The following is a 56300-nucleotide window of genomic DNA, read 5'->3' as shown; positions in this document are numbered from 1 at the left end:
CCTACACCCAGCGCACTGTCTTTGCCGAACTGAAGTACGATCTGTGACAAGCGGGGGCGCCTGGCCGGCGCCACCCCAATAACCCTGGAGCCAGACATGCAATACCTGCGCAAGACCCTCATCACCGTCGCCAGCCTGGGCCTTTTGGCCGCCGCCACTGCCCATGAATTCAAGGCCGGCAATCTGGAGATCCATCACCCCTGGGCCCGTGCCACGCCCGCTGGTACCAAGACAGGCGCGGTCTACTTCAAGCTGATCAACAGCGGTACGGAAGCCGACGCCCTGATCGATGCCAGCGCCCCCGAGCTCGCTGCCAGCGCAGAAGTACACAACCACGTCAACGATAACGGCGTCATGCGCATGCGCAAGGTCGACAAGGTGGACATCCCCGCCAAGGGCAGCGCCTTGCTGGCGCCCGGTGGCTACCACTTGATGCTGATGGGCCTCAAGCAACCGCTGACCGAGGGCCAGAAGCTGCCGCTGACCCTGCGCTTCCAAAGGGCCGGCGAGGTCAAGGTCGAGGTCAAGGTGGAATCGCTGACCGCCGATCCGACCAGCATGCACGCGGGACATTGACCTGCGCCTGCCGTCTGGCGCCAATCTTTTTTGATGCGCCGCAGCATGGTCTACAGTCCTAGCAGGAACCCAGCGCCCGGCCTTGAGGGGACTTCCAGAAACCTCAATTTCTAAGCAAGACAAGGCGCGAGTGGCAAATTTCGACGCAGCATATGTTTGATATGTAAGGAGAAATTTCCGCGAGCAACGCCGTATTGCGACGAAAGTGAAGTTTCTGGAAGTTCCCTTGATGGTCGGGTGCATTCACACGGGCCTCTGCCCGGCTCTTGCGGAGTGTGCTGCCATGACCATCAAGCTGCGATTGATCGTGTTGATAGTGATAGGGCTGGTGGCGGTACTCGCCGTCGGTGCCAACGGCATGCTGGCCCAGCAGCGTCTTGCCAGGACCATCGACACCATGGCCCACAACGACGTACCCAGTGTGGAGCTGCTGGCCAAGGTACGTACCGATGTGCTGAGCATACGGGGCCTGGTGCTGGAGCATGTGATGTCTGCACCGGCCGATCAGGCCAAGCTGGAAGAAGACCTCAAGGCGCTGGACGAAGACCTGCAGAAGTCGCTGGATGAGTATGCCAAGCTGGTCAACGACGAGGAGGACAAGCGCCTGCTCGATGCAGACCGGGCGACCTTTGCCGCCTATGTCAGCGCCCGTGCGGTCACCTTGGGGGCATCCCGCAGCGGTGACCACGGGGCAGCCGATGCCGCCCGCAAGGCCGCCAAGCCCAAGCTGCAGGCGGTGGTCAAGGCGGTGACCGAGCACGTGGCCTACAACGACCGTTACATCGTCGCCGAGGGTAAGGCGGTGGATGAGACCATCGCCAGCAGCCGCACCCTGGGCTGGAGCCTGATGACCGTGACCTTGCTGGCCATGTGTGCGCTCGGCTACCACCTGTTCCGCTCCATTGTTGGCTCGTTGGCCGTCATGCAGCACGACATCACCCGCGTCACCCAGTCGCTGGACTTTACCGTGCGCTCCCGCGTGGTACAGCGCGATGAGGTAGGCCAGACGGTACAGGCTTTCAACCAGTTGCTGGATCGCCTGCAGACCAGCTTTCGCGACCTGACCGGCCAGGCCAGCCAGGTTTCACAGGCGGCCGCCCATCTGGCCAGCAGCGCCAAGCAGGTATCGCAGGCCGCCTCGGCACAGAGCGAGGCCTCCTCCAACGTGGCGGCCACTATCGAAGAACTGACGGTGAGCGTGAACCACGTGGGTGACAGGGCTGCCTCGACCAACGAGCAGACGGCCCAGGCCGGCGCCTTGGCCCGCTCTGGCCAGAGTGTGATCGACCAGACAGTGACCGATATCAAGAGCCTCGCGACGACGGTTTCTGAGGCTGCCGCCAGCCTCGACGAGCTGGAAAAACAGACCCAGCAGATCACCAACTCGGTATCGGTGATCAAGGACGTAGCCGACCAGACCAACCTCCTGGCGTTGAACGCTGCGATTGAAGCTGCGCGCGCCGGTGAACAGGGCCGGGGCTTTGCCGTGGTGGCAGACGAAGTACGCAAGCTGGCCGAACGCACTTCGGCCATGACCAGCGAGATCGATGGCGTGACCTCCACCATCGTGCAGAGTGCCGGCCGGACTGCGTCAGCCATGTCGGTGACGGTGAACCTGGCCGGCCAGAGCGTACAGCGCTCCGACAGCGCCGCTACGGTCATTGTGGAAATCCGTGCCGCCTCGGACAGTGCGGTCTCCATGGTGGCAGAGATCAGCGACGCGATCCGCGAGCAGGGTATCGCCGGCAATCAGATCGCCAGCCAGGTCGAGCGTATTGCGCAGATGGCCGAGCAAGCCAGCGCCGCCGCCAACGAGACTGCCGAGACCGCTACCCGGCTTGATGCCGCCGCTAATCAGATGCAAGCGGTGATCGCGGCCTATACCGTCTGAGGGGGTTCTAAGTTTGCGCTTATCTTGCTTTGCTAAGCTGTGGTCCTGCCGTATTTCCGACCAGACCGCTGAGCACCATGACCCTGATTCAGATCCTTATCCTCGCCATCATCCAGGGGGCGGCCGAGTTGCTGCCCGTTTCCAGTTCCGCACATGTGATCATGGCCGAGAAGCTGATGGGTCTGGACCCGACCTCGCCGCAGATGACCCTGCTACTGGTGATGCTGCACACCGGCACCATGTTCGCCGTCATCGCCTATTTCTGGCGGTCTTGGCGTGAGACCTACTTCAGCTCCCGGCACGCGTTCCGGACCAATGCCCTTCATGTGGTGATTGCCACCGCCCTGACCGGGGTGGTCGGGCTGCTGCTCTTGCAGCTGCTCAAGCATCTGTTTGCACCGGGTGGCCAGGCCTTCGAGGTGGAGCAGCTGTTTGGCAATGCCCGTCTGATGGCGGCTGCCTTGGCCTGTGCCGGCGTGCTGATCATGCTGTCCGCCCGCATCAAGGTTCAAACGGCGGAGCCCCTGAGCCACCGCAGTGCCGCCGTCATCGGCGCGGTACAGGGTCTGTGCCTGCCATTCCGTGGCTTTTCGCGTTCCGGCGCAACCATATCGGCCGGCCTGGTCATGGGTGTGGAGCGGCGCCGGGCGGAGGCCTTCAGCTTTGCGCTGGCCGTGGTACTGACCCCGGCGGTGATCGTGAAAGAGGTACTGCGCCTTGCCAAGACGCCGGCCACCGCGGTACCGGAAGGTTGGTTACATGCACTTGCACCGGGCTTGCTGGGCATGGTGCTGAGCTTCCTGGCAGGGCTTGCTGCGCTGCGTTGGCTATCCCGCTGGTTGGAGCAGGACCGCTGGCACCTCTTCGGTGCCTACTGCCTGCTGGCTTCGCTCGTGGTGCTGTGGGTGGGTTGAGCCCGCTTGCGGGGTCATGCAAGGCGAGCGCCTGCAGGTATCCGGCGGCGTGCCGCCAGATACCCCGGCAGACCGTCAGGGGTTAAATATGCCAGCCACCGCGGACCCAGAACCACTCGTGCCGACCTTCGGCGCGCCAGACCCAATGGCCCGGTACCCAGAAATGGCGAGGCGAGGGCGCCACGGTGATCTGCTCGACGATCACCGGCGGCATGACCGGGACCTCATGTTCTACCCAATGGCCGTGCACCCACGCCCAGTCGTTGCCTTCCCACTTCCAGTGCCCTTGCACCCAGTTCCAGCCATAGCCCGGCGCCGGGCCGCGGTCCTCGTGGATCACGGCGGGCATGCGCCGCACCACTGGCTGGCCGACCACGGTCTCCCGCACGATCACCCGTTCATGGCTGGCACAACCGACCAGGCCACCGCTTAAGCCTCCCGCCAGTAATAGGGTGCCGCCTAGGAGCAGCCGTTGCTTGATGTTTGCTCGCATATTGTTCCTCTGTATTGGCCAAGGTTGCAGATCACTACAGGGTGAACAACGCGGAGCGGCGGCAGCGCGCGGACCATCAACGCAGGAAGATACCGCGCTTACAACTTTTTACGGCCGGGCCAAACACACAAAGGAAAAGGAGCCACCCGTAAGGGCAACTCCTTCGTGCTACATCGCGCTGCTTGAAGCCAGCCAGATCAACTCAGCAATCTCTGAAAAATCCACATGCTCGCGCTAGCGAGGCTCCCCCTCGCAAGAAGGACGCCGTGGTTGTATGCACCTAAAGGGGCGACAACCACGCAGTCGCGGCGGCGAGGGCGGGGGGAGTGGAAAAAACAGCGATAACACGTCGATTTTCTGTTGGTCTCAAGCGCCCGGCTTTGCCGGGCGGAGAACGGCTGCTGCAGATCTATACCGTTCACCGAGCGGTCTTAAGACTTGATGAATTCCAGCAGGTCGGCGTTGACCTTGTCCTTGTGGGTATCGGTCAGGCCATGCGGTGCACCCGGGTAGACGACCAGCTTGGCGTGCTTCACCAGTTTGGCCGAGGCGCGGGCGGCGGCGTCGATCGGCACGATCTGGTCGTCGTCACCGTGGATGATCAGGGTCGGTACGGTGAACTTCTTCAGGTCTTCGGTAAAGTCGGTCTCGGAGAAGGCCTTGATGCTGTCATAGGTGTTCTTGTGACCACCCATCATGCCTTGCAGCCACCAGTTGTCGATCAGACCCTGCGAGACCTTGGCACCCGGGCGGTTGAAACCGAAGAAGGGGCCGGACGGGATGTCCTTGTACAGCTGCGAGCGGTTGGCCAGTTGGCCGGCGCGGATGCCGTCGAACACCTCCATAGGCAGGCCGCCGGGGTTGGCAGCGGTCTTGAGCATCAGCGGCGGCACGGCCGACACCAGGGCGGCCTTGGCCACGCGCTTGGTGCCATGGCGGCCGATATAGCGGGCGACCTCGCCACCGCCGGTGGAGAAGCCCACCAGTACGGCGTTCTTGACGTCGAGGTGGTCGAGCACGGTCTCCAGGTCGTCGGAATAGGTGTTCATCTCGTTGCCGTTCCAGGGTTGGCTGGAGCGGCCATGACCACGGCGATCATGGGCGATGCAGCGGTAGCCCTTGTCGGCCAGGAAGATCATCTGCGATTCCCAGCTGTCCGAATTCAGTGGCCAGCCGTGGCAGAAGACGATGGGTTGGCCGGTCTTGGGACCCCAGTCCTTGAAGTAGATCTGGGTGCCGTCCTTGGTGGTGACGTAGTTGCTCATGGCGCTGTTTCCTTGGTGAGGTTGCTTGGCGGGTTTGGCCTCGGCTGCCACCGCAGTGGCGGTTGGCAGGCTGGCGGCGGCTACCAGGCCGGCAGCGCCGGCCAGCAGGTTGCGACGGGTGATATCGGCTTCGTTCTTGTCGGACATGTGGTGGTTCTCCTTTTGCTTCTGAGTCAAGGTTGACGGTTTGTTTTGCTTGCTTGGGTACTTGTATGTGCATGCACTTACTGGAACTGGCCAGACAAGGCGAACGAGAGGAACTGCAAGGTCTTGCCGTGCGCCAGGGCCGATGCCTGCTGGTTGTACATGGGCCGCTCCCAGCAATTGAAGCCATGCTGTACGCCGGGGTAGTGCTCGATCTGGGTCTGTTTGCGGCCTTCAAAGGCCTTGCGGGTGGCGGCGATGGCGGCATCGCCGATGTACTCGTCAGCGCCGGCAAAGTGGATCAGGATGGGACCGCGGATCTTGCCGATCTGGTCGAGGTTCTGGTCGATGCTGCCGGGGTAGTAGCAAACGGTGGCGTCGACCTCGGCATTGGCGCCGGTGAAGTAGGACAGCAACCCACCCAGGCAATAGCCCAGCGAAGCCACCTTGCCGGTGCACTCGGGACGGCCGCGCAGCGTCTGGGTGGCAGTCACCAGGTCCTGCACGGCCAGGCCAAAGTCCATTTGCTTCATATAGCCAAAGGCGGTGGCCCACTCTTCCTCGCGGTAGCTCAGGCTGATGCCGGGCTTGATGCGCCAGAACAGGTCTGGTGCCAGTACGGTATAGCCATCCAGCGCATACTGGTCGGCCACCGCCTGAATATGGTGGTTCACGCCAAAGATCTCCTGGATCAGGATGACCCCGGGACCACTACCGGTGGGCGGGAGCGAGAGGTAACCCTTGAAATCCGGCCCCTCCTTGCTGCTGATCTGTATCCACTGCGCTGCCATGGCCTGGCTCCTTGCGTTCTGCGAAATCTGCGGTCGGCGGTAGGGCGGGACAGGCATTTGCCAGCGGCCCTGGAATGTCCGCTAGATTAGGCAGGATGGTGCGGCGCAACCACCCCTGATCGGGTCAGTTCCGCTCACTCGAAAGGGTTAGAGGGAACCCGTCTGGCGTACTGCCAGGGTGCTGGAAAAAATATGAAGAGAAGTATTGCAATTGGGGTATGAAGCAGCGTAGTATTCGTTTTGCTACTTTCAATCAGTGCGACCAAAGGCCCCGCGATGCGGGGCTTTTGCATTTCTGCCTTACTGCTTTCAATACTGAGATATGCCATGCCGGGCTTTCATCCCGGCCGTTGCGCCCCGCCGGCTATGTGCCGCCGGGGCGTTCGTCTTTCCAGGCCCCGCCCATGTCCCACATGGCGGGGCCTTTTTCCATTTCGGGAGTGCGATACATGGACCAACGTACGCAGGATGCAGTGACCGAGCTGGCCAAGGCCACACCTCCGGTCTCGGTCGGCGCCCTGACGCTGGCGGGCATACCGCTCAGCGACTGGGTACTGCTGCTGACCGGTTGTTATACCTTGATACAGCTTTATATCTTGTGGCGGGACAAACTGGGTGGCGCCGGATTCTGGCAACGCCTGCGCGACTGGCTAGGTTCCGGACAATGAGTACGCTGCCCTCCGTACTGCGCGCCCGCCTGCTGGCGGCAGGGGCGACGGGTACCGTGCTGGCGACCGCCTTGCTGATCGCCCCATCAGAAGGGGAGCGCCGACAGACCTACTCGGACCCGGTCGGTATTCCTACTGCGTGCTTCGGCCAGACCGGGCCAGCCATCCACATGGGGCAGCGCTATAGCGCCGAGCAATGTGCCGCCATGTTGGTCGGTGAGGTGGGCCGGAAGCTCGCCGAAGTGGACACCTGCACCCCCGGCTTGCCCGGCCCGCTGCGACAGGCTTTCACCAGCTTTGCCTACAACGTCGGTACTGCTGCCTACTGCCGTAGCAGCATGGCCGCCAAGGCACGCAAGGGTGACTACGCTGGGGCCTGTACCGAGCTGAGCCGCTGGGTCTACGCCGGCGGCAAGCCCTTGCCGGGTCTGGTCAGTCGTCGGGCTCGCGAGCGCACGGTCTGCGAGGAGGCGCTGCATGTTGGCTAGCCTGATCCCCTGGCCATGGCGCTGCCTGCTCTGCTTCGTGCTGGGGCTTGCCTGTTATGGCACGGGTTACCTGAGGGGCCGTCTTGCTGAGCAGGCCCTGACCCAAGCTGAGGGCCGCCTTGCCGTAGTCCGCGTGTTGCAGCGCGAACGGGCGCAGCAAGCCCTCAACCAGCAAGTGGCCGTACGGCACGAAGCGGGCCGCCAGGCCGATCGCATCATCTTCCAGACTATAGAAAAAGAGGTCGATCACTATGTGGCGAACCCTATGCACTTGGCTACCGAGCTCGATGCTGCTTGGTTGTGCCAGCACGACGCCGCTGCCCTGCGCACGCTTCCCAACACCGCCTGCCAGCCTGATGCAGCCACCGGTCAGCCTGCAGGCCTTACAAGCGACGATGCCCTCCGCGTTGCCGTCGGCAACTACGAAATCTGCCACCGCCACGCCCGGCAATTGAGTGACCTGCAGGACTGGATACGCGCGCAGACAGACCTGACCCTGCAACAAGAGGAGGAAACACCATGAGTGATCTGCATCTCACCCCCAAGCGTCGGCTGTTCGCCGACGAATACCTCAAGGACCTGAACGCCACGGCGGCCTTCCGGCGTGCCGGCTATAAGGCCACCACCGACAAGGCCGCTGCAGCCGAAGCCTCGCGCATCAAGGCCGATCCGGCCGTCGCGGCCTATATCGCCGAGCGCATGCAAGCCCGCGAGGACCGTACCGAAATTCATCAGGATCGGGTATTGAAGGAACTGGCCCGTATTGCCTTCTTCGATCCGCGCAAGCTATTCGACGAGGCGGGCAACCTGCTACCGGTCCGCGAGCTGGATGAGGACACCGCCGCCGTACTGGCCGCCATCGATGTAACCGAGCTGCCCAGCGGCGAAGATGCCATCCAGACCCTGACCAAGAAGCTCAAGCTGGTGGACAAGAAGGGGGCACTGGAGCTGACTATGCGCCATCTGGGCATGTTCAACGACAAGCAGACGGTACGCCATGAGTTTGCCGACCTGTCCGATACCGAGATTGAGGCCCGCATTGCAGCCCTCAGCCGCACTTGATCCCAAGGTCGAGCTGCTGGGCCTCTTGGAGGAGCGCGAGCGGCGTAAGCGCGAAAACAAGCTGGCGCGCTACCAGCCCTATGCCAAGCAACAGTCCTTCCATACTGCAGGTGGCCGTTTTCGCGAGCGCCTGCTGCGTGCCGGCAACCAGAATGGCAAGACCTTCTGCTGTGCCGCCGAGCTCGCCTACCACTTGACCGGCCAGTATCCGGATTGGTGGGAAGGCCGCCGTTGGGACAGGCCCATCGTGGCCTGGGCATCGTCGGAGACTGGCGAATCCACCCGCGACAACCCGCAGCGGGCCTTGCTGGGCCTGATCGGTGAGGTGGGTACCGGGGCGGTGCCCCGCGACCGGCTGGGCGAACATGGCATGGCGACCGGCGTTTCCAATCTCTACGACTTCATCAAGATCCGCCACGCCAGCGGCGGCTGGAGCACCCTGCGCTTCAAGTACTACGCCCAGGGGCGGCGCAAATGGCAGGGGCCACCGGTGGACTTTGTCTGGTTTGACGAGGAACCGCCGGCCGACATCTACGACGAGGGCTTGGCCCGCACCATCGCCACCGGCGGCTGTGCGGCGCTGACCTTCACCCCGCTGATGGGTATGTCGGAGGTCGTACGCCGCTTTCTGGTCGAACCCACGGCCGATCGACACGACACCAATATGACCATCGACGATGCCTTGCATATCGACCCTGAGGAACGGGCCCGGATCATCGCCAGCTTTCCCTCGCACGAGCGGGAGGCGCGGGCCCGTGGCATCCCTACGCTCGGCAGCGGCCGCATCTTCCCGGTGGCGGAATCGGCCCTGCTGGTACCGGCCTTCGCCATCCCGCCGCACTGGCCGCGCATCGCCGGCATCGACTTTGGCTGGGACCATCCCTTCGCCTGCGTCTGGCTGGCCTGGGATCGTGATAGTGACACGCTCTACGTGACCGACAGCTACAGGGAACGCGAGGCGACACCCATCGTGCACGCGGCGGCCATCAAACCGCGTGGCGACTGGGTGCCGGTGGCCTGGCCGCACGATGGCCTCAATAGCGAGAAGGGCAGTGGTGAGCAGCTTGCCGCATCCTACCGCCGGCAGGGCCTCAACATGCTGCACGAGCATGCCACCTTCGAGGATGGCAGCAACTCGGTCGAAGCAGGACTGATGCAGATGCTGGAACGTATGCAGACCGGTCGTTTCAAGGTCTTCAACCATCTTTCGGACTGGTTCGAGGAATTCCGCCTCTACCACCGCAAGAACGGCCAGGTGGTCAAGGAGGCGGACGACCTCCTCAGCGCCACTCGTTACGGCCTGATGTGCCTGCGCTTTGCCAGGACCAAACCCATGAAAGCTACGCCGGACCGCACCCGCGTCCATGTGGGTGACCGACGGACCGGATACTAGGAATGCCATGCAAGCACTCATGCAAGACTTGATGTCCCAGCGCATCCCCCTGGGCGAACCCGCCTGGGCTGGTGGGCCCATGCCGGACCATGCCGGTTTTGAGGTTATAGGGACCGAAGCAATGCTGGCCGAGGCCGAGGCCGAGGCGGCCCGCCTCACCCGCCTGGACGTACTGGGTCAGCAACTACAGGCCCGCGTGGACAAACGCGTGGCCAACAAGCGACCACTGGAGCAGCGCTGGCTGGACGATCTGCGCCAGTACAACAACCGTTACGACGAGCAGACCCTGCGCAATATCCGCGCTGCCGGCGGTAGCGAGGTGTTTGTCGGTATCACCCGTGGCAAGGTTGCAAGCTTCGAGGCACGTATGGATGACCTCCTGATGCCTACTGCAGACGAGGACAACTACGGCCTGCAGCCATCCCCCATCCCCACCTTGGCCGAGTTCGCCAACAAGAACGATGTACTGCAGGTGGGTGGCCAGCCGGTGACAGACCATGACGGCCAGCCGCTGAGCCAGGGCGACGCATTCCAACGCATCATGGCGGACGCCAAGCAGAAGTCCGAGGCGATGGAGCGCACCATCCGCGACCAACTGACCGAGACGCGCTACGCCGAGGAGTGCCGCCAGGCGCGCCGTTATATGGCGCGTTTGGGTACTGCCATCATCCGCGCGGTCGAGGTGGTCAACCTGACCGAAAAGGTCTGGAACGACCTGGGCGATGGCGTGCAGGACCTGGTGGTCAGCCGCAAGCAGGTGCCGGCAGCCTATGCAGTTGATCCTTTCGACTTCTTCCCGGATGAATCGGCCTTGCGTATCGAAGATGCCGAGGACGTGTTCGAGCGCGCCTACCTGACGCGCAAGCAGCTCAGGGAGATGGCGAAGGCCGTGCCGGATATCATGCGGCCGCAGATCCGTCGTGTGCTGACCGAGACCCCGTCGCCCAGCGTGCACGCGGACCATCTCTCCCAGTTGCGCCAGATCAACGGCGATACGGCGGCCACCGTGAGTAACGACAATCGCTATACCCTTTGGCGTTATAGCGGCCCCATACGTTGGGATGATCTGGCTGCCTGCGGGTGTGGTCTGGAAGGGGAGGAGACGGACCCGCTCGAAGAAACCAGCGCCACCGTCTGGTTTATCGACGGCGTGGTGATCAAGGCCGCGCTGAACCACGATGAGAAGGCCCGGTTGCCGTATTCGGTCGCGGTGTTCGAACCCGACCCCACTAGCTTGTTCGGTTTTGGCATCCCCTACCTCTGCCGCGATTCGCAGCGGCTGGTGAATGCCACCTGGCGCATGATGGTGGACAACGCCGGCCTGAGCGTGGCGGGACAGATCATCTACAACCCGCATATCGTCGAGCCGGTCTATGGCGGCCCCAATATCGAACCGCGCAAGCTGTGGCGCCTGCTGGACGATCGCGTCGATATCCAGCAGGCCTTCCGGGTGGTGGAGATCCCAATCCGCATCGACCAGCTGGAGCGCTTGCACGCCATGGCCATGCGCCAGGTGGACGAGGAGACGCAGATCCCCCTGATTGCCCAGGGTGAGCAGGCGCCGCATATCACCAAGACGGCGGCCGGCATGTCGCTCCTGATGGATAGTGCCAACAGCATTCTGCGCCGCGCGGTACGAGCCTGGGATGACCAGATCACCACCCCGACCATTGCTCGTTTTATCGACTGGAACATGGCCTACAACCCTGACCCGGCCATCAAGGGCGATCATCAGATCCGCGCCCGCGGCACCGCGGCCCTGCTGGAGAAAGAGCAGGCCATGCAGCGCATGATGCAGGCCATCCAGATCGGTGCCAGCAATCCCGAGTTCGCCGGCCGCACCCACTGGGGCGATCTCTATCGCGAACTCTACCGGGTGGCCCGTCTGCCGCTCACCCTGATCAAGGATGAGGCGAGCTACCAGCAGGAAATGCAGCAGCGTGCCCAGCAACAGGCGCAGGCCCAGCAGGGTCCGCAAGCGCAGCCGCAACCCTCACCGGACAAGCAGGCTGAGCTGCAGCTCAAGGGGCAGATCGCCCAGGGCGCGCAGCAACTGGCCCAGCAGAAACTGGCTTTGCAGGCCTCCGGCCAGCAGCTCGAAGCCGCGTTGGCCCGCGAGCGTCTACAGGCCGACCTGCAGCGCGCCGCCAGCCAGGAGCGCACCACGCTCAGCGGCCACCAGGCAGACCTGGCGCAAACCCGCCTGCAGGAGGATGCCGCTAACCAGCGCTTCAATGCCGAGGCCCAGCTGGCCATGTTGCGGGGGCACGGCATATGAAGCCCTTGAGCCCTGACAGTCCAAACCAGGCAGACCCGCAGCGTGCCCTGGCCCGCCTTGATCGGGGTAGCCGCGAGCTCCTGGTCACCGTGCTGGACAGCTGGATAGAAGACGAGCGCGATGCGCTTGAGGCCGCCACCGAGCTGGAAGCCTTGCACCGTTGTGCCGGCAGTATCGCCGCCTTGCGCAAGCTGCGTAAGCGGCTCCTGCCGACTGCCGCCACCGGGGGCGGACTGTCCCCACCGTATTGATCTTGTCGTACCCCGCCCGAAAACCCGCCCGCGCTTGCCGGCGGGTTTTCTTTTTTCACCGCCCGCCAGGGCCGTAACCCGGCTGCCATGGCCGCCAGGAGAGAAGCATGAATCACGAGAACGATCACGCAGCGCAGCAGTACGAAGCAGCACGCCAGGAATTTGCCCAGGAGTTTTTCGGGGAAGGGGCCGCCGATACGCCGCCTGCTTCCGCAGAGCCGGTCGCCCCGGCCGTCGGATCTCCCTCGCAGGTGTCGGCAGAGGTTGCCTCGAGTGCCGCTGTTGATCCGCTGGCCGACGCCCCTTCCTATGTAAGGGACATGGCCGCAAGGTTGGAAACGCAGGGGGCCACCATCGAACGCCTGACCGCGCAGATCCGCTCTGCCGGTGGGCGGCAAGGCGCGCTCGCCGCTCGCTTGAAGGAGTTGCAGGGCCTGTTCAGCCGGCCCGCCAGCTTGGCACCGCAGGACCAGGCAGATTTCGAACAACTCCGGGCCGACTACCCGGAGGTGGCCGATGCCATGGACCGCCGTACCCAGGCACTCCACAACGCCATGGCCGAGCGCACCGCACGACTGGTGCATGAGATCAGCGAGCCCGCCGCCGACGAGGCACGCGAGGCGGCGCTCCTGCAGGGCTATCACGCACTCGATACGGCCGAACAGTTCGCCGACGTGCGTGACTGGCAGCAGGTAGTCCGCCATAGCGACTTCGTACCTTGGCTGCGTAGCCAGCCGGAAGCGGTGCAAAGCCTCGCCAATTCGCACGATCCGGTCGACGCCGCCTACCTGTTCCGTAACTTCAAGTCCGCCATCGGCACCTCCGAGGCCAACCCCGCCCGCCAGTTGCAGCAACGTCGCCAGCAGGTGTTGGGCAATGCGGCTGCCCCCCTGGGCCGCGGTGCCGGCCGGCAAAGCCAACCCGACGAGTCTGACGACGCGCACTGGCGTGCCTACTACGCCAAGCAGTTTGGGCTCCGATAATTTTTGATACTGAAAGGACTGCCTAATGGCACAAACCACCTATAGCGCCATCGGTACCCGCGCCTCCGCCTATGCCGACATGAAGGCCCTGGCCCACCAGATGCCCATCGAGGTCATGGCCCAGTTCATGATGGCCAAGCAGGTACCACGCAATACCACCAATACCATCAAGATGCGCCGTGCCAACCCGCTGCTGCCGCTCTCCGCGCCGGCCGTGGAGGGCGTCTCGCCCATCCCCCAGGCCATCAGCTACACCGAGATCTCCGCCCAGCTGCAGCAGTGGGTATCGGTGGTGAAGATCACTGACCAGGTGGCTGACCTGGCCGAAGATCCGGTCCTGTCCGATGCCTCGCAGCTGATCGGCGAGCAGTTCGGCGAGACCTTCGAGAAGATCCGCTGGGGTGTGGCCCGTGGTGGCGCCAGCGTTTACTACGCCAATGGTACAGCCCGAAATGCGATCAATACCCGCATCACCCTGGGCAAGCAACGCGCCGTGGTTCGCTTCCTGCAGTCCATGCGCGCCGGCACCCTGCGTGAAATCCTGGCGCCTTCGGACAAGATCAGCACCCGTCCGATCGAGGCCTGCTTCGTGGCCCTGGCCCATACCGACGTGGCCGCCGATATCCGCGACCTGCCGGGCTTTATCCCGGTGGCGCAGTACGGCAGCCGCAAGCCCACCTGCCCAGAGGAGATCGGCTCGGTCGAGAACGTAGCCTACGTCTGCTCACCACTGTTCGACGCCTTCCTCTCCGCCGGTTCCAGCACCCTCAACGGCATGAAGGCGACCACCGGCGCGGTGGACGTCTACCCGGTGGTCTACCTAGGCAAGGAGGCACTCTTCACCACCGTGCTGCGCGGTGACTCGGGCTACAACATCCGCGTGCTCAATCCCGGCGATATCGACAAGAGCGACCCGGCCGGCCAGGTCGGCTTTGTCTCGGCCAAGGGCTACTTCGCTGCCGGCCGCGCCAACGAGTTGTGGATGTGCCGGCTGGAAGTCGGCGTGACCGATCTGTAAGGCATACACCCGCCTGATCCGCTGAACCGGGCTGGCCGGCTATGCCGGCTGGCCGCTATCCAAGGAAGACCTCATGAGCGTTCGTGATTCACACATGGCCTACGAGCAGCTGCTCGCTGGCAATATCAATACCACCAAGGCCGGCCTCGCCATCAACGCCGCCTCGGCCGCCACCCTCAAGACCGCCACCGCGCTGTCCTATACCGTCGGAGGCATCTTCTACAGCAAGGCTGCCCTGGCCGCCCAGGCCCTGGTCTCGCCACCGGAGAAGCCGGCCTACGTGGTGCAGCCGGTCAACAGCACCGCCTACTACGTGGTCTCGCTCGACGCTGCCGGTAATGTCTACACCACCCAGGGTGACTGGCTAGGCCGCCTGATCCCGCAGACCGTGGCGGTGGGCGACGGCAACATACCCGAGGTACCGGCTAGCCGAACACCGGTCGGCTATGTGAAGGTGGTCACCAACGGTGCCACCACCTTCACCCCCGGTACTACCGCGCTCGATGCGGCCGGGCTGACGGTGACCTTTGCCGACACCATGGTGAACCCCGGCGGACAACCTTGACAGGTTGTGGTGCCTAGCTAACCCCAGCCTTCGGGCTGGGGTTTTTCATTTCTACGAGAGGGAGCCTTCCAAATGAGCAATATCCGTAACAAGACCGCCACCGAGCTGGTACAGGAAGAAGACTTCAACGCCGAGAGTGCCCATACCCTGGTGCTCAAGGCACCGCGCGTGCTGGCCCGTATCTTCCGCCCGCACGGCGAGAAGCGCAGCCACTTTCAGGGCGCCATCAACGGCGTGCCGTTTTCCTACCAGTACGACACCAGCGTCTCCATGCCGCGCCCGGTCTACGAGCATATCGTCACCACTACCGAGATGGTGGCCGAGCAGGGTGTGAATGAAGACGGCGCCAATTACCTGATCCCGCGCGAGCGCCAGAGCGTCGCCATCCAGTTCCTGGGCGACGACCCGGACGCAGGCCGTAATGCGCAGGCTGCCCAGGCGGTACTCGGCTGAGTACCGACCATTTGTTTGAAAAGGAGCGAGCATGACCTTTCTGGAGCTCTGTCAGCGCTTCTGGCAAGAGGCCGGTCTCAGTGGTCCGGGACCTCAGTCGGTCAGCAATGCGCGGGGGATGGAAGGCAAGGCGGTGCGCTGGGTGCAGACTGCCTGGCTGGATATCCAGGCCAGCCGGCGTGGCTGGCGCTTTCTGCGCCGTTGGGTGACCGTACCGCTGCAGCCTGGCCAGCGCGACTATGCCGTCATGCAAACCAGTGGCCCAGTGGTTGCGCCAGGCTTTGCACCGGACTGGCGCCTGCCGGTAGAGGAGCCTGGCGCGGCCAACCTGATCGATGCCAACGGCACCGTGTACCCGCTGGTATGGCTGGATTGGCCCAGCTTCCGTTCCCGCTACCAGGGCGTAGCCCCGTCGACGGGCCAGCCAGACACGCTCACTCAGCCTACGGCCAATATCCTGCGGTTGAATGTGCTGCCCGAGCAGGCCTGCAGCCTGCAACTTGAGTACATCTCTAAACCTCAAGTTCTATTGAATAATCTGGACGTACCGCAGATCGCGGAACATTTACAGCCGGTGATCATCTGGAAGGCCTTGCAACTCTATTGCGGTAACGACAGTGCCACCGAGCTGTTCCAGCTCTCGGCCTTGCAGCTCAAGTCTGCCATGTCGGCGTTGCTGCTGGAGGAGTTGGCGCCGCCAAGCCTGACGGGGAGGGCGCTGGGATGAGCCAGAACCTGACCAGTATTGCGCTGGGTGGTGGCCTCAACCTCGCAGCCGCCCCGTTATTCGTCAAGCCGGGTGAGGCCTTGTTCATGCAGAACTATGTCTGCGACCTGAGCGGGGGCTATCGGCGTATCAAGGGTTATGAGCGTTACGACGGCCGTACTTCGCCCTCCACCTTCACTGATGACGCCGCGCGCGAAGCACAACGGGCGCTGATCCAGCCGGTACCGGGTAGCGGCCCCGTGCGCGGCGTGGCCATGCTCAAGGGCGAGGTCTATGCCTGGCGCGACAATGCGGGCGGCACCGCCTGCCTACTCTACAAGGCGGGCAGCAGCGGTTGGACGGCGGTACCGCTGGGGCAATACCTGCCCTTCGATAGTGGCAACCACGTGCTCCCGATCGCCGAAGGCGACATCATCAGCAACGGCAGCGGCGCCACGGCCCGGGTACTCCGCGTGGTGATCTCGGCCGGTTCTTTCGCGGGCGCACCGAGCGCTTCGGGCCGGCTGGTAGTAGATAGCATGGTAGGCAGCTGGGCCTCGGGCAACAACATCCAGGTCGGTGGCGTGAACAAGGCCAGGGCGACCGGGGCCGTGGCCAACCAGGTGTTGCTGCCTGGTGGCAGCTACCGCTGTCAGGTACACAACTTCTATGGTTCAGCCGACAAGCTGCGGCTGTACGGTGTAGACGGCAAGAACCCGGCTTTCGAATTCGACGGTACCCTGTTCACCCAGCTCAAGACCGCCATGCCCAATGACACGCCCGGCGTGCTGTGCGTGCACCAGAACTACCTGTTCCTGGCCTTTCCCGGCGGTTCACTCCAGAACAGTGGCGTGGGCGAGCCTGGCAGTTTCTCGCCGCGGCTGGGCGCGAGCGAGATCGGTACCGGCGACACCATCACCAACCTCGTCAGCACCCGCGACGTCCTGGCGACCTACTGCGCCGGTTCCATACACCTGCTCTACGGTGCGATGCCCTCCCAGTGGCAGCTCAAGAGCTTCAGCCGCCAGGGCGGTGCCAAGGCGCGCACGGCTGTGGACGTGGGGGGCGAAGTACTGGCCTACGACGATCCAGGCCTCTCCTTCCTGCAGGCAGTACAGGCCTACGGCGACTTTGCCGCCAGCAATGCCAGCGAGAAGGTGGCGCCGCTCATCAAGGCGGTCGATGCCCGCTTCGCGCTGATGGCGCGCCGCAGCGGCTGCTACTACCTCTTCCTGGGCGATAGATCGGCCATCGTACCGACCTTGCTGGGCAACCGGGTACTGGGCTACGGCCGCTGCCTCTATGCCCACAACTTTGTTTGCGGCGTAGTGGACAAAGACGCGGCCGGCAACGAACGCCTGTTCGTCGGCAGCGATGCCGGCATGGTGTACGAGCTGGAGCGCGGCACCTCTTTCGACGGTACGGCCATGGAGTTCATCCTGCGCCTACCCTACGCCGCCCCCGGCGGCACCGCCCAACGCAAGCGCTTCCACCGCCTGCAACTGGAAATGGCCACCGTCAGCCCCTTCAGCCTGCTGCTGCAGCCCGACTACGACTACGGCACGCAGAGAGTCGACACCTACACCGTCGACAACCCCGGCGCCGGTGGTTTCTGGGACGTCGCCAACTGGGACGAATTCACCTGGGACGAGGGCATCGTCAGCAAACCGACGATCTATCTAAGCGGCATAGGCAACAACGCCGGCTTCCTCATCTACGGAAAATCCACCACCACCGACACCTTCACCATCGTCGCCGCACATGTGTTTTACACCCCAAGAGGACAAGACCGTGGCTAATCGCTTTTTCACCAATGCACTCAACCTGCTAGCCGGCCAAAAAGCCCGGGCAGCCGACGTCGAAGGTGACTTCGATGCGGTGAGCGTGGGTTTTGACAAGGTACAGACCGAGCTTGATGCCCTGATGATAGTTGATAGCACCAAGGCGCCTAAAGAGAGCCCCACGTTTGTGGGCCAGGTGACGGTGCCTACCGTGACAGTGATAGGTGGTGGCCAGTTGGCTATCAATCAGGACGCTATGCTTGCGGCTACTGGGCTTATCGGCACACAGGGAGATCTGCTGGACTTGATGGTGATGGATAGTGGAGTCGCAATGGCCAACACGCGCGAGCTGCTGCGCGGATCCGGCGCCGTCATCCGTACGTTGCCATTCGGCGCTGCCGTCGGGGCAACCTGGGGCTACAAAGATGATGGTCAGGACTTTTCGAGCAATAAGCTGACCGTAATCCCACCCGTAGGGCATCGCATCGAATGGGCGGCTGTTGACGAACCGGTGGAGAGCACAACGCGCGGTGAAGCCGGCGTGCTGAAGCAAACTCAGCCAGGAATATGGAGATTCATCGCATGACGGCTAATACTTCACAGTTCAAGAGCAGTCAGGCATCCTTTATTGGCGAGACCATTTTTGCTCCCGAGTCTGGTTCTTGCATTTATGATCCAGAGAGCAACCGGTTCTGGCTTCGTTCGGGCACGGTAGCGCTCTCTTCGCTTTACCCGCGTGCAGCTGGCAAGGATCACCTGATGGTCCACGGGATTGCACAGATTACGCTGCCGGCCAGTGTCGGTGTTACTGGCTTTGCTCACAACGGAGCGGGTACGGCGATCGCATGTTATGGAGATAGCATCAATGTGCTACGAACCAGCGACTACGGTGCTAGTTGGAATTTGGTGGCGCACGGTATCAGCGGCACGCCAGTCACCGACGTCTGCTGGAACGGTGTCCGGTTTATCGCAGTCGGGAATGTAACCGGCAATTACAACCTAGGATGGTCTACAACCGGTGCGGCAGGCAGTTGGACCTCGTTAGGGGGGCCAAGCTTAACCAGTGCTACTGCCGACACGGCACGCATTCAGTGGAATGGCAGCATAGCGCTCGGCGTCGTAAGCGGCGATACGAAGGCGTTCACGACGGCGGACGGTACGGTGCCGGTATCGCGCGTACTCCCTCAGGTAGTGACTAACCCGCGCATCGAGGTGTTGCCTTCGCTGGTTGCAGGGCAGTGGTACGTCGCCGGTTCGACGACAGCCGCCGTACAGTCGACCGCAGCGGATGGCTCGGCCTGGGCTACCCCTGTCTATGGCACCAAGGAGGAAGCGCTCAAAGCGCTGGGCAATCTCTCGGACGCCGAGCTGGAGAAGCGCGCCAGCTACATGATCGACGACAGGCGACAGATCGGCTACTACGGAGGAGAGGGCTACGAGCCGGAATTCTCCAAGGAGTCATATGGTACCCGCGACGAGTTCCTGAGGCGTGCCGGCCTGACCGGCTTGGCCGGCAATACCACGATTGCCTTTAACGGCGCCTCTGCTGGCAATGGCAATACCTACGGCGGACTTGGCGCCAGCGCCACCAATATCGCAAAGACCGGCGAGGATAAGGGCAAAGGCTGGACCGACGAGCAGGATGCGGCTGTTGCCTCGACCCAGCCGGTATTCCGTAACGGCTTGCTGGATGAGGACGTCAAGGAGGCCCTGTACAGCGGAGGCCAGTCGGCTGTTGTTCAGGCACCCGGAATTGTGATGGCTGCACTGGCACGCAATCCTGGTATTGCCATGGCCTATGGCGCAATGAGCGCAGCCGGCCCGAAGTATTCCGAAACACGTGAGGCGGGCTATGACGTTCCGTCCGCCGTGTTGGCCGCGGCGGAGCATGGTGGTACGGAATACATCACGGAAAAGCTCCCAATGGAGCACTTGTTTGCTGCCTACACCAGGGGTGGCGGTAGCCTGGCCCGTCTCGCATCCGCGCTCAAGGCCGCCGGTGCAGAGGTCCCCAATGAGTTACTGGCTACCACCTTGCAGAATGCGACTGACCAACGGTATGGATTGGGAACAGCGGCTGATGCCCGGGGGAATGATGTGCAACGCCGAGCCGGGGACTGGGCTCAATACCTGGAGAGCCTGCCCAAGGAATTGAGGGATACGGCTCTGTCGACAATGGCCATGACAGGCGTTATGTCCGGTCCTGCGCTGATCCACAATACTGCCAAACTCGGCAAATGGCTGATGCCTGGCGACGCGTCGAGCCTGGGGCATGGTCCCAACCATGTGGAAGATGCCGCACAGACCGCTGGCCAGCAGGAGGGGCAGCTCAAGACGGATGATGTGCAGATTCCGAGCCGGATCGGGGCTGCGGCGGATGGTGATGCTCATGCGGGTCTGGTCGGCCACTTGCTGGAATCCCTCGTCCAAAATGGGAGCGATGAGATCCAAGCGACGACTGCGGCCTCTGCAGGTCCGGTGCCGTCGCGCGATAGTTTGGCACCTGCGCTTGAGGGGCAACTGCTGACGGCTGACGAGGATGACCCTGTTGCACCGGCATGGCCACATCGTGCCACGGTCGGCAGCAAGGGTAATGCAGAGGTGGTGGAAGTTGTCCCGAGGAATGTCCGGCTTCAGTACCCGCCGCAGGACGCATTGACCGGCGATGCGAGCGGATTGAGTAAAACCGGGCAGTATGCGAATTTGGTGCCGACGCAGCGCGTGGTAGTGCCGGATGAGGTACTCAATACCGCCGACACAGGGATTCCGCGTGTTCTTATGGCCCTTGGCGTGGCCAGCCAGTCAGAGCGGGGTACGACGCATGACGCAGCTTCGGAAAAGGCATTTCGAGAGCCAAACCGAGAGAGGGGCATGTCGGTCAACGAGGTTACAGATGGCCTTGGCAGCCGATTGAGCAAGGTTGGCGACATCGTCAAAGTGGTTCAGTCAGAGCATGATCTGCCCGACGCTCTGCAAGCCCAGATCAAACCTGGCGGTAACGAAGGCATCTACTGGTCCGGTAATACGGGCAGGTTGGAGGACGCAAGGGTGTGGCTGGTTGCGGACCATTTGCCCAGCCTCAAGCGCGCCAACGAGGTGTTGTCGCATGAGCTGATTGGCCACTATGCTCAGGAGCGTTTGGTCGACGGGAAGGAGTTCACCCGCGCGCTCAATAGCATTGAGAAGATGGAGGCTGCGGGTAGCAAGCTCGTCAAGGAGCTCGCACTTCGCGTTGATAGCACGCAGCCCAAGCTGAGGCAGGAAGCGCCACGTACGCGTACCAAGGAGATCCTGGCACAGGCCGTTGAAACTGGGGCGTACAAAAAATCGCCTACATTGGCTCGGCTGGTTGCCGACATGTCCCGTGCAGTCAAGGCTGGGTTGCGTAAACTCGGCTTCAGGCATAGTTGGGTCAACGCCCTGACGGCGGAGGAAGTGTTCAGCTTGTTGCGTGAAGGTGAGCGCCGTCTTGAGATGGGGCAGCGGCCTAAACCGATGCGAGATGCCGCTGCGCCATCTCGCCCTGCCAACCGAACGGCATATAGTCGGCTGACGGGGTCTGAGAAGGGGGCATTGACCCCGTCAGAGGTTGATGCTGAAATTAACACGGCGCTGTACCGCAAGCGCGAAGAGGAGATAGATCAAGATGAGGCTCGCTTCTTATCCGATGCACCTGAGGGAAACCGTTACCCCCGTTCAACCCGGCTACTTAAAAGAATACGCAAAGCGTCCGACGCAGCCGCCGCAGAGCTTGGCGGAGACGCAACAAAACCACGAAGCCATGTTGGCGCTCTTGGTGCCTTCCGAAAATACGCAATCCGAGGCGAAATAGTCGAGGGAGATGCCTTCAATCCCGGCGGGCTATTGCTGGTGAAGGTGTATGGCGATAAACAGTATGAACGCGGCCTCACTGATGAGGCCGCGCTTACGTTTACGGTCAATAAGACTGGTGAGTTGATCGTCAATGGCCCCTCTCCATCCGGTCGTACTTTCGTTGCGTTCAACAAGCTGGGGTGGGCGGCCTATGCGCGGGGGGGCGATGGGTCTGTAGAACCTGGCTGGTCAACGCTGACCGATCCGGATCGCCCGGGTGAGCCACTGCCCGTTGCTCAGCTGCTCCCCTTGCTCGCCGATGTCCATGCTCGCGTTCGAGCTTGGCGCGCTGATGATCACGTCGGGCTGCATTGGAGCCGCTCGACTGGCGCTACCGGCGGATTTGATGACGTCAGTGGTGAATCGCACGGCCGTAATACAGCTGTTTACTTCAGTCGGCAAGCACTACACGAAGCGCCGGAGGGGGAGCGGAAGTCAGCGAGTCCTGAGCCAGATCCGCCCAGGGAGTCGAGCAAGCGGGAAGAAGTAAGCTATCTCTACCGGCAAGTCAAAACTCGGCCAGGCACCACAGTCCGCCAGCGTGAAACTGGTCGCGCAGCCCTCGCTGACTTGCAATCACTGAAGGGCAATGCTGGGGAGAGAGGTGTCTCTAGGCGGTCGCCAGTAACGCGTACTTTGGCCGAGGGGCTTGAACGCGGTTTTGTAGAAGCGGGGGGGAATGAGCTAAACGGACAGCAGATCCGCACCCCAGGCGACTTGGCTGCCCTGGCGCAGGTCATGCGTGATCCACGTTTTGAGACCTTGCGCGTGTTTTTTACGGATAGCCGTGGCCGGATAGTGGGGTCTATGGTCCTCACTTCCAGATTGCCTGGGGTCGTTTTCCCCGCCGCAAACTATGTGCAACAGATTGCCAAGCACAAGGCTGAGTTCGGTGCGAGTGGCTATTGGTTGCTGCATAACCATCCAAACGGCCGGGCCGCGCCGTCAACCGAGGATGTCGCCCATACCCGGAAGCTGGCGCGTGCCGTTTCCGGCTTACATGGGCACGTCATCATCGACCACAATGAGTACGCACAGATACTGCCGGGGCGGGATGGCGGTTGGGAGCAGGCCGTCATTGATGCGCCTGAGCTGGCCGCGGTCGATTTTTACGGGCAGCCACACCTGCCGCACCCGATGCTGGGTAGGCAGGCGAACCAGCCACGCATCTTGGCGGATATCGCCAAACAGCTGCAGATCAGGAATGGTTACCTCGTACTGATTGGCACCGACTATAGCGGTCGGGTGCGTATGGCGACTGAGGTTGCTATTGGCATATTGCGAGGTGAGCGGGGAAGACGGTCGCAACTGCTCGTCATGGCGGAAATACGCAGGTTGACGCGTGATAACGGTGCTGGCGGCTACCTGTTCGCTGTCGTTCCTGGTGACCCTATGCACCCGGACTACGCTGAGCAGCGCAATGATGGCGTGCTGCACGACGTAGTGGGAAGCGGCGGTGCGTCGGCTCTTGCGCAGCATGCCATGGCCGAATCGCGCTATGCCGAGACCCGCGCCGACCGGAGGGGCAAACAGGCCAAGTTTTATCGCTGGGAGAGAACCGAGGAGCGGGAGCGGACGGTGCTTGATACGCCGGCCTTCCAGCAATGGTTTGCTGGCTCCGTGGCCACGGAGAACGGCCGGGTAGGTGGCGAGCCCAAACCCTACTTTCATGCCTTCGGCGATGGTCCTGAATCCATTGGTAAGCTGGGACCTATCTGGGTGTCGGAAGATTCGGGTCACGGAAATGGAGGACGATCAACAGCTACTTTCGCTACCGCGACCTCTGTGGTTTATCTGCGTGTTGCCAGGCCCTTTGAGCTTGGCAGTCTGCCAGGCGTTAGCATGGCCGACGTGCTGGACAAGGCAATCCGGCAGGCGACGGCGTTTGGGTACGACTTCGATGCTCAGGCTGTAGCCACCCTACGTAAGCAGATAAAGGCGCAGTGGGAGCAGGCTGGCCGGCTCGACGCGCCCTTGTGGGTCAACGGCAGTTGGATGGGAGGAAATGCCACTACCGAGGTGCTACGCAGCTATCTGAGAGCACTGGGCTTTGATGCCTTGCGTTATCACCATCACAGCGTGGAAACCTTTGGGGTGTTTTCACCCTATGACGTTAGTTCTGCCCCACAGAGTGAGGTGGGCACCGTTGTTGTGTCTGATCCGATACGACACCAGCCCCCGAGTCCTATCGCGGCAGACCCGCCACCAGACCCCACCGACATCAGTCCCCGAGAAACCGCCCGCCAGGGCGGTTTTTCTTTGCCCATTACTTGCGAGAAGCGAGGGGACGGTACGCTGAAGATCATCGGCAGCGAGGAGGCGATACACGATTTCCTGAAGCGTTGGAAGCTGGGGGCGCTGCGGCAGATGCCAACTAACGGTGGCGTCATCATTGCCAGGACCGATGCGCCGCAGGTGGAGGAAGCATTTGCTTGGACCGAAGCGGAAGTGGGCTTGCGTCCTGATCACCCTATCTTGATGGGCCCTCAGTTGGAGAACAGCGGTGTCGTCAAGATCCGGGCACTCAAGAATGCAACGCCGGAGCAGATTAGGCAGGTCATGGCATTTGTTGCAGCGTGCAACGATGCCTTGTTGGCAGGCGCGCTGTCGCCGACAGGTCGTGTTTCTACGCTGGGTAAATTGCGCCGCGCTGCGTCCTGGAAGGCTTTCAAGGAGCGCATGGCAGCCAAGCTTGCCGGTAGACCGTATACTGGCGTAGTTGGGCATGTACCTGATACCACTTGGATGGGCATAGCTCAACCGTATTCCTGGATGGACCTGGATTCTCGGGTCAATAGCAGTATAGGCGCCCAAGTGAGGCGATACGCGATAGGCTACAAGCCAACAATGTTTGTATTTGATGGAGGAACGTAATGAATTGGCCCCAAGAGATCGTCAAGATGGTGCTGGTAAAGCAGGCACTGGCGGAAGCGGACGTCGAAGAAATGTATCCTCACCATCTGCCCAAGGTTGCGGCCACCCCGGCGCAATTGGCAAAGGCGGAAGCCCAATTGGGTTTTCAGCTGGACCCGCAGTACGCAGATTTCCTGCGGCATGCCGACGGGTGGGAGGGCTTTACGCAGACGGTGGATCTGTTCGGGACTGCGGAGCTGATCGGCAATGAGAAGATGGAGCAGGCGTTGCAGACTTTCGACGAGTTGGATGACTTCGCCTTTTCTGCTGCCGGCATTTCTCGTGATGATGTCTACCCCATCGCGGCAACGGTTGTGGATATGGATATCTTCCTGCTGGGTAAACCCGGCACGCCGATTGCCGGTCAGGTGCTGTGGTTTGCTGGTGCGGAGATTGAGCGTTACGAGAACTTCGACGAGTACTTTCTGGCGACGGTCGATTACGTTCGGGACGATCTGGCCACGCTGCAGGAAGAGCAAGCCTGAGCTGTTTGATGCATGGTGCCGCGTACTTGCAATAGGAAACCGCCCTTTGGGGCGGTTTTTCTTTGCCTGGTGCAAGGTGCTTGAGTATCGGCTTGGTCGATGCGGTATTTGTCTGAAGCTGGCTTGAATACGAATGGCTTTACGTGGCTGTTGGTCTGATACGACGCCCGTTAAAGCGAGAGCCGGTGGCGATGGTGCCGCCGGCTTTTTTATGCCGGTCGCATCCGGTTGATGCCAGGAGGAAGACCTCCTTGCCTGGTAGTGAGGGGAGAAAGATGGCCGGTTTGGTGAATGACATGCTGGATACGCGCAAGCGTGAGGACAATCGCTATGGGATACCGCCGGATGAGGTTCTGGCGAGCCTGCCCTGGGGTGACCTGCTGACACTACGTAAACGCTTTGATGGCGACAAGGCGGCGCAGAACAGGTTGGCGCCCTACGAGCATCGGGCCTTTGCACGGGAACTGGTGGAGGAGCAGCCGGTAACTGGCACCATCGGTCAAGGTGTGCTGATTCCGTTCTATACCTTGTCCAAGCTGCTGGGCTTGGAAAAGAGCCGCTCGGATCCTTCCTGGGAAGAGATCCGGCAAGGCTTTGCCGGGATAGGCGACGGCTGGGCGCGCACGACGACAGGCACCATCAGGGATTTGCCCGACGAAGTGCCTCCACGCTAGTGTTGTCGCCGCAAGGCTTGCTGTACGGCATGGGCGAGCTCTGTAAGGCTGCCGCGCCATAGCCACAGGCAACCGCAGAGCAGATAGAGGCAGAGTGAAGTGGGCCATTGTGCCTCCCTTAACGTGGGGTGGCCTTCCAGGGTATGGTAGACCCAATAGATGCCATCGACGGCCCACCAGGTGTAAAGCAGGGCGGCTGGCCAATGCCGCCAATCACGCGTGAGCAACACACGTACCGCCCAGGGTGCGGTCAGGAAGGTGAAGCCGGCCATCAGCAGGCTGACGCCGACGTCCCAATCGCTCAATTGGTAATGGCCGGCGCCCCACAGCAGCCAAAGCAAGCCAAGGCTGAAGGTGGCAAGCTTCCAAGGGCGGCAGAATTCGCGCATGGTTGTTGTTGACGGCAGGGTGGATATCACCGGTATAGCGTTAGCGGCACTGCGCCGCTAGCTTGGTGGGGCTCTCGACGTAGGGGTTGCCTTCCCCTTGCAGGGAGCGGATGCGGCGATTGCGTTCCTGTTCCCAGCCGTCGATCGGGTATTGCTTGCTCCAGGCGCACATCAATTGGCGGTCCTGCTTGCTGATGGCCAGCGCATAACGTTCGTGCATGTAGAAGTAGATGCGGGCAATGCGGCCGCGTACTTCCGGCCGAGGCTGGGCGCGCTTGAGTTTGAAATCGACCACGGTCTGGCAGCTGCCATAGATTGGCTCTGGGGTGCTCTCCCAGGCACTGTAGGGGAAGTTGCTGCGATCGCCATTGACCTCGCCGACGGACGGCACCAGATTGTTGAGGTCGCCCTCGGCGACCTGGTAGACCGGGTCCTTGTCGGCGCATTGCTCACGCCCACCCTGCTGCCAGCATTGTCGTTGGTGGCCGATCACCCAGGCAGGCACGACGTGTTCCCATTCGATGCGGCTGGCACGCTGGGCGTTCTTGCGGGGGGTATAGCCGCAGGATGCCAGATCCACATCCTTACCGCTGTAGTCGCAGCCGCAATAGAACTCCTCCTGCAGTTTGCCGGTGTAGATGCCGGGTAGCACGCGCTTGGCATCGTTGAAGTTACGGTGGCCGACCGCCTGCTTGCCCTGCACCAGCGGACGCTGGCCAGCCGTGCTGTCGTTGGTCTCTGTCGGTGCTTCAACTTTGCGATGCGAGGGCTTCTTCTCGCTGTCGGGCGCGATAAGTTTCTCCCCCAGCTTGGCCAATTCCTTCACGCCTTTGCTGTGCGCGAGGCGCTTCAGGTCGCGGGCATCTTGGTCGGAACAGGCAGTGAGCAGCAGGGAAAGCAACAGCAGGTAGGTACGCATGATGGAGCGGGGAAACGGCAGCCCCGCTTTTTACCAGTGTCTGCCCCAAAAGGAAATCTGGCTCAGGGAGGAACTGGCCAAAGTTGCTCAAGCTCGCCGGTCTGGGCAAGCAAGCGTAGGGCGACGGCGTCGGTCTTCTGGTTGTCGGTGTAGCGCCACTGCTGAGTGAGGTAGATGGTCTGCGGTAGCAGGGGGCGGGGCAGCCGTGTTCGTAGCAGGCTCAGCAACCCTGCCAGGTCCGGTTGCTGGCCAAAGCGGACGACGACTCGGACCTGTTCCGTGGGCTCGGTGGCTTCCAACCAGACCAGGGCGTTGAGTGCTCCGGCGGCCAGCAATGCCTGCTCCACCTCCAGGAGGCTTAGGCGCTCACCACCTATCTTCACCACTTGATCGTGCCGCCCCAATACTTCCAGGCCGTCGGGGCCGATCCGTCCCTGATCGCCGCTGGCTATCCATTCGGGGAAGGGCCGTAGCTGCCCGTCGGTATCCAATACGCCAAGCGCCGTGGAGCTGCCGCGGAACAGGATGGGACCGCCACCCGGCTCGTCCACGCGCAAGGCGATGTCGCCGATGGGGTGCCCCACCCAGCCGCTTGCTTCGTTTGCCCCCAGCACCTGCCGGCAGCAAAGCCGGGGCATGGCCTCGGCGCAGCCGTAGTTGTTATAAAAGCGCGCTCGGGGGAAGAGCTGGCGGAGTTGGTCGAACTGAGCGGCTGGGAAGGGGGCGCCGGCGAAGTTCACTACGGAGACCGATGGCAACGGTGCCAGCTGGGCAAGCCTTGTAGCCAGGGCTCGCACTTGGTGGTTGACGAGGCAGAGCATGCCGATCTGCTGTTCGCGCAAGGTGGCGAGACAAGGGGCCAGGTCGGCAAAGGAGCCGGGCAACACCAGCTGGCGTCGGTATAGCACCGCCCAGAGCAATTGATTGACGCAGGCGAAGGAGTAGGCCAGCGGCAAGAGCGCGGCCGTGCTGGCAACGGGCTCGAGCTGCTGGGCAGCATGGATGGCGCGGATGCCGGCAGCCAGCCGCGCCGCGCTGGTGACAATGGCTTTCGGCTCACCGGTCGAACCGCTGGTCAGCAGGCCGAGATAGAGCTGCCCAGCCGCCTCGGCCGGCTCGGCAGGCCAGTCTATGCCGGCACCGCGATAGAGGCCGAAGCGCGGGTAGCGTTCGTGAAGGGCGGAGAGGCGAGCAGGGGAGGGAGAACCAGGGAGCAGCAGGGGCAGCAGACCCTGCGCCAGGGCCTGGAGCAGGGCAAGGACGCTGGTGACCTGGTTGCTCAGTGGCCATAAGACGATGCCCCGCGCGGGGCCCGGGAAGGGGAGTGCGGTATGGCGCTGATCGGCATTCTCTTGAGAGACAAGCTGCAGCCCCCTGCCTGCCAAAGCTTCGCCAACGGCCGCTGGCAGGTCTACGACTTGGTTTGGCTCAGTAACCCTGGTAGACAAAGCGGCTGACCTCCCCTTGGCTGATCACCAGCATCACGATGCCCAGCAGCATCAGCAGGATGCGCAACCAGCGTGGTAGACGAGGTGGTGTGTTATTCATGCCGGGATGCCCAGGCTCACGATGCGCAGGTACAAGCCTGGGGCATGGAGCCAGCTTTCAGGATAGACCGTCAGCGCGTAGCCCAGGCTGACATAGACCCAGGTTGCCAAGGTGCCGGCGATGCGCCAGCCGGTGGTGGCGCGCAGTTGCCGCAAGCGGGGGCGGGCCTGTGCCCATTGCTGCCAGCGGCTGAGTACCACCAAGCCTAGGCCATGGTGCAGACCCCAAAGCAGCCAGCCTGCATTGCCGCTATGCCAGAGACCGATGGATAGCATGGTCAACAATAAGGCCCAGGTCGGGTGCCGCCAGCGCCCGAGCGTGGGAAGGTAGACATAGTCGCGTGCGAAGCTGGAGAGGCTGATATGCCAGGTGCGCCAGAACTCGGCCAGATTGGGCTTGAGCAAGGGCGCCCGGAAATTCTCCATCAGGCGGATGCCGAACAGCCGGGCCGTTCCGATGGCCATGTCGGTATAACCGGAGAAGTCGAGATAGGTTTGCAAAAAGCGCATGCCGCAGCCGAATAGCAGCAGATACCAGGGCAGCGCGAGCGCCTGTTGTTGGTTCAAAGCATTGGGGGACAGGGCGACGCCATGCAAAAGCACGTCGGCCAGTAGCAGCTTCTTGAAGCAACCGAGCAGGATGCGCTCCAGGCCGTAGGAGAGCTCTGCCCAGGACCAGCTCACGTCTTCGAACTGGCTGGCCAGATTGCCGTAGCGCTCGATCGGGCCGGCGGCATACATGGGAAAGAAGCAGATATAGGCGAGGTAGTCGCGCCAAGCGGCATCGGCGAATTTGCCTCGTTGTGATTCGATCAGAAAGTGGACGTGCTTGAAGCTGTAGTAGCTGATGCCTAGCGGAATAGCCCAGCTGGCGGCGGATGCACTCGGCAAGGTCGGCAGGAGATATTTGAAGCCGGTTAGCGGGAGCAGGGCGACAAGGATGCCTGCCCACATGCCAAGGCGGCTGGGGCTGCGACGTAAACGCCCGGCCCAGACAAAGACGATGGCAGCCAGTGCCAGCATACCCGACACATAGGCCAGCCCTAGCTGGGGGCTGGCACTGGTGGCTGCCAACCACAGCAGCCAGGCCAGGCTGGTGCTGCCCAACCATAGGCTGCGTGTCTGCCCGCTACCGCAGCACCACCAGTACACCAACCATGCCAGCAGCAGGAAGGGCGCATAGCCGGCAGCCTGGTAGATCAATCCGCACCCCTTTCGGCCCGTAGCTTGCGCAGCCAGGTTGCGACCTCATTGGACCAGCGCTGTCGGCCTGCTGCGTCGGTGTGCAGCCTGTCGGTGAATTCGGTATCGCTCAGCTTGACCCGAGGGTTGAGATCGACGTAGCGGTAGCCCTGGGTCAGGGCGGACTGGCGTTGCATTTCCAGGTAGCTGCGCCACCAGGGGGCATAGAGGGTGGTGGTGTCGCCCACTGCATGGGGCGATTCCAGCACCGTCAGGCGAGCGCCAGCGTCGCGGCAACGGGCGGCAATCTGTTGTAGCAACACCGGAAATTCATGCATATGACCGACCGCATATTGTTGCAGCGCATGGGACAGGCGTTGGGTTTGGGTGGCTTGCCGAGCTGTGCGGCCGGCGGCGCTTACGTCCTCGTAGTAGTAGCGCTGGGGCTGTATGCCTGGCGCGCCATACAGATACCGCCGCATAGCGACCGGCCAGGCACGGCGCAGCAGGCGCAGGACAAGTTTGCGGGTGCCCTTGTAGCGCAACGCCGCGCGTTGCTTGGGCTCGGTCCAGGCACTCGGCTTGCTGACCGACGCGGGCAGGCTATCGGCAAAAGGCAGCGGGTCGACCAGGAAGTCTCCGTTGCTCAGACGGGCGGTGTAATCCGCCTGGCTGAGCAGGGAGGGGCCGACAAAGAACAATACCTGTTGGCCGCGGTGCAAGGGTGCTTGTGTCAGCAGGAACAGACTTTCCAGAGGGTTCTGGCCGCTGCTGCTCAGGTCGACGATGCTCGCGCCGCCTGCCATGGCACCCAATTGCTCGGGCGGTAGGAGCGATTCCTGCGCGGCGGAACTGCCCAGTATCAGGATGTCGGCCTGCTCACGTTCCTGGCTGCGTGCCCTGGCCAACGTGATTGGCGCCGCGTCGGTCGGGTCGAGCAGATAGTACTGCATGGGTGCCAGCCGCTCGGGCTCGAACCAGAGCCAGCCCTGGCTCAGTGGCCAAACCAGCGCTATGCCCAGCAGAACGGTCCAGCAGATGATTTGCTGCCAGGCCGAACGGTTGAGCGGGATGACTTCCTCGCTACTGCTTGGGGCGATAGCCGCGGCCATGGCCTCAGCCGCTGCGACGGCCGATATAGGCCAGGATGCGCTCGATCGAGTCCCAGTGCTCCAGCGTGAGCTCCTCGGCCGCGACTTTGAAGCCGCACTGCTGCTCCACGAAGGTGACCAATTGCAGCAGATTGAGCGAATCGATGATGCCGCTGCTGAACAGCGGGGTATCGACCGCCAGCTCCCCTGGCGCGAGATAGGCCAGGGTTTCGATCTGCCGGCAGAGGGTAGAACTCAATTGAGGAGGCATGCGGTAACGCTCCAAGGAAGAACAGGGACCTGGCGTGAAGCCAGGTCACAATGCTCCTTTATAAGCGATATGGCACGCGAACTTCCAAGACTATTGCTACCTGCCTTGGTAAGCCGAAAGGCAGGTAATGCGAGTCAGTTGCGTGTCTTGGTTAGACTCCACCCGTTACCGTGGACCAGCTCGACGACCACCAGTATGGTTTGCGGGATTGATGACCAAATTCGCGGGACCAAAGATTGCTACACACGACAACGGAGAGAGACGATGAAGACCAGCCTTACCCCACTGGCGCTGACCTTGGCACTCGCAACCGCCCATGCGGCGCCGGTCGTCTATGAGATCGACCCAGCCCATACCTATCCCAGCTTTGAGGCGGACCATATGGGTGTCTCGGTCTGGCGCGGCAAGTTCAATAGCAGCAAGGGCAAGGTGGTGCTGGACAAGGCGGCCGGCAGTGGTACGGTGGATATCCAGATTGACCCGGCCAGCGTGGACTTTGGCCATGAGCAGATGAACAAGGTGGCAAAGGAGGCGGAACTGCTGGATGTGGCGCGCTTTCCGACCGCGCGCTACCAGGGCAAGTTGGCGGGCTTTGTTGCGGGCGCACCAACACGGGTGGAAGGGGAGCTGACGCTTCACGGCATGACCCGGCCGGTGAACCTGACCATTGCCAGCTTCAAATGTGTGCCGCACCCCATGCTCAAGCGTGAGCTATGCGGTGCGGATGCGACGGCGACCTTTCAGCGTGACGAGTTCGGCATTGAAGCCGGCAAGCCCTATGGTTTCAAGATGGATGTGAATCTGCGTATTCAGGTCGAGGCGGTACAGGCCGCCTCCTGAAGTCGCTGTCTGGCCGCCATGCACTATGTTGGCCAGGCAGTTTCATTCCTATCCCCAAGGAGGAGTTGTCATGATCCAGCCGTACCTGTTCTACAGTGGCCGTTGTGAGGAGGCCATCGAGTTCTACCGCAAGGCACTGGGCGCCGAGGTGCTGATGATGATGCGTATGAAGGAAAGCCCGGACGGCATTCCGCCCCATATACCGGCAGGCAGCGAAAACAAGATCATGCATGCCAGCCTGCAGATCGGCGGCGGCGTGCTGATGCTGTCGGACGGCATGTGTAGCGGCGAGCCCAAATTCGAGGGCTTCTCGCTGTCGATCTCCCCCGCCACGGTTGCCGAGGCGGAGCGCCGCTTTGCGGCTCTGTCTGAGGGTGGCAAGGTGACCATGCCGCTGGACAAGACCTTTTGGTCGCCCTGTTTTGGCATGTTGACCGACCGCTTTGGCGTGAACTGGATGGTCAACGTTGTGCAGCCGGCCTGATCGTAGCCGGCTTGTTTGATCTTGGCGCCTGTTCAGGATATTTGAGCGGGCGCCTACGCCTGTCCTGCCGGCTTGCCCTGGCAGGGGGAGCTTGCCCATACTTTGCTGCAGGAAACTGTCTGCAGAATGATCATGGCCAACTTGTTCCCTTCTGCCCTACACCGCAGCTTGTTGGCGGCCTGTGGCCTTGCCTCGCTTTGCTGCACCCTTGTCCTGGCTGAGCCTAGAATGCCGCCGCCCGCTCCGGCGCGCGCCGAGATCTGGGGGACCGAGCAGTTCATCCTGCCCTCCCGGGCGCTGGGCCGCGATATGCTGATCCAGGTGGCGCGAGCCGCAGCGCCAGACGCGCGCAAAGTACCGGTGGTCTATCTGCTGGATGGCAATCTGATGTTCGGCATTGCCGCGGATACCGCCCTGATGACCTCATTTACCAGCGATGCCGGGCCGGCCTATATCGTCGGCGTGGGCTACCCATCCCAACTGGCCAAGGATTGGTTGGTCAGGCGCAGCATGGATCTGGTGCATGCGGTGACCACCCACCCGGAGGCCGGTGGTATGCCGACCGGTGGCGGGGCGCTATTCGAGCGCTTTCTGCGTGAGGAGCTGCTGCCGGCGATCGAGGCGCGCTACCCGGTTGATCCGGCTAACAGCACGCTGTTCGGGCATGACTATGGCGGATTGTTCGCCGCCCACGTGCTGCTCAATGCGCCGGGGAGCTTTCGAAACTATGTGATCGGTAGTCCGGGGCTCTGGGCCGAGCCGGCCCTGCTGGAACAGGCGGCGCGTTTCCGGGGCAATGGCCGCACTGGCGTTTTCCTGGCGGTGGGGGGCAGCGAGGATGCCGATATGCAGAAGAGCACCAAGTCCCTTCTCTTGGCTTTGACGCGCAAGGACGCCGGCCTGAAAGTGGAATCGTTGATCATCAAGGGCGAGGGGCACACCACCATGTTGCCGAGCTTTATCAGCCGGGGGCTGCGCTGGGCGGTACCGGTGGAGCCAAACAAGGGAGCACCATGAGTGTATTGCGTACCGCCGTAGCGGCCGATATCCCGGGTATCTTCGATGTGCGCTATGCGGTGACCGAGAACACCTTGCAGCGTGGCCGGATCAGCGATGAGGAGGTGCTGGAGTCGATTACCACGACGGGCCGGGGCTGGGTGGTGGAGCAGGCCGGGCATGTTGTCGGCTTTGCCATAGGCAACGCGCAGACCGGCAATATCTTTGCGCTGTTTGTGCACCCCGATCACGCAGGGGTGGGTCATGGCCGCCGCCTGCACGACGCCATGGTCGACTGGCTGTGGGAACAAGGCCTGGAGCGCCTGTGGCTCTCTACTGGTGAGGGTACCCGTGCGCAGGGTTTCTACCAGGCCGCTGGCTGGCAGGCCTGTGGTCATACCGAGCAGGGTGAAGTGCGTTTTGAACGCTATAAGCAAAAAGGTGAAGCATGAGGAAAGAAGAAGGACTGGTGGTACTCAACCCGGTGACCTTGCAGGCGCTGGCGGCCTTCCCTGCTCAATTGGAGGCCCATTTCTCCGCTATTCCCAACGACTACCGGAACTGGGCGCCGGGTAGCTGGGAGGGTGTGCCTAGCGAACCCTTTACCGCTATCGAGCAGATCTGCCATGTGCGGGATATTGAAATCGAGGGCTACCAAGTCCGCTTTGCCCGCACCCTGGCCGAGGCCCAGCCTTGGTTGCCTTCCATCGACAGCCTAGTGGTCACGCGCGAGCGGGACTACGCCAGCGAGGACCCTGCTCAGGTCTTTGCCGATTTCCGCCTGGCACGCGAGCGGACCTTGGCTTTGTTGCATGAGCTGACTGTGGCCGATTGCGAGCGGCTGGCCGAGTTTGAAGGTTATGGGCCATTGACCCTGCGCAGCCTGGTGCACTTCCTGTGCAGCCATGACCAGCAGCACCTTTCCGGTTTGCAATGGCTGCTGGGCAAGATCGAGGCTTTGCCGGCCAGCCGGTGACCTGTGGGTATCCCTTACTTCACTTAGGGGATGCATGAGACCGGCAAATGCGGCAAGCTGCTGCGCCCGCGCTTTCCAACTTCGCTACGGATGACCTTGTTCAAGCTGCTGCAGCAGACCCGTGATGCCTTGCGCCGTACCCGCCTTGCCGTGGTACGAGACGAGCAACGTCTGCGGGCTGGAGCCCAGTTGCTGGCGGCGGTCAGTGGTGGCGTGGTGCGGCCATATGCTACCCGTGATTATGGACGGGGGCGGTACGAGGGGGCGTGCTCGGTTTTGCTGCCGCCGGAGCGCCTGATGGCCGCGCTGCGTGCCATGCGGGTAAGGCTGCCGGATGGCTTGCTGGCCTTTGTGGGTACCAGCCATAGCCTGGCCCGGCCTGCGCCGGAGGGCGTGGAGCTGGTCGTGGCGGCGGCGGATGAGCAGTTCGACATTCTGCGCATTGCCGCCACGGTTGCCGCCCGACCCTTGCGCACGACCGAGCAGTTGATCGCCCAGCTGCGGGTCTGGGATGCCGCCTACGGCATCGATATCTGGCAGGCCGAGACCGATACGGTGCAATTGCAGCTGCGGACTTTGCCACGCAATCTGGCGGGATTCGCGCAAGAGGTGCGTATGGTATGCCCGGCTACGGTGGAGCAGGGCACCGGCTCGGTGGCTGCCTTGGCCGCCGCCATCCGCCAGACGCGTGCGCTCAATCTTTGGTGGCGCTGACTAACGATTGGGCCGCCGAAGGGGCATAGGCTCGCCCTTGAGCTTGAGCACGACCAATAGCGCGGCACACACGGCCGTAAGGTAGATCAGATAGGCAGTCTTGGCGCTTACCGGTGGGAATAGCCAGGCGCCGACGATGAGCAACGCCAAGAAGATGACCAGGGTGAGCGTGCCCTGCCAGGTGTTGGGTGCGCCCCAGCCCCAGCCGAAACGCTTGGCGGGGAACCAGTATTGCGGCGTGGACGACATAGCGTGCCTTTCGCGCTAATGGCAATCGATTTCAGCACTTTCATTCTGGAACGGCGCTACGCCATCTACAAGGGGTCTTAGTGGCTGGTGTAGGCAAAACGGACAGTGGCTACGCCCAGGGTGAAGCAGAAAGCGGTCCAGCCATGCACGGCCGGCACGATATGGCTGCGCTGCGGCATGCGGCTGCTGGCGATGGTGTGGGCCAGGGCTGCCGATAGCAATGGGGCTGCGACCAGGTTGGCTAAGCGCAGCCAGGGCTGGTGCAGCATGGTGTGGGGAAAGAACCAAAGGCTGATGCCGCCAATAAGACCGCCCAGCAGCAGCGCTGCCGTGTACCGCTGCCAGGAACCACGTTCCAGCTCGCTCCGACGCCAGTCGCCAAACTCGAAGGGGAGTTCTAGCAGGGCCTGACCGACGACTTCGATCAGGAACTGGATGATGACGAGCAGAATTTCTTCCATGGTGGATCGCTGGGGTGGCAATACTGCCAGTCTGCCATGCCGCCGACGGGCTGCGCAGACAAAGCCTGCCGACCAGGGCTATGCTGGCTCCATAACAGGGACACGGTGGTGGAAGTATGGCTCGCTACCCGTGAACCCGGACCGGCCAGACTGCCACACCAGGAGGAAACGTCATGCACGCGCCTATCTCCCGCTATCTCGACGCCTATAACCGGCTCGACGTCGATGCCATGCTGCAGTTCTTGCACCCCGAAGTCGTCTTCGAGAACTACGCCAATGGTGAGCTCAACACCCGTACCGATGGCATTGCTTCCTTCCGCGAGCTGGCCGAGCATTCGCTGGGTCTCTTCTTGCGCCGCCGCCAAACCCTGCTGGAACATGCCGAGGTCGATGGCTTGATCCAGGCAGAGATCGACTTTGAGGGTGTCTTTGCCGTCGACCTGCCCAACGGTATACGCGCCGGGCAGGAGATCAAGCTGCGTGGCCGATCCGACTTCCGGTTGCAGGATGGCTTGATCATCTACGTCGGCGACCATTGCTGAGCGCTGGCCGCGGCAGGCAGAATGCCCGCAACGTGCCGCCGGTACGTTGACTGGACCTTGGTGCGGCTTCGCACCAGGGTTCGGTCATGCTGTCCACTTGCTCATAGGATTCCGTTTGCCGACACCGTCCGTCTCTCCCGTTTCGCCGATCCGCAATGGCCTGATCGACTTGCTGCGCGGCTGGGCGGTGATCGCCGTCGTGCTGCTGCATATCCAGATACGCGTCCCATTCCAGGGCTCGGATCTTGCCGGCTGGCTCTCCAAGCGTGCCTACAACTTCCTGTTCTGGAGTGGCCAGCAGGGCGTGATCGTATTCTTCGTCATCTCCGGCTTTCTGATCACCACCGTTTCGCTACAGCGTTGGGGTAGCCTGGATCGGATAGTGCCAGGCGACTTCTACCGCTTTCGGGTGGCACGGCTGGCACCTTGCCTCCTGCTGTTTGTGGCCTTGCATGCCGCGCTGCAATGGGCGGGAGTGGCGGGTTTCGCGCCCGAGCCGGGCAGTGAGGGACACCTCATGCTGGCGGTGATCTCGGCGCTGACTTTCTGGCTCAACTGGGCTGAGGCCATGCTGGGCAGTTACTTGCCCGGGGGCTGGGATGTGCTGTGGTCGCTCTCAGTGGAAGAGGCCTTCTATCTGGGCTTTCCACTCTTGTGCCTGTTGCTCCGCAAGCCTGGGCGCATCATCGCGGCCATGCTGCTGTTTGTGGTGCTGGGGCCTTTCTCGCGTACGGTGCTCGGCAATAACGAGATCTGGCGTGATCATGCCTATCTCTCGGGGATGGGTGAGATCGCCATGGGGTGCATCGCTGCGTTGCTGGTGCATCGTTCCGGCTATCAGGGGCGCCGTGCGGGTTGGCTGTTGACTACGGGCCTCGCGCTGATGGCGATGGTGCTGTACTTCCGCGGCTGGACCTTCAAACTTGGTCTGCCGGCCTTGGGGCTGGATATGAGCGTACTCGGGCTGGGCACCGCGCTGGTGTTGGTAGCCTGCCATAGCCAGCCGGCTTGGGGGCGCTACGCCGACTGGCTACCGGGGCGGGTGCTGCAATGGTTTGGCCGGCATAGTTATGAGGTCTACCTCAGCCATATGTTTGTGTTGCTGCCGCTGGTGGCTTTACTGCCGGGGAATGGCTTGGCTTCGGTCTGGATCGCGCCTTTCTATCTACTCGCTGTAGTGCTCTGCGGCTGGGTGGGCCATGGTCTGGCGCAGTATTTCTCCATGCCGCTGAACAAGCGCTTGCGGCAGGGCGGGCCGGGCAGTCGGTTCAAAACGACCTTGGCGACCAAGGAGGTGGGCAATGGCTAACAAGGCATGGCTGCTTGCTGGAGCCGGCGTGCTGCTAGCAGCGCTGGGCTATACCGGTCTCTATACCGCTGATCGTGCCACCTGGCTGATGGAAGTGGTACCGGTGCTGGTGGCGTTGCCGCTTTTGGCCGCCACCCAGCGGCGTGCGCCACTCACGCCGCTGCTCTATGGCTTGATCTTTATCCACGCGCTGATTCTGATCCTGGGTGGCTTCTACACCTACGCCAAGGTACCGCTGGGCTTCTGGTTGCAGGACTACTTCAGCCTGGGACGTAACCCCTATGACAAGATCGGCCATTTCGCCCAGGGCTTGGTGCCGGCGCTGCTTGCGCGCGAGATATTGCTGCACGGCGGGTATGTGACCGGGCGACGCATGGCGGGCTTTCTGTCGCTGTGCGTGGCCATGGCGATCAGCGCCTGGTACGAGCTGATCGAATGGGGCGCGGCCATCGCACTGGGGCAGGGGGCGGACGAGTTCCTCGGCACCCAGGGCGACCCGTGGGATACGCAATCCGATATGGGCATGGCCATGTTGGGTGCGAGCGTAGCGATCCTGCTTTTTGCCCGTTGGCACGATAGCCAGCTGGAACGGCTGCCGCTTGCCCATCCGCCCTCGGGCAGATAAGTTGTAGGTCTGCGCCAGGCGCAGACCAGATACACAGCCCTGAAAAGCAAGACCATGCAGATACGCCCCACCACCGAACAAGACTGGCAGGCGCTCAAGACCATACGACTTGCCTCCCTGCTTGATGCCCCGCTGGCCTTTGGCATGAGCTACGACGAGACTGCGCAGTTCAGCGATGCGCTCTGGCGCGAGCGGGCTTCGCCGCTTAGCCAGCCTAACTTTTGGCTGGCCTGGGATGGCGAGGTGGCGGTCGGTATTGTCGGCGGGGTAGAGACACAGGGCGAATACCAGCTGATCTCGCTCTGGGTGGCGCCCACTGCCCGAGGTAAGGGTGTGGCCGAGCAACTGGTGCTGGCCGTGGTCGACAAGGCCCGGGCGATCCGCCACCACGAGGTGGTACTGTCGGTAGCGCCGGAGAACCTGCCTGCCAGCAAGCTTTACAGGCGCTTGGGCTTCAAGTTCCTGGACCACACCGAAGTGCTGGATAGCCACCCGGAAGTCACTGTGCAGAAGATGGTGCTGGTGCTGGGTTGAGTGGCTTCCTTCAATCTTAAAGCTCGGTTTAGACCGCGGTGTCAGAAAATCGACCGCTGGCGGGGCAGAGTTGCTTGCACGCTGACCGTGTATGACCACCTGGGTTACTGGTAGGTGGGCTTGGTGCAATAGCCTGGCAAGGTCTGCCGTGGCCTGGTGCCGAGCAAGCCACCGACCCGGTGAGCTGAAAGAATGCGGAAGCGACAACGCCCGGCACAGGCCGGGCGTTGTCGTTTTGGGGCAGACTGGTCGTCTTAGCTGCGGATCTTGCCGCTGCTGTCCAGCACGGTCATGTCGATGTACTGCGAACCGTTGTGGTTGGTCGGCGAGTAGTGCACGCGGAAGCCGCCCATATCGTAGTCGCCCATGGTTTCCAGGGCGTTGATCAGCTTGTCGCGGGTCAGGTCGCGGCCGGCGCGCTTGAGGCCTTCGACCAGCACGCGGGCGCCCAGGTAGCCTTCCATGCTGGGGTAGTCAACGGCCGGGGTTTCGGAAGCCTTCAGCACCTTCTGGTAGTCCATGGCGACCGGCTTGATGGCGCTGTAGGGCGAGGGCATGACTTGCGAGACCATCACACCGCTGCCGTCTTGCTTCAGTTCACCCACCAGGGCTTCGGTACCCACGAAGCTGACGTTGTAGTAGGGGCCCATGAAGTTGCGCGAGCGGGCCGAGGCGATAAAGGCGGCGCTGGATTTGTAGGCGGCAACCATGAACACGGCATTGGCCGGCTTCTTGGCGACCAGCTCTTCCACGGCCTTGGCCACGTCTACGCTGTTACGCTGCACGGTGGCAGTGGCGTTGATGGCGATCTTGTACTTGGCGGCGGCGTCCTGCATGGCCTTGAGACCGGATTGACCAAAGGCGTCGTTCTGGTAGAACACGTTGATGCTGCTCATGCCGAGCTTGGCCATGGAGCTGGCGATTTCTTCGGCCTCATCGCGGTAGCTGGCGCGCACGTTGAACACGTAGCGGTTGAACGGGGCGCGCAGGCTGTCGGCGCCGGTGTAGGGGGCGACGAAGGGCACGCGGGCCTGGTTGATGGTGGGCAGCGAAGCGTTCGAGGTGGGGGTGCCCACATAGCCGAACAGGGCGAAGACCTGCTCGTTCTCGATCAGCTTCTTGGTGTTGGCAGCAGCGCGATCCGGCTCGTAGCCGTCGTCCAGGGTGATCAGGCGGATCTTGCGACCGTTGACGCCACCCTTCTTGTTGATCTGGTCGAAGTAGGCCTTGGCACCACGGGCCACGCCCTTGCCCAGCTCGGCGGCGGCGCCGGTGGTGGCGGCCGATTGGCCAATCACGATCTCGCTGTCGGTCACGCCGGTTTCGCCAGCGTGGGCGAACAGGGAGGCTACGAGCAGACTGCTCAACATTACTGCTTTCATTTTGTATATTCCCGCTTTGCTTTGAATTCCTGCATTGCCTTATTGCCCGGCAATGTCGCTTGGGTAACAGCCAAGACCAAATACCGCCCCATGTTGCCGGGCGGTGCTCAATAGTTGGCGTTTGCTAATGTGCTTATTTTCCATGCTGAGGGCATAGGAAGGTAAGTGGGGTTAACCACAAGTGGCTTTAGAAACATGCACATAGCCTTCTTCCAGGTGGGTCAGCTTGAGAGCCTGATTGATTTGATGCAGGACATGAGCCGGCACTACAACGGTGTCTATGCCTCTGAACGGGCGGCCATACAGGCCAATCTGCTGGAGCGGGTGCTGGGGCCGGATTCCGGGGTAAAGCTTTTGCTGGCCAGCGTGGAGGGGCGGGTGGTAGGCATGGCCTCGGTCGCCTTGCTCTACCCGGCACCCAAGGAGCACGGCCAACTGCAGATGAAGGAGCTGTACGTGGTCAGCGACTACCGCAGCCGAGGCGTGGGTCGTGCGCTCATGCTCTGGCTGGCGCGCTATGCAGTAGCGCAGCGTTGTGGGCGTTTCGATTGGACGGCCGAGGCCAGCAACACCGGCGCGCTGGCCTTCTATGAGGAGCTGGGTGCGCGGCATGTGACCGAGAAGCGCTACTACCGGCTGGCGGACGATGCGCTGCAGGCGTTGGCCGCACAGGCCGAACGGGAACGGCCGGGTGAGTGAGCCCGGCCCGGCGGGGGCGGATACTAGGCCGCCTTGCGCATATCGCGCAGAGAGCGAATCTGGTCGTGATGGCTGATCAGGCTTTCATACTGGCGTATCACTACTTCGCGTACCGGCTCGGGTAGTTCCAGCCCCAGGGCCTTGCCATATTCGCGCTCGGCGCGATCCTCGCCGCGTTCACACTCTTCCAGCATGGCCAGGTCGTCGTTGCTGCTCAGGCCGCTACGCACGGTGACCCAGCCACGATGTACCGCGCCGATCAGGGAGCCATGCCGCTCCGGCGTGCCACCGTGCTCTTGGACCAGGGCCTGCAGCTCATCGGCGGCGCGCTGGCTGGCAACGGCCCGCAGCTGCAATACCTGGCTGAGCCCGCTGGTACTGGTATGGCGTGCACATTCGTTGAACCCATACTCGCCATCCTTGCAGATCTCGATCAGATGATTCAGGGCGGTGATGATTTCTTCATTGTTCATGGCCTTGCTCCTTGAGGGGCAGACGGGGGCATTACGCCGAGTAGCGCTTGGGTAGGCTATGGGCAGTTTTCATGCCTCGCGCCAAGGCCTTGCCCCGCGTGGTGGCAAATATCCACGGTGCAAATTCGCGCTGGGGCTGTGTAAGGCCTGCACGGCCTCGTGGACTGTGCCGGCGGGGAGGCGGCCAGGGGCACGGGCATGGCGTATGCGCAGTAGGGAATAGGTTCGACCTATTCAAGGAGACCGCCATGATGCTTCCCAGCCACCTTATTCTCGCCGGCCTGCTGCTATCGCTATCCGGTGGTGTGTGGGCCATAGATGGCACGCCGAACGTGGAATCCAGCGTTGCTGCTGTGGATCGTGACTTTGCCAGCGCGGTGGTGGTCGCCGGTCGTACCGAGATCGACGCAGCCAAGCTTGCGCTGCAGCGCTCCAAGGACAAGGACGTCCGTCGTTTCGCCCGGCACATGCTGGTGGAACACGGCCGCCTGCAAGCCGGGCTTGCCCAGGCCAGCCAGGAAGTAGGCATGACCCTGCCTGAGGCCAAGGCCGATGAACAAACCATGAAGGCCTTGCAAGAAGCGACTGCTGCCACTTTCGATCACCACTATATCGATACGATGGCGGTCAAGGCGCATATGACGGCGCTGGACCTGTTTACCCACCAGGCCGAACGCGGCCAGACCCTGGCTCTGCGCGACTGGGCCGCTGCCAGCCTGCCAACCATCAAGTTGCACTTCGAGCAGGGGCGCAAACTCGCTGTCAGCAAGAACGTGGCGCAGTGAAGGGGCGGCTGCGGCGGCCTGTGGGCGGTGTGCAACAAGCAGGGAAATCTGGTGAACGTTCGTTCTCTTTGCGCTAGACTGCAGCGTATGGAAACCTACACCGTACCCGCCCGCACCCGTGTCCATAGCGCCTGGCAAGCCGCTGCCCATATGCCCCTCCCGCAGACCTTGGGGCGGGTGTGCCGCGTGGCTTTGCCTACCGTGCCAGTCCAGCTCGGCTTGTTCGACCTGCCGGCCGAGCCGGCGCCGAAGGCAGCCCATGGGGACGAGGTGGATCTCTCTATCCTGCAGGACATGCTGATCGATAATCCCGAGGCGGCCTTTGTACTGTTTGTGAAGTCCGGCTGTCTGCCGGAGCTGCAGGTCAGTGCCAACGATATGCTGTTGATCGACCGTGCCCTGCAGCCGCTGGATGCCTGCAATGTGTTGGTGAGCCTGGATGGCGAGATGATGGTAAGGCGGCTGCGGTTGATTGATGAGCAGGTGCAGCTGCTGCCGCTGGAGGAAGACGGCCCGCAGCTGGAGCCCGGCGCGCAGGACTGGAAGATCTGGGGCGTGGTCACCAGTGTGATCCGTCGGCCCCTGCGTGGTTTTGACTGATATGTCTGCTGCCATGCAGACAGAGGCGCTCGGCCTTGCGGCCTGGCAGGCGTTGGATAGCCAGCAGCGCGCTGCCGTGGCCCTGCTGCAGATCAGCCCTGAGCAGATCGAGTATGCCGGTACGGTGGCGCGTGCCATCGAGGCCTGCGAGGCGGATGACGGCCGCGAGGTGCTGGGCATTGCACTCCAGCATGGGGCGACGGTGGTGGGCTTCCTGGCCTGCAAGCGCGGCAAGGCGGCACCCGCCTGGGCACCGGTTGGCGCGGCGGTGATCAGCGGTCTGCGCATAGATGCGCACTGGCAGGGTAAGGGCATGGCGACCGCAGCCTTGCGGTTGCTACCTACCTGGTTGGCGCAGCACTGGCCAGAGAGCCGGCAGATCGTGCTGTCGGTCGACGAAGACAACCTAGCCGGTATCCGGGCCTATGAGAAAGCCGGATGGGTAGACATGGGTGTGCGTGTAGAAGGGCGCATAGGCTGGGTCAGGCAGATGGCCTGCGCGATATAAACCAGCTTGGCCTGCTGTCCATTCTTAAGCGGGGCCGACCAAACCCCGAGCTGCATGTGCAGGGGGCCAGATTGTCGATGCCGTTTTTCCTGGTTTTCATATCCCCGTGTTGTTGCCCAACCTGATCAGCATTTGGGCGTGCGCCCAGAGCCTGGGCAAGCGGTGCCTGGGTCTGAAGGCGGTACGGCCGGATCGCAGTGCCTGTCATCCCATGCGTTAGCTGCCGTTGCGCACCCTGCCGCAATGGGGCCGTCTGCTGTTTACCTGGTAGGCGCTGCGTACACGAGGGTTGTCGGGTACCGTCGTGATCAAGGCTGGCTGAGGCAGCGGGCTTGCCTCTTGTCGGCTGGCCGCCTGGCACTGCTGCCAGGCTGGCCGGGGGCGCATAGAATACGCCGCTTTCCAACCCTGTACGGTTGCAGATACGCCACCACTGCTGCAGCGCGCCATGCCTCGCTGCCTGCGGCGCGCTATGATGCGGCCGCTTCAGGGACAGGTGGCGGCCACGAACCGCTGCCTGATGCCGGCGGCCCGCCTTGCTACAGCCTGAGGGCCGAGTTCACCATTCGGAGAGCGTCTTGTCACAGACCAAATCGTCCATCTTCCCCGAAGGGGCGGGTGCGCTGTTTTTCATCCAGACCTTCGCCACGCTCGGCTTTGCCGTGCTGTATTCCACCCTGGTCCTGTACGTGACCCAGCACCTGGGCTTCAGCGCCAAGGATGCCTCGGCCATCATGGGGGTGTTCGGCGCCTTCAACTACGGCTTGCACCTGTTCGGTGGCTATCTGGGTGGTCGCTTCCTCAGCAACCGCAACCTCTTCGTCGGCGGTATGGTGCTTCAGGTCATCGGCTGTGCGCTTATCTCACTCAGTACGGCCGAGATGATGTACTGGGGCCTGGCACTGTTCCTCACCGGTAGCGGCTTGAACGTGACCTGCCTGAACATGATGCTCACCCAGCGCTACGCGCCGGAAGATACCCGCCGCGAGGGGGCCTTCCTGTGGAACTACGCCGGCATGAATATCGGCTTCTTCGTCGGCTTTACCGTCGCCGGCCACTACCAGCTGACCCAGAGCTACCCCAGCCTCTTTATCTTCGCCACGCTGGGCAATATCGCTGCCATCATCCTCTCCGCCGTCTTCTGGAAGAGCCTGGCCGACCTCAACACGCCGCTGCTGGAAGTGACCCCGGCGCAGTTCCGCAAGCGCTTTGCTGTCGGCATGGGCATCCTGATCGGCCTTGTGCCCATTATCTGGATCAGCCTGAAGAACACCGGCTCGACCGAGACCGCGCTCAAGGCCGTCGCCGCCGTGGTGGCGATCGGCCTGATCTACCTGACCCTCAAGCACCGCGACCCGCGCGAGCGCAACAATATGTGGGCCTACCTGATCCTGACCTTCGGCTCGCTGGTCTTCTGGTCGCTGTACCAGATGGCCCCCAACGGCCTGCAGCTCTTCGCCGTTAACAATGTGGACCGTATGGTCTGGGGTTGGGAAGTCGCGCCGCAGTGGATCCAGAACATCAATGCCGCCGTGATCGTGATTGGTGGCCCCATCATGGCCTACCTGTTCAGCCGCCTGCGCGAGCGCGGCTGGAACATCGACGTGCCCAAGCAGTTTGCCGTCTCGCTGATCCTGATGGGCCTGGGCTTTCTGGCCCTGCCGCTGGGCATCTCGCTGGCAGACAGCAAGGGCATGGTCGGCTTCGAGTGGCTGTTCCTGAGCTATGTGCTGCAGAGCGTGGGTGAGCTGCTGATCTCGCCGGTAGGCTACGCCATGATCGGTAAGCTGGCCCCGCGCCAGTACCAGGGCATCATGATGGGCAGTTGGATGCTGGTGACCGGCGTCGCCTCGCTGTTCGCCGGTGACTTCTCGGGCATGATCCCCGAGCCGACCGGTACCACTGCCGTGGTGACCAATCCGGCCTACGCCAAGCTCTTTGGCGAGCTGGGCTGGGGCAGCGTAGCCGTGGGCGTGGTGCTGGTGCTGCTGATCCCCTTCCTGCGCAAGCTGATCAAGGACAAGGACGTCCCGGCCGAGGGCGAACTGGTGCCGGCAGCGGCCCAAGCCTGATCGTAGGCAGGAAAAGCCAAATGGCGCAGCCTGATGTGGGTTGCGCCATTTTCATTTTCCGTCGAGGCTCAGCCTTCCGGCAGCTGTACCGCTGCCAGGGTGGTCGGGCTATTGCCCAATACCCGGCTCAGGTGACCGCTACCGTGGGTATCTTCGAGCAGCAGGGCGCTGCCGGGGGCGATGCGGTGCTTCTCGCCATCGCCCGCTTCAAACTCCATCTCGCCAGTCAGTACAAAGATCCACATCCGCATAGGTGAGGGATGGCGCTCGCCCACCCAGCCCGCCGGCAGGTGCAGAAAGCCGCAGCGCTCTGCCGGCTCCAGCGCAGAGACGCTGAAGGGCGAGGCCGGCGGGGCAAAGACCCTTGGCGTGAGTGGCAGGTCGGCTTGGCCGAATTGAGTCACGCCATCGGCATCCGTGTACAGGTGGGCAAAGCGCAGCGGGGTGGACATCACAGATGCCTTGGCGCTAAGAGTAACTGACGACCGCGCTGCGGCGCAGATCGATCATATGGCCGGGTGGCGTGCGCAATAAGATCCCCGCCAATTTGTGCCGGCCCTGGGTGATGTCGCCTTCTTCCAGAAAAGCCAGCTCCTCCGGGCAAAGCAAGGTGATGGCTGCCAACCGTACCGGGCCATAGGGTGTCTCAAAACCGCTAGGTATGCCACTGGCCGGTAGGCCGATCAATATGCCGACCGCACCATCCGGGCCGCGCCACTCGGCCGGTATGCCATCTACATGCAACAGCATGGTCAGGAACTGGTGGCGCTGCAGCAGCGAGAGGAAGTTGCCGTGGTCGGCCACATGCTGGCTGACCTGGCGCACCAGTTCGAACAGCCAGGAGTGGGCCAGATCATCGAAATGGCCCAGTGCCTCGGCGTAGACTTCCAGCCCAAAGCCCAGCGCTTGTGGTGGACTGTCGTCCAGGCCAAAGGGGTCGGAGAGCCCATCACTGGCAAGCAGGGTGCTGGCGGGTCGGGTGATCACGCTCCAACCCTGTCGCAGGGCAGGCCAGCGCGCTGAGTTGGCATCCGCCTCGGGGACCAGGGGTAACAACTTGCCCAACTGGCGGTAGCTGCTGTGACGAGCCTGCCGGGTTGCGGCCAAGACCGTTTCGATGGGGATGTCCGGATCCAATGCCTGCAATGTGACCACGGGCGGTACAACGGCGGCTGGGCGGTTGGTCGCGGCGCCGAACAAGCGTTTGAGCCAGTTCATACGGGTCTCCCTGAAAATGCTTGGAGCCCGTCCATGCTCGTTTCACGATGACGTGAAAAGCGCTTGAAAGGCTCTCAGGGACTCTAGGACGGGCTTGGCGGTATCGTCATCCACCATATGGATGAGGGGCGCGACGTTCATGGCCAAATGCCCGCTGTGCTTGAAACAGCAATGCGGATTGCCGACGAGCGGCAGGCTTGGGCCTCAGATCCTATGAGGGATACCGGCCAGTTTGTCGGGATTGCGCACGGCATAGATCTCGGTGATGTGCTCGCCGTCGACCACAAAGGCCAGCGCCGTATCCAGCTTGCCGCAGACATAGCGCAGCAGGCCTGGCTCACCATTGATCTGCACCAGCTGGTAGACCACGTCGTCGGCGTACTTGAGGAAAGCCGCCCAGAACAGGTTGGCAATGCGGTCGGCGCCATGCTTCACATCGGCGAAGGCACCTGCCTTGCCGCCACCGTCGCCCACGAGGGCCACGTTCTCGTCCAGCAACGCCTTCACCGCGTCGCGCTGGCCGCTCTGGGCTGCCAGCATGAACTTCTCCAGGATGCGACGATGCGCATCCAGCGGTACGGTGAAGCGCGGCTGTGCCTGCTGCACCCGCTCGGTGGCGCGGTGCACCATCTGCCGGCAGGCTGCCTCGCTCTTGCCCAAAAGGGTGGCCACCTCGTCGTAGTCGTGGTCGAACACCTGCCGCAGCAAGTAGGCGGCACGCTCCTCGGGCGAGAGCCGCTCCAGCACCCACATCAGCGCGACGGAGAGGTCGCTGGCCAGCTCTACGGCCGTCTCCGGCGTGCGTTCATCTAGCTCCACCAGCGGTTCGGGCAGCCACCAGCCGACATACGACTCGCGTTCGCTCTTGGCGGCCCGTAGGCGGTCTATGGCCAGGCGGGTCACGATGGTCACCAGCCAGGCTTCGGCCGACTGCAACGTCGCCTGGTCGGTCTGGTGCCAGCGCAGCCAGGCGTCCTGCAGCACGTCTTCGGCATCCGCCCGGGTGCCCAGCATGCGGTAGGCAATGGCAAAGAGGCGAGGGCGGTGCCGGGCGAAGAGATCGTTATCCGTCTGGGCTGGGTTCATGATGTGGTCCACTCCGGTCTATGAGGATATACCCACTAGACGGGCAGGCTTGGCGATTTGTGACAGCGTGTACTGCGATCAGGGAGTGGGCCAGACAGCGTAGGGCGGCTTGCCCCGGCTACCCTGCATGACGTTGATGCTCACCAGTTCTACGTCTGTCGTCCGTCGTACAAAGCTTTCCAAGCTGCGCAGCGTACGTGGGTCACGTGCACAACCCTCCACATAGACAAAGCGCCGCTGTACCGTGATCCAGAGCGTGGCGCGGGCATAGGCATGGCTGGTGGCAAAGCGGCGTTGCAGGTCGGTGGCGATATCGGCGTCGTAGAGATAGGCGTTGGCCTTCTGGCAGCGGCCGGCCAGCCAACAGCTGGTGCCGCGCTCGGCGCGCCAGTGCGCCTGCTGTTTCATCTCGGCCTCGGTCGTATAGGGGCCGAGCGGTCGTGGGCAGCCTGGCACGGCCTGGCGGACCGCGAAATAGGGGTCGTGGTACCAGTTCCTGAGTTCGGGGGCTGCATAGGCAAGGGGCGCCAGCAGGCCAAGCAGCAGCCCGATAGCATAGCTGCGGGCATGGGGTAGGGGGCGTTTCATACTGACCATGGTAGTAGTTACCCCGGCGACGTCCGCCAGGGGCCCTCGCCCCGCAACTAACCAGGGCGGGCCGAGGCCGGCAGGCCGAACAAGCGGTCGAACATCCAGTGGAAGACCAGGGCATAGACAAAGAAGAAGGCCAGAACCGCCAGATCGCCCAGCAAGGCGGCCAGCAACGTGGTGTCCAACCACCAGGCCATGACCGGTACCAGCAACAGGACCAGTCCGCCTTCGAAACCGATGGCGTGGGCCAGACGCCGCAGCGGCCCGCGGCCCTTCCGTGCTTGCCGGCTTTCCCAACGTTCGAACAGGGTATTGAAGAGATAGCTCCAGATCAGCGCGGTCGTGGACATGAGGATGGCCAGCGGGATGGTCGTGGTGCTGGGGCGATCAAATCCGAGTGCCAGGCCGGGGCCGACACAGAGCACGGCGATCGCCTCGTAGAGCAGGGCCTGCAGCAGTTTGCGTTGGCGTGGTGACATGGGCGGGGGGACTGGCCTTACTCCCGAGTTGGGCCGACGCGCTTGATATAGATAGGCGTTGGTGTGCCGGTGACCAGGGCCACCATCAGGTAGCGCTTTTCCTCGTCAGGCTTGTCTCGCAGCCGGTAGCTGCAGAAGGCGAAGGCGTCGTTATAAAGGCAACTGGGGACGATCTGCGCCAGGGTACGGGCTGGGAAGAATTTCGGCAGATCGGCCTCGACCGCCTCTTGCAGGGCGCAGTCCTTCTCGCAGCTGATGTCTTCCCAGCTGCCGTCGTCCTTTTTCTGCTCCAGCTTCCATTGCCCCTCTGCAGGCTGGGAGACATGAAAGCGTATCTTTGATTCAGTCTTGTCCTTGTGCAGCACCGCGTAGGTACCGACGTCGGCCACATCGAAGGCCTGCGCTGCGGGCAGCAGCAAGAAGCCCAAGAGGAGGGGAAGATAATGGCGCATCAAGACTTACTCGCGTTCCTTGATCTGGATCGCCTCGATCGCGCGCATGGCCGCTTCAAGGTCTTGCTGTTGAGGGCGCTTCTGGTCCTGCGCCTGCAGCATGAAGACCCGCTTGCCAGCAACGACCGCATAGATGCTGCCGGTGGCATCCACCCCCTGCACCTTGCCACTCCAACTGCCGCGCGCGGCGGGTAGCTTGCTGAGCCTGAGGGTGGCAGGCGGCGCGGCGATAAAGGACTGCCGACGAGTGGCCACCAGTGCCATGCGGCCTGCCAGCATGTGGTTGGCCAGCTTCTGCAGATCGGTTTCGCTCAAGGTGGCCGGTTTATCCTTCAAGGCGGCAACGGCGATCTCCAGCACGGTACGGGTGTTGTCCCCCGCGTGGCCTTTGCTGAACACCAGGCCATAGCCATTGGGGTCGTTCTTGATCTGCGGGCCGGTGAAGCCCTCGGGCAGTTCAATAGTGAAGTCGGCGTTGTCGAAGGGCGTGGCCATGGCAGGCAAGCTCAATAGGCTGGACAGCAGAATGGTGGAAAGACGACGTGACAGCATGTAGGCATCCTCTCTGATCGGTGCCGGCCCATCTTGCCATAGCCGGCTGCTTAGAGCTTGTTCTGAACCCAAGTGACTAAAAATTCATTCAACTCAAAATGATGACGCGCGTCTGCGAGGTTCACCCCCGCAAAGAGGACGCCATGGTTGTATGCCCCTAAGGGGCGACAACCACGCAGCCGCGGCGGTGGGGCTGAGGGGGTGAAATTAAACTGGGGAGAGCCTGCTTTGTCAGGCTTCGCTGCCGCATAGCGCCAGGGTTGCCCTGGTGCCTCCGCTATCCTCCACCACCAAGCAGTGACTTAAGTTCATAACAGGCGCTTAGTGCGCCGCGCTGTCGTGAAAGCGTGCAGCGATGTCGCGGAACTGTGTATGGATGGCCAGGAAGGCATCGCACACATCGGGGTCGAAGTGCCGGCCGCGACCTTCCCGGATGGCTTCGACCGCTTCCTCGTGGCTATAGGCGCGCTTGTAGATGCGTTCGCTGATCAACGCATCGTACACGTCGGCCAAGGCCATCAACCGGGCCGATAGCGGTATCTGGTCGCCACGGAGACCCTCGGGGTAGCCTGAACCATCCCACTTTTCCTGGTGCGAATAGGCAATCTCACGGGCGTAGACCAGAAAGCCATTACTGCCACCCAGGGTGGCCTCCACCTGCAAGATGGCATCACGCCCGAGTGCCGCGTGGCGCTTCATGATCTCCCATTCGTCCGGGTCCAGCTTGCCGGGCTTGAGCAGGATATGGTCGGGTACGCCGACCTTGCCGATATCGTGCAAGGGCGCTGACTTGTGCAGCAGTTCGATATTACGGTCGGTCAGTTCGGCGCTGAAGCGTGGGTGTGTTTGCAGCGCGCGGGCCAGGGCCGAGACATAGTGCTGGGTGCGACGGATATGGTTGCCGGTCTCGTTGTCACGGGTCTCGGCGAGGCTTGCCATGGCGTGGATGGTGGCATCGCGTACCAACTCCAGCTCGCGGGTACGCTCCTGTACCATGCGCTCCAGGTAGGCGTTCTGGTCCTTGAGGAACTGGCGGTGCTGCTTGACCGTGAGCTGGGTGGCCACCCGCGCCAGTACGATGGGTGGTGAGACCGGTTTGCTGATGTAGTCGGCGGCACCCAGTTCGAAGCCGTGCCGCTCGTCCTCCACCTCGACCCGCGCGGTCAGGAAGATGACCGGGATTTCAACCGTGGATGGGTCCGTCTTCAATTCACGGATCACGGCATAGCCGTCCATCTCCGGCATCATCACATCGAGCAGGATCAAGTCCGGCTGAGGCTGCGCGCGTGCCAGCTGCAAGGCCTTGCGGCCGTTGTTGGCCAGCTTCACACGGTAGTGCGGGCCCAGGAGATCGGCCAGCAGCGCCAGGTTCTCAGGTGTGTCGTCTACCACCAGCAACGTGGGTTTGACGGTGAAATCCAGCGCCTCGGTCATCGTCTTTCCTCCTCTGGGGCCGTGTGGCTACAGCCCTCGTTCAGATCACCATGGACTGCGCCAGGGTGGCGTCCAACAGTGCCGCATGGGCGGCATCGAAGTCGAATTCGTCAAAGCCGCGCCGGATCGCCAGCGTGGCAGCCAGGCCAAACGTGCCGGTGAATTCCGGCGCCAGCCGCTCGAACAACACCATGGCCTCGCGATCGCAAGCCTGCATCAGCTCGGCCAGGGTTGCCAGTTCCGCTTGCCAATCCTCGGTGCTGCGGCTGCTGCTCACCGCCGGTTGATCCTGCTCTGGCGGCAGGCCTTGCGCAAGCGCCGCGCAGAGCTGGTCCAGCGTGGCCTGCAAGGCCGCCAGCGGTGTGGCCAGTTGGCGGCGGTTACGCCCGGCACGGATGGCGGCCTCCAACTCGGCTGCCTGCTGTTGCAGGCCCATCGCGCCAAGGTTGCCAGCCACGCTCTTGAGCGTATGGGCTGCCCGCTCTGCGCTGGTGCGGTCGCGCTTTTCCAATGCCTGCAAGATGGCCGCCGGTGCCTGGCCCTGGTGGCTCTCGAACTGCCGCAGGAGTTTGATCAGCAAGGCCCGCTTGCCATTCACCCGGGTCAGCGCGGCATCGAGGTCGAAGCCCGGCAATTCGGCCGGCAACTCGCCTTCCTCGGGTTCTTCGCGGGTGACGGTGCGGCTACCGCTCAGCCGTTCGGCCAGCCAGCGCACCAGGAGTTCATAGAACAGCGTGGGCGAGATGGGTTTGCTGATATGGTCATTCATGCCCTCCGAGAGGCAGCGCTCGCGTTCCTCAGGCAGGGCATGCGCGGTCATGGCGATCACCGGTAGCTCGGCAAAGGTGTCGTCGGCACGGATCAGCCGGGTTGCTTCGTGGCCATCCATCTCCGGCATCTGCAGATCCATGAACACCAGGTCAAAGTGATGCGGACCTGCCGCCTGCAACCTTTCCACTGCCGAGCGGCCGTTGTCCACCACCTCCACGACGAGGCCGGTGGCTTCCAGCAGTTCGGTGGCGATCTGCTGGTTTACCTCGTTGTCCTCGGCCAGCAGCACCCGGCCGTGGCTGAACTGAGGTACCTTGCCGTGGGCGTGGTGGCTGTGCGGGACCTGCTCGGGAGCGAACAACTCGGTCAGGGTGTCGACCAGTTGTGATTGGTTAACCGGCTTGATCAGAAAGCAGTCGAGCCCGGCGGCCTCGGCCTGCTGCCGCACCTCCTCACGGCCAAAGGCGGTCACCAGCGCCACCCGTGGTGGTTCGCGCAGGCCGGCCAGCGCCTTGCGGGCCAGGGCAATGCCGTCCATGCCGGGCATCTGCCAGTCGGTCAACAATAACTGGTAGGGCGGGTCGGCTGCTTCCAGCGTCGCCAAGGCTGCGGTGCCGCTATCGACTGCCTGCGCCGTCACCGGCAGGCTCTGCAGCGCGCTCAGCAGCACCTCCCGGGCGACCGCATTGTCATCGACCACCAATATGCGTAGTCCATTGAGTGCATCCGGCAGTATCCGAGCCGGACGTACCGGCTCATCGGCCCGTGCCAGCCAGCAGTCAAAGCGGAAAGTACTGCCTATGTCAGGCTGGCTTTCAACCGAGATCTGTCCGCCCATCATCTCCACCAGCCGGCGCGAGATGCTGAGCCCCAGTCCGGTGCCGCCGTACTTGCGGGTGGTCGAGCCGTCGGCCTGGGTAAAGGCCTCGAACAGCTTGTCGGTCTGCTCCTGGGTCATGCCTATACCGGTATCGCGTACGCTGAACTGCAAATGTACCTGCCCGTCTTGCTCGGCCAAGAGGCGACCTGAAAGATGTACTTCGCCATTGGCAGTGAACTTGATGGCGTTGTTCACGAGGTTGATCAGCACCTGGCCCAGCCGTAGCGGGTCACCGCGCAGATTGCGTGGCAATTCGGCGGGGACATCGAAGAGGTATTCCAGGCTTTTTTCCTGGGCCTTGCCGGCGGTAACGGTCGCCACATTGCCGAGTACTGCGTCGAGATCGAAGTCGACGCTCTCCATGTCCAAGCGGCCGGCCTCGATCTTGGAGAAGTCGAGGATGTCGTTGATCAAGCCCAGGAGGGCATTGCCGGCAGTGTGGATCTTCTGCACATAGTCCCGCTGTTTTGGGCTGAGCTCGGTCTGTAGTGCTAGGTGGGACATGCCGATCACCGCATTCATGGGCGTGCGGATCTCATGGCTCATATTGGCCAGGAACATGGACTTGGCGCGGGTCGCATCCTCGGCCTTGTCGCGTGCGTACAGCAGCGCATCGCGTTGCGCATGGCTGTCGGTGACGTCCATCCAGAAGCCATTCCAGAACCAGGCCCCGTTGCGTTGTTGGGCTGGCACCGCATAGGCGCGTATCCAACGCGTCTCCCCCCCGCGCTCCAGGCGGTGCTCGAAGCTGATCTCACGGCGCTGTGCCACCACCTCGGCCAGGAGCGCACGGCAGCGCGTGGTTTCATCTGCCGGTACGTGCTGCCAGCGCGATAGCGGGTCGCTCATGATCTGCCTCGCCGGCACGCCCAGTATCGCTTCCGACTTGTCGCTGACAAAGGCATAGCGGCCACCTTCGGGCGTCATCTCGAACTGGAACACCACCAAGGGCAGGGTGTTGGAGAGGTCGACGATCTGCTGGCGGGCCTGTTCGGCGTCGGCCATGGCATCCGCCAGCGCTGCCTGCTGGCGGAGCTGTTCGGTGATATCACGTGCCGCCACCAGCACAGTACGCACCTCGCCGGCCTCGTCGAATTCCGGCGACAGCAGCCATTCCTGCCAGCTGGCAGTTTTCTGGTCTTCCAGGATGCGGCGCAGGCCACGCCCGCTGACCAGTACCTCACGTATCGCGTCTTCGCGCGGTTCAACCTCCGCCAGCTCGTAGCCCAACTGGCCGAAGGTCTGCCCCGTTACCTCGGCGGGGGTGAGATTGGTCAGTGCCTGCAGGGCCGGGCTGGCATACAGGATCCGGCAGTCAGCATCGAAGCGTAGAATCGCGTCGGGCGAGTTCTCGGTCAGCGCGCGAAAGGCCGCCTCGCTCTCGCGTACCGCCTCGGCTGCCTCCAGCAACTGACGGCCCTGCATCTCCTTCTGTACCCGTGTTTGTCGCCGCAGGGTGATGGACCAACCCAGCATCAACACCAGCGCCCCCATCATGCCGGCCAGTAGCGCCTGCTGCCACAAGGGCACCAGTGCGCCGGCATCCTGCAGGATCACCACCTGCCAGCGCCCATGCTGGTCCCCCCAGTCCAGTGGCTCACCGGCGGCCGCATGCAGGCGACCTGCCACGCGGACCAGTTGGTCAGTCCCATCGAGCGTGAATCCGGCACTCTCAGGCTGATGGCCGGCACCGAACAGATCACCGAACTGCTGCTCGCGTTCCAGTGCCGCCAGCCGCTCGGGCGGGATGTCCTGTACCCGCCGGTACAGGAGTGCAGCTTGGCTGGCACCAAAGACCAGGCCATCCGGCGAGATCAACAGGGCCTGCGGGCTGTGCCGACGGAGCAGGCCGTCGATGAAGTCCGCCCCCATCTTGATGACGTATACGCCAAGCACCATGCGGGAGCTGACCTCGCGGTTGTAGACCGGAGCGGCGAAATACAGCCCGCGCTCACGGCTGACCAACCCGACACCGGGATAGACATTGGCCTGCCCGGCCATGGCTTTCTGCCAATAGGGCCGCTGCCTGAATTGCTGGCCCACCAGCGGCGAGTTGCCGCCAGCGTCTACATGGGCCAGTACCGTGCCATTGGCCGAGAGCAGAAAAGCGCCATCGGCCTTGAACTGCTGCACGACGTGATTGTTATCCTCAAAGATGGGCTGGTCGGAATTGGCCAGGCTGCCGTATAGCGTGTCGCGCACGCTGCGGCCGGTCAGACCCATCAGCTCGGCGGCGCCCAGTACCGGGCCTTCATTGGTATTGGAGCGGATGTCCTGCGCAATATCCCGCACCCGGGTGCGCAGCTGTGTCTGCAGCTCCAGGCGTCGCCATTCCCACTGCCCGTAGACGGCCAGACCCGCAGCCAGCAAAGCCAGTAGCAGCCAACGCGGACCCAGCGTCCGCCCTGCCTGCAGGATGCGGGTAAGCAAGGTGGGCGGCATGGTCAGTGGAACAGGGCCATAGGGATGGAAAGCAACACCCAGCCCTTGGCTCGGGCTGGTGCTGGGGGCGGTGCATGGGCATGGCGAGGCATGGACCCTATCCTCTCTCCCCGCGCCGGGGGCGGTTCTTCTGTAATGCCTCTTTGCAAGATAGAACATTTGTCAGCCGACGAGTGCACGCGGCAAGTGCGGTGACGGCGGCTATACTTCGAAAGATTTTTTTCGCCCATTCTTTCTATGCGTGCTGCCCTGCTGTTATCAGCCTCCCTGCTGCTGCCACCTTTGAGCGGCTGCGCCAGCCTGGCCGACGATGAGGCGGCCCGGGTCAAACTCAGCTATGTGTGCAGTGGCGACGACGTCGGCCAGTGCAACTACGTGTTGTTCAGCGAGGGGCGACGTGTTTCCAGCCTGTTGCGCCTTAAGCAGGGTCAGAGCCATACGTTGGAGAACATGCCGGTCAGCACCCGGTTTTGTATGTCCAGTGGCGACGAGCCCTTCCCTGATCCGCGCACCTGCCGCCAGTTCCACGTCAATGGCCGACCGGTGAGCGAGCCGACCTCGGTTTGAGCCCACCCGCTGTCGTTTTTTCGCGCCACTTTTAGCCAGCTCCAGTCCAAAGCACCGTGCCGCTTGCCGGCCTGGTGCGCTTCAGTCATCTGTCATGACGTGCCGGAGTGCGGTATAAGGCTCCTCAAGCTGCCGCCGCGACGGTAGCAGGGTGCCGGCGAGTGCCCGGAGAATAGATGGGAGCACCGATGAATTCGCAAGCCAAGGCGCCGGCATGAGCGTCGACAACCCGATGGCGGACTACTACCTGGCGCGCGGGCGTATCGTCCGTGGCCCGTTCACCTTGGCCCAGCTGCGCGCCGCTGCAGCTGCCGGCAAATTGCAGCCCGATGACGAAGTGTGGCGGGGCCAGGATACCCAGCGTACCCGAGCGGGTAACCTGCCACAGCTATGGCCCACGCCGCCCTCTCAGGCGGTTGCCAGTCCTTCCCCGGCACCGACGCCGACTGCCAGGCCGGCCTACATGTTGCCGCCTGAAGACAAGCCGCGCCCTGCCTATATGTTGCCGCCGGAGG

59 protein-coding genes are annotated in these 56300 nt (G+C 62.7%); 37 read left to right on the top strand and 22 right to left on the bottom strand.

Annotated features, from left to right (window positions below; genetic code table 11):
• Positions 1-96: 96 nt before the first annotated feature.
• The 3 genes from VIM95_RS03420 (at position 97) to VIM95_RS03410 (ending at position 3381) form a co-directional block, all read left to right on the top strand.
• Positions 97-576, top strand: a complete 480-nt coding sequence (locus VIM95_RS03420; protein WP_331983026.1) for a copper chaperone PCu(A)C — start codon at positions 97-99, stop codon at positions 574-576.
• 283 nt (positions 577-859) lie between these two features.
• Complete coding sequence (locus tag VIM95_RS03415) at positions 860-2467, top strand: methyl-accepting chemotaxis protein (RefSeq protein WP_331983023.1); 1608 nt, start codon at positions 860-862, stop codon at positions 2465-2467.
• 77 nt (positions 2468-2544) lie between these two features.
• Entirely contained in the window at positions 2545-3381 is an 837-nt protein-coding gene (locus tag VIM95_RS03410; RefSeq protein WP_331983021.1) for an undecaprenyl-diphosphate phosphatase, read from the top strand.
• Positions 3382-3463: 82 nt separating this feature from the next.
• On the opposite strand, the gene VIM95_RS03405 is transcribed toward VIM95_RS03410, so the two are convergent.
• The 3 genes from VIM95_RS03405 to VIM95_RS03395 all read right to left on the bottom strand — a co-directional run bounded on the left by VIM95_RS03405 (position 3464) and on the right by VIM95_RS03395 (position 6074).
• Positions 3464-3874: a hypothetical protein gene (locus VIM95_RS03405; RefSeq protein ID WP_331983019.1), complete on the bottom strand. Its 411-nt coding sequence runs from the start codon at positions 3872-3874 to the stop codon at positions 3464-3466.
• A gap of 431 nt (positions 3875-4305) precedes the next feature.
• Complete coding sequence (locus VIM95_RS03400; protein ID WP_414648464.1) at positions 4306-5139, bottom strand: alpha/beta fold hydrolase; 834 nt, start codon at positions 5137-5139, stop codon at positions 4306-4308.
• Positions 5140-5363: 224 nt separating this feature from the next.
• A complete protein-coding gene (locus VIM95_RS03395) occupies positions 5364-6074 on the bottom strand; it encodes a dienelactone hydrolase family protein (RefSeq protein ID WP_331983015.1) in 711 nt (236 codons plus the stop codon).
• A 449-nt stretch (positions 6075-6523) separates the two neighbouring features.
• On the opposite strand from VIM95_RS03395, the gene VIM95_RS03390 reads away from it, so the two are divergent.
• The 17 genes from VIM95_RS03390 to VIM95_RS03310 all read left to right on the top strand — a co-directional run bounded on the left by VIM95_RS03390 (position 6524) and on the right by VIM95_RS03310 (position 25665).
• A complete protein-coding gene (locus VIM95_RS03390) occupies positions 6524-6742 on the top strand; it encodes a hypothetical protein (protein ID WP_331983013.1) in 219 nt (72 codons plus the stop codon).
• Complete coding sequence (locus VIM95_RS03385; protein WP_331983011.1) at positions 6739-7230, top strand: lysozyme; 492 nt, start codon at positions 6739-6741, stop codon at positions 7228-7230. The genes VIM95_RS03390 and VIM95_RS03385 overlap by 4 nt, the downstream gene beginning before the upstream one ends.
• Entirely contained in the window at positions 7220-7753 is a 534-nt protein-coding gene (locus VIM95_RS03380; protein ID WP_331983009.1) for a hypothetical protein, read from the top strand. The genes VIM95_RS03385 and VIM95_RS03380 overlap by 11 nt, the downstream gene beginning before the upstream one ends.
• Positions 7750-8292: a terminase small subunit gene (locus VIM95_RS03375; protein ID WP_331983007.1), complete on the top strand. Its 543-nt coding sequence runs from the start codon at positions 7750-7752 to the stop codon at positions 8290-8292. The genes VIM95_RS03380 and VIM95_RS03375 overlap by 4 nt, the downstream gene beginning before the upstream one ends.
• Positions 8270-9685: a terminase large subunit domain-containing protein gene (locus VIM95_RS03370; protein WP_331983005.1), complete on the top strand. Its 1416-nt coding sequence runs from the start codon at positions 8270-8272 to the stop codon at positions 9683-9685. Before VIM95_RS03375 ends, VIM95_RS03370 begins: the two co-directional genes overlap by 23 nt.
• Before the next feature lie 31 nt (positions 9686-9716).
• A complete protein-coding gene (locus VIM95_RS03365; protein ID WP_331983003.1) occupies positions 9717-11963 on the top strand; it encodes a hypothetical protein in 2247 nt (748 codons plus the stop codon).
• Positions 11960-12214, top strand: a complete 255-nt coding sequence (locus VIM95_RS03360) for a hypothetical protein (RefSeq protein ID WP_331983001.1) — start codon at positions 11960-11962, stop codon at positions 12212-12214. Before VIM95_RS03365 ends, VIM95_RS03360 begins: the two co-directional genes overlap by 4 nt.
• Positions 12215-12321: 107 nt before the next feature.
• Positions 12322-13197, top strand: coding sequence for a hypothetical protein (locus VIM95_RS03355; protein WP_331982999.1), 876 nt, complete (start codon positions 12322-12324; stop codon positions 13195-13197).
• A gap of 25 nt (positions 13198-13222) precedes the next feature.
• Positions 13223-14215, top strand: coding sequence for a N4-gp56 family major capsid protein (locus VIM95_RS03350; RefSeq protein WP_331982997.1), 993 nt, complete (start codon positions 13223-13225; stop codon positions 14213-14215).
• Between the two features lie 73 nt (positions 14216-14288).
• Positions 14289-14780: a hypothetical protein gene (locus VIM95_RS03345; RefSeq protein ID WP_331982995.1), complete on the top strand. Its 492-nt coding sequence runs from the start codon at positions 14289-14291 to the stop codon at positions 14778-14780.
• A 72-nt stretch (positions 14781-14852) separates the two neighbouring features.
• Positions 14853-15233, top strand: a complete 381-nt coding sequence (locus VIM95_RS03340; RefSeq protein ID WP_331982993.1) for a hypothetical protein — start codon at positions 14853-14855, stop codon at positions 15231-15233.
• Between the two features lie 31 nt (positions 15234-15264).
• A complete protein-coding gene (locus VIM95_RS03335) occupies positions 15265-15960 on the top strand; it encodes a hypothetical protein (RefSeq protein ID WP_331982991.1) in 696 nt (231 codons plus the stop codon).
• Positions 15957-17738 (top strand): hypothetical protein, encoded by a 1782-nt coding sequence (locus tag VIM95_RS03330; protein ID WP_331982989.1) that lies wholly within the window; start codon positions 15957-15959, stop codon positions 17736-17738. Before VIM95_RS03335 ends, VIM95_RS03330 begins: the two co-directional genes overlap by 4 nt.
• Positions 17731-18306, top strand: coding sequence for a hypothetical protein (locus VIM95_RS03325; protein ID WP_331982987.1), 576 nt, complete (start codon positions 17731-17733; stop codon positions 18304-18306). Before VIM95_RS03330 ends, VIM95_RS03325 begins: the two co-directional genes overlap by 8 nt.
• Positions 18303-24467: a JAB domain-containing protein gene (locus VIM95_RS03320; RefSeq protein ID WP_331982985.1), complete on the top strand. Its 6165-nt coding sequence runs from the start codon at positions 18303-18305 to the stop codon at positions 24465-24467. The genes VIM95_RS03325 and VIM95_RS03320 overlap by 4 nt, the downstream gene beginning before the upstream one ends.
• Complete coding sequence (locus VIM95_RS03315) at positions 24467-24991, top strand: SMI1/KNR4 family protein (protein ID WP_331982983.1); 525 nt, start codon at positions 24467-24469, stop codon at positions 24989-24991. The genes VIM95_RS03320 and VIM95_RS03315 overlap by 1 nt, the downstream gene beginning before the upstream one ends.
• Positions 24992-25287: 296 nt before the next feature.
• Positions 25288-25665, top strand: coding sequence for a hypothetical protein (locus VIM95_RS03310; protein WP_331982981.1), 378 nt, complete (start codon positions 25288-25290; stop codon positions 25663-25665).
• Here the strand turns inward: VIM95_RS03310 and VIM95_RS03305 are convergent.
• The 6 genes from VIM95_RS03305 to VIM95_RS03280 all read right to left on the bottom strand — a co-directional run bounded on the left by VIM95_RS03305 (position 25662) and on the right by VIM95_RS03280 (position 31064).
• Entirely contained in the window at positions 25662-26054 is a 393-nt protein-coding gene (locus tag VIM95_RS03305; RefSeq protein ID WP_331982979.1) for a hypothetical protein, read from the bottom strand. The genes VIM95_RS03310 and VIM95_RS03305 overlap by 4 nt on opposite strands.
• Before the next feature lie 40 nt (positions 26055-26094).
• Positions 26095-26973, bottom strand: coding sequence for an endonuclease (locus tag VIM95_RS03300; protein WP_331982977.1), 879 nt, complete (start codon positions 26971-26973; stop codon positions 26095-26097).
• A 62-nt stretch (positions 26974-27035) separates the two neighbouring features.
• A complete protein-coding gene (locus VIM95_RS03295; RefSeq protein ID WP_331982974.1) occupies positions 27036-28358 on the bottom strand; it encodes an AMP-binding protein in 1323 nt (440 codons plus the stop codon).
• Between the two features lie 159 nt (positions 28359-28517).
• A complete protein-coding gene (locus VIM95_RS03290; protein ID WP_331982972.1) occupies positions 28518-29723 on the bottom strand; it encodes an MBOAT family O-acyltransferase in 1206 nt (401 codons plus the stop codon).
• Positions 29720-30814, bottom strand: a complete 1095-nt coding sequence (locus VIM95_RS03285; protein WP_331982970.1) for a hypothetical protein — start codon at positions 30812-30814, stop codon at positions 29720-29722. Before VIM95_RS03285 ends, VIM95_RS03290 begins: the two co-directional genes overlap by 4 nt.
• 4 nt (positions 30815-30818) lie before the next feature.
• On the bottom strand, positions 30819-31064 hold the full coding sequence (locus tag VIM95_RS03280; RefSeq protein ID WP_331982968.1) for an acyl carrier protein: 246 nt from the start codon (positions 31062-31064) through the stop codon (positions 30819-30821).
• 264 nt (positions 31065-31328) lie between these two features.
• Between VIM95_RS03280 and VIM95_RS03275 the strand changes: the two genes are divergently transcribed.
• From VIM95_RS03275 to VIM95_RS03250, 6 genes are all read left to right on the top strand, one after another.
• Positions 31329-31904 carry a YceI family protein gene (locus tag VIM95_RS03275; RefSeq protein ID WP_331982966.1) on the top strand — a complete coding sequence of 192 codons (576 nt, stop codon included), beginning with the start codon at positions 31329-31331 and terminating at the stop codon, positions 31902-31904.
• 70 nt (positions 31905-31974) lie between these two features.
• Positions 31975-32388 (top strand): VOC family protein, encoded by a 414-nt coding sequence (locus VIM95_RS03270; RefSeq protein WP_331982964.1) that lies wholly within the window; start codon positions 31975-31977, stop codon positions 32386-32388.
• 228 nt (positions 32389-32616) lie between these two features.
• Positions 32617-33405: an alpha/beta hydrolase gene (locus VIM95_RS03265; RefSeq protein ID WP_331982962.1), complete on the top strand. Its 789-nt coding sequence runs from the start codon at positions 32617-32619 to the stop codon at positions 33403-33405.
• A complete protein-coding gene (locus VIM95_RS03260) occupies positions 33402-33836 on the top strand; it encodes a GNAT family N-acetyltransferase (protein ID WP_331982960.1) in 435 nt (144 codons plus the stop codon). Before VIM95_RS03265 ends, VIM95_RS03260 begins: the two co-directional genes overlap by 4 nt.
• Positions 33833-34360 carry a DinB family protein gene (locus VIM95_RS03255; protein ID WP_331982958.1) on the top strand — a complete coding sequence of 176 codons (528 nt, stop codon included), beginning with the start codon at positions 33833-33835 and terminating at the stop codon, positions 34358-34360. Before VIM95_RS03260 ends, VIM95_RS03255 begins: the two co-directional genes overlap by 4 nt.
• A 96-nt stretch (positions 34361-34456) precedes the next feature.
• Entirely contained in the window at positions 34457-35074 is a 618-nt protein-coding gene (locus tag VIM95_RS03250; protein ID WP_331982956.1) for a DUF4253 domain-containing protein, read from the top strand.
• Here the strand turns inward: VIM95_RS03250 and VIM95_RS03245 are convergent, their stop codons facing one another.
• Positions 35075-35323: a hypothetical protein gene (locus VIM95_RS03245; protein ID WP_331982954.1), complete on the bottom strand. Its 249-nt coding sequence runs from the start codon at positions 35321-35323 to the stop codon at positions 35075-35077.
• A gap of 77 nt (positions 35324-35400) precedes the next feature.
• Positions 35401-35784: a hypothetical protein gene (locus VIM95_RS03240; protein ID WP_331982952.1), complete on the bottom strand. Its 384-nt coding sequence runs from the start codon at positions 35782-35784 to the stop codon at positions 35401-35403.
• 173 nt (positions 35785-35957) lie between these two features.
• On the opposite strand from VIM95_RS03240, the gene VIM95_RS03235 reads away from it, so the two are divergent.
• From VIM95_RS03235 to VIM95_RS03220, 4 genes are all read left to right on the top strand, one after another.
• Complete coding sequence (locus tag VIM95_RS03235) at positions 35958-36326, top strand: nuclear transport factor 2 family protein (RefSeq protein WP_331982950.1); 369 nt, start codon at positions 35958-35960, stop codon at positions 36324-36326.
• Positions 36327-36441: 115 nt separating this feature from the next.
• Positions 36442-37635: an acyltransferase gene (locus tag VIM95_RS03230; RefSeq protein WP_331982948.1), complete on the top strand. Its 1194-nt coding sequence runs from the start codon at positions 36442-36444 to the stop codon at positions 37633-37635.
• Positions 37628-38260, top strand: a complete 633-nt coding sequence (locus VIM95_RS03225) for a DUF2238 domain-containing protein (protein ID WP_331982946.1) — start codon at positions 37628-37630, stop codon at positions 38258-38260. Before VIM95_RS03230 ends, VIM95_RS03225 begins: the two co-directional genes overlap by 8 nt.
• A 54-nt stretch (positions 38261-38314) precedes the next feature.
• Complete coding sequence (locus tag VIM95_RS03220) at positions 38315-38794, top strand: GNAT family N-acetyltransferase (RefSeq protein WP_331982944.1); 480 nt, start codon at positions 38315-38317, stop codon at positions 38792-38794.
• Between the two features lie 254 nt (positions 38795-39048).
• On the opposite strand, the gene VIM95_RS03215 is transcribed toward VIM95_RS03220, so the two are convergent.
• A complete protein-coding gene (locus VIM95_RS03215; protein ID WP_331982942.1) occupies positions 39049-40164 on the bottom strand; it encodes an ABC transporter substrate-binding protein in 1116 nt (371 codons plus the stop codon).
• Between the two features lie 207 nt (positions 40165-40371).
• On the opposite strand from VIM95_RS03215, the gene VIM95_RS03210 reads away from it, so the two are divergent.
• Positions 40372-40875, top strand: coding sequence for a GNAT family N-acetyltransferase (locus VIM95_RS03210; protein WP_331982940.1), 504 nt, complete (start codon positions 40372-40374; stop codon positions 40873-40875).
• Positions 40876-40898: 23 nt separating this feature from the next.
• Here VIM95_RS03210 and VIM95_RS03205 read toward each other — a convergent pair whose 3' ends face one another.
• The gene (locus VIM95_RS03205; protein ID WP_331982938.1) at positions 40899-41348 is read right to left on the bottom strand and encodes a PA2169 family four-helix-bundle protein; all 450 of its coding nucleotides are present in this window, start codon (positions 41346-41348) and stop codon (positions 40899-40901) included.
• Between the two features lie 248 nt (positions 41349-41596).
• On the opposite strand from VIM95_RS03205, the gene VIM95_RS03200 reads away from it, so the two are divergent.
• The 4 genes from VIM95_RS03200 (at position 41597) to VIM95_RS03185 (ending at position 45313) form a co-directional block, all read left to right on the top strand.
• Positions 41597-42133 carry a DUF4142 domain-containing protein gene (locus VIM95_RS03200; protein WP_331982936.1) on the top strand — a complete coding sequence of 179 codons (537 nt, stop codon included), beginning with the start codon at positions 41597-41599 and terminating at the stop codon, positions 42131-42133.
• An 87-nt stretch (positions 42134-42220) separates the two neighbouring features.
• Complete coding sequence (locus VIM95_RS03195) at positions 42221-42733, top strand: LexA family protein (RefSeq protein WP_331982934.1); 513 nt, start codon at positions 42221-42223, stop codon at positions 42731-42733.
• A gap of 1 nt (position 42734) precedes the next feature.
• Positions 42735-43241: a GNAT family protein gene (locus VIM95_RS03190; RefSeq protein ID WP_331982932.1), complete on the top strand. Its 507-nt coding sequence runs from the start codon at positions 42735-42737 to the stop codon at positions 43239-43241.
• A gap of 578 nt (positions 43242-43819) precedes the next feature.
• Positions 43820-45313, top strand: coding sequence for an oligopeptide:H+ symporter (locus tag VIM95_RS03185; protein ID WP_331982930.1), 1494 nt, complete (start codon positions 43820-43822; stop codon positions 45311-45313).
• Between the two features lie 68 nt (positions 45314-45381).
• Here the strand turns inward: VIM95_RS03185 and VIM95_RS03180 are convergent, their stop codons facing one another.
• The 9 genes from VIM95_RS03180 to VIM95_RS03140 all read right to left on the bottom strand — a co-directional run bounded on the left by VIM95_RS03180 (position 45382) and on the right by VIM95_RS03140 (position 55218).
• On the bottom strand, positions 45382-45765 hold the full coding sequence (locus tag VIM95_RS03180; protein ID WP_331982928.1) for a cupin domain-containing protein: 384 nt from the start codon (positions 45763-45765) through the stop codon (positions 45382-45384).
• A gap of 16 nt (positions 45766-45781) precedes the next feature.
• Positions 45782-46531, bottom strand: coding sequence for a hypothetical protein (locus VIM95_RS03175; protein ID WP_331982926.1), 750 nt, complete (start codon positions 46529-46531; stop codon positions 45782-45784).
• Positions 46532-46735: 204 nt separating this feature from the next.
• On the bottom strand, positions 46736-47617 hold the full coding sequence (locus VIM95_RS03170; RefSeq protein WP_331982924.1) for an RNA polymerase sigma-70 factor: 882 nt from the start codon (positions 47615-47617) through the stop codon (positions 46736-46738).
• Positions 47618-47695: 78 nt separating this feature from the next.
• On the bottom strand, positions 47696-48205 hold the full coding sequence (locus VIM95_RS03165; protein WP_331982922.1) for a BON domain-containing protein: 510 nt from the start codon (positions 48203-48205) through the stop codon (positions 47696-47698).
• 56 nt (positions 48206-48261) lie between these two features.
• Positions 48262-48687: a PACE efflux transporter gene (locus VIM95_RS03160; RefSeq protein WP_331982920.1), complete on the bottom strand. Its 426-nt coding sequence runs from the start codon at positions 48685-48687 to the stop codon at positions 48262-48264.
• Positions 48688-48704: 17 nt separating this feature from the next.
• Complete coding sequence (locus VIM95_RS03155) at positions 48705-49139, bottom strand: hypothetical protein (RefSeq protein ID WP_331982918.1); 435 nt, start codon at positions 49137-49139, stop codon at positions 48705-48707.
• 6 nt (positions 49140-49145) lie between these two features.
• Entirely contained in the window at positions 49146-49691 is a 546-nt protein-coding gene (locus VIM95_RS03150) for a hypothetical protein (RefSeq protein ID WP_331982916.1), read from the bottom strand.
• Between the two features lie 321 nt (positions 49692-50012).
• The gene (locus VIM95_RS03145; RefSeq protein WP_331982914.1) at positions 50013-51125 is read right to left on the bottom strand and encodes a two-component system response regulator; all 1113 of its coding nucleotides are present in this window, start codon (positions 51123-51125) and stop codon (positions 50013-50015) included.
• 40 nt (positions 51126-51165) lie between these two features.
• Entirely contained in the window at positions 51166-55218 is a 4053-nt protein-coding gene (locus tag VIM95_RS03140; protein WP_331982912.1) for a response regulator, read from the bottom strand.
• A gap of 237 nt (positions 55219-55455) precedes the next feature.
• Here VIM95_RS03140 and VIM95_RS03135 point away from each other — a divergent pair, with 237 nt between their 5' ends.
• Together VIM95_RS03135 and VIM95_RS03130 are read left to right on the top strand one after the other, a co-directional pair.
• Positions 55456-55785: a hypothetical protein gene (locus VIM95_RS03135; protein ID WP_331982910.1), complete on the top strand. Its 330-nt coding sequence runs from the start codon at positions 55456-55458 to the stop codon at positions 55783-55785.
• Between the two features lie 214 nt (positions 55786-55999).
• On the top strand, positions 56000-56300 hold a 301-nt coding region (locus VIM95_RS03130), incomplete at its 3' end, for a DUF4339 domain-containing protein (RefSeq protein WP_331982908.1).

The organism is Chitinimonas sp. (assembly GCF_036568685.1).
GTDB lineage: Bacteria > Pseudomonadota > Gammaproteobacteria > Burkholderiales > Chitinimonadaceae > Chitinimonas.
This window is presented reverse-complemented; position numbering and strand designations above follow the sequence as displayed.

Bases quoted from the DNA above. Each gene is read 5' to 3' on its own strand.
- VIM95_RS03140 (WP_331982912.1), bottom strand. From the start codon at position 55,218: ATGCCGCCCACCTTGCTTACCCGCATCCTGCAGGCAGGGCGGACGCTG.
- VIM95_RS03135 (WP_331982910.1), top strand. From the start codon at position 55,456: ATGCGTGCTGCCCTGCTGTTATCAGCCTCCCTGCTGCTGCCACCTTTG.
- VIM95_RS03235 (WP_331982950.1), top strand. From the start codon at position 35,958: ATGCACGCGCCTATCTCCCGCTATCTCGACGCCTATAACCGGCTCGAC.
- VIM95_RS03330 (WP_331982989.1), top strand. From the start codon at position 15,957: ATGAGCCAGAACCTGACCAGTATTGCGCTGGGTGGTGGCCTCAACCTC.
- VIM95_RS03400 (WP_414648464.1), bottom strand. From the start codon at position 5,139: ATGAGCAACTACGTCACCACCAAGGACGGCACCCAGATCTACTTCAAG.
- VIM95_RS03195 (WP_331982934.1), top strand. From the start codon at position 42,221: ATGGAAACCTACACCGTACCCGCCCGCACCCGTGTCCATAGCGCCTGG.
- VIM95_RS03390 (WP_331983013.1), top strand. From the start codon at position 6,524: ATGGACCAACGTACGCAGGATGCAGTGACCGAGCTGGCCAAGGCCACA.
- VIM95_RS03420 (WP_331983026.1), top strand. From the start codon at position 97: ATGCAATACCTGCGCAAGACCCTCATCACCGTCGCCAGCCTGGGCCTT.
- VIM95_RS03365 (WP_331983003.1), top strand. From the start codon at position 9,717: ATGTCCCAGCGCATCCCCCTGGGCGAACCCGCCTGGGCTGGTGGGCCC.
- VIM95_RS03265 (WP_331982962.1), top strand. From the start codon at position 32,617: ATGCCGCCGCCCGCTCCGGCGCGCGCCGAGATCTGGGGGACCGAGCAG.
- VIM95_RS03270 (WP_331982964.1), top strand. From the start codon at position 31,975: ATGATCCAGCCGTACCTGTTCTACAGTGGCCGTTGTGAGGAGGCCATC.
- VIM95_RS03410 (WP_331983021.1), top strand. From the start codon at position 2,545: ATGACCCTGATTCAGATCCTTATCCTCGCCATCATCCAGGGGGCGGCC.
- VIM95_RS03190 (WP_331982932.1), top strand. From the start codon at position 42,735: ATGTCTGCTGCCATGCAGACAGAGGCGCTCGGCCTTGCGGCCTGGCAG.
- VIM95_RS03285 (WP_331982970.1), bottom strand. From the start codon at position 30,814: ATGGCCGCGGCTATCGCCCCAAGCAGTAGCGAGGAAGTCATCCCGCTC.
- VIM95_RS03355 (WP_331982999.1), top strand. From the start codon at position 12,322: ATGAATCACGAGAACGATCACGCAGCGCAGCAGTACGAAGCAGCACGC.
- VIM95_RS03375 (WP_331983007.1), top strand. From the start codon at position 7,750: ATGAGTGATCTGCATCTCACCCCCAAGCGTCGGCTGTTCGCCGACGAA.
- VIM95_RS03200 (WP_331982936.1), top strand. From the start codon at position 41,597: ATGATGCTTCCCAGCCACCTTATTCTCGCCGGCCTGCTGCTATCGCTA.
- VIM95_RS03240 (WP_331982952.1), bottom strand. From the start codon at position 35,784: ATGGAAGAAATTCTGCTCGTCATCATCCAGTTCCTGATCGAAGTCGTC.
- VIM95_RS03145 (WP_331982914.1), bottom strand. From the start codon at position 51,125: ATGACCGAGGCGCTGGATTTCACCGTCAAACCCACGTTGCTGGTGGTA.
- VIM95_RS03150 (WP_331982916.1), bottom strand. From the start codon at position 49,691: ATGCTGTCACGTCGTCTTTCCACCATTCTGCTGTCCAGCCTATTGAGC.
- VIM95_RS03310 (WP_331982981.1), top strand. From the start codon at position 25,288: ATGCTGGATACGCGCAAGCGTGAGGACAATCGCTATGGGATACCGCCG.
- VIM95_RS03300 (WP_331982977.1), bottom strand. From the start codon at position 26,973: ATGCGTACCTACCTGCTGTTGCTTTCCCTGCTGCTCACTGCCTGTTCC.
- VIM95_RS03160 (WP_331982920.1), bottom strand. From the start codon at position 48,687: ATGTCACCACGCCAACGCAAACTGCTGCAGGCCCTGCTCTACGAGGCG.
- VIM95_RS03385 (WP_331983011.1), top strand. From the start codon at position 6,739: ATGAGTACGCTGCCCTCCGTACTGCGCGCCCGCCTGCTGGCGGCAGGG.
- VIM95_RS03320 (WP_331982985.1), top strand. From the start codon at position 18,303: ATGACGGCTAATACTTCACAGTTCAAGAGCAGTCAGGCATCCTTTATT.
- VIM95_RS03345 (WP_331982995.1), top strand. From the start codon at position 14,289: ATGAGCGTTCGTGATTCACACATGGCCTACGAGCAGCTGCTCGCTGGC.
- VIM95_RS03210 (WP_331982940.1), top strand. From the start codon at position 40,372: ATGCACATAGCCTTCTTCCAGGTGGGTCAGCTTGAGAGCCTGATTGAT.
- VIM95_RS03350 (WP_331982997.1), top strand. From the start codon at position 13,223: ATGGCACAAACCACCTATAGCGCCATCGGTACCCGCGCCTCCGCCTAT.
- VIM95_RS03255 (WP_331982958.1), top strand. From the start codon at position 33,833: ATGAGGAAAGAAGAAGGACTGGTGGTACTCAACCCGGTGACCTTGCAG.
- VIM95_RS03275 (WP_331982966.1), top strand. From the start codon at position 31,329: ATGAAGACCAGCCTTACCCCACTGGCGCTGACCTTGGCACTCGCAACC.
- VIM95_RS03280 (WP_331982968.1), bottom strand. From the start codon at position 31,064: ATGCCTCCTCAATTGAGTTCTACCCTCTGCCGGCAGATCGAAACCCTG.
- VIM95_RS03415 (WP_331983023.1), top strand. From the start codon at position 860: ATGACCATCAAGCTGCGATTGATCGTGTTGATAGTGATAGGGCTGGTG.
- VIM95_RS03225 (WP_331982946.1), top strand. From the start codon at position 37,628: ATGGCTAACAAGGCATGGCTGCTTGCTGGAGCCGGCGTGCTGCTAGCA.
- VIM95_RS03305 (WP_331982979.1), bottom strand. From the start codon at position 26,054: ATGCGCGAATTCTGCCGCCCTTGGAAGCTTGCCACCTTCAGCCTTGGC.
- VIM95_RS03335 (WP_331982991.1), top strand. From the start codon at position 15,265: ATGACCTTTCTGGAGCTCTGTCAGCGCTTCTGGCAAGAGGCCGGTCTC.
- VIM95_RS03260 (WP_331982960.1), top strand. From the start codon at position 33,402: ATGAGTGTATTGCGTACCGCCGTAGCGGCCGATATCCCGGGTATCTTC.
- VIM95_RS03315 (WP_331982983.1), top strand. From the start codon at position 24,467: ATGAATTGGCCCCAAGAGATCGTCAAGATGGTGCTGGTAAAGCAGGCA.
- VIM95_RS03405 (WP_331983019.1), bottom strand. From the start codon at position 3,874: ATGCGAGCAAACATCAAGCAACGGCTGCTCCTAGGCGGCACCCTATTA.
- VIM95_RS03395 (WP_331983015.1), bottom strand. From the start codon at position 6,074: ATGGCAGCGCAGTGGATACAGATCAGCAGCAAGGAGGGGCCGGATTTC.
- VIM95_RS03360 (WP_331983001.1), top strand. From the start codon at position 11,960: ATGAAGCCCTTGAGCCCTGACAGTCCAAACCAGGCAGACCCGCAGCGT.
- VIM95_RS03215 (WP_331982942.1), bottom strand. From the start codon at position 40,164: ATGTTGAGCAGTCTGCTCGTAGCCTCCCTGTTCGCCCACGCTGGCGAA.
- VIM95_RS03245 (WP_331982954.1), bottom strand. From the start codon at position 35,323: ATGTCGTCCACGCCGCAATACTGGTTCCCCGCCAAGCGTTTCGGCTGG.
- VIM95_RS03180 (WP_331982928.1), bottom strand. From the start codon at position 45,765: ATGTCCACCCCGCTGCGCTTTGCCCACCTGTACACGGATGCCGATGGC.
- VIM95_RS03340 (WP_331982993.1), top strand. From the start codon at position 14,853: ATGAGCAATATCCGTAACAAGACCGCCACCGAGCTGGTACAGGAAGAA.
- VIM95_RS03170 (WP_331982924.1), bottom strand. From the start codon at position 47,617: ATGAACCCAGCCCAGACGGATAACGATCTCTTCGCCCGGCACCGCCCT.
- VIM95_RS03155 (WP_331982918.1), bottom strand. From the start codon at position 49,139: ATGCGCCATTATCTTCCCCTCCTCTTGGGCTTCTTGCTGCTGCCCGCA.
- VIM95_RS03220 (WP_331982944.1), top strand. From the start codon at position 38,315: ATGCAGATACGCCCCACCACCGAACAAGACTGGCAGGCGCTCAAGACC.
- VIM95_RS03380 (WP_331983009.1), top strand. From the start codon at position 7,220: ATGTTGGCTAGCCTGATCCCCTGGCCATGGCGCTGCCTGCTCTGCTTC.
- VIM95_RS03205 (WP_331982938.1), bottom strand. From the start codon at position 41,348: ATGAACAATGAAGAAATCATCACCGCCCTGAATCATCTGATCGAGATC.
- VIM95_RS03165 (WP_331982922.1), bottom strand. From the start codon at position 48,205: ATGAAACGCCCCCTACCCCATGCCCGCAGCTATGCTATCGGGCTGCTG.
- VIM95_RS03175 (WP_331982926.1), bottom strand. From the start codon at position 46,531: ATGAACTGGCTCAAACGCTTGTTCGGCGCCGCGACCAACCGCCCAGCC.